Annotated in this window: 58 protein-coding genes (1 of these 58 only partly in view); 32 read left to right on the top strand and 26 right to left on the bottom strand. The window is 41.2% G+C overall.

Going from position 1 to position 57,504, the window contains the following annotated elements:
* The 13 genes from POV26_RS12955 to POV26_RS12895 all read left to right on the top strand — a co-directional run.
* Nucleotides 1–1,073, top strand: the final stretch of a protein-coding gene (locus POV26_RS12955; protein ID WP_272856894.1) for a T9SS type A sorting domain-containing protein. Its footprint begins 1,420 nt before the window's first position; only the last 1,073 of its 2,493 coding nucleotides appear in the window; its start codon lies beyond the left edge, outside the window; the stop codon is at nt 1,071–1,073.
* A gap of 141 nt (nt 1,074–1,214) precedes the next feature.
* Nucleotides 1,215–1,835, top strand: coding sequence for a recombination mediator RecR (recR, locus tag POV26_RS12950; RefSeq protein ID WP_272856901.1), 621 nt, complete (start codon nt 1,215–1,217; stop codon nt 1,833–1,835).
* 3 nt (nt 1,836–1,838) lie between these two features.
* Nucleotides 1,839–2,960 (top strand): glycosyltransferase family 2 protein, encoded by a 1,122-nt coding sequence (locus POV26_RS12945; RefSeq protein ID WP_272856893.1) that lies wholly within the window; start codon nt 1,839–1,841, stop codon nt 2,958–2,960.
* A gap of 122 nt (nt 2,961–3,082) precedes the next feature.
* Nucleotides 3,083–4,426, top strand: a complete 1,344-nt coding sequence (locus POV26_RS12940; protein WP_272856892.1) for a dihydrolipoamide acetyltransferase family protein — start codon at nt 3,083–3,085, stop codon at nt 4,424–4,426.
* A 111-nt stretch (nt 4,427–4,537) separates the two neighbouring features.
* Nucleotides 4,538–5,311: a 3'-5' exonuclease gene (locus POV26_RS12935; protein WP_272856891.1), complete on the top strand. Its 774-nt coding sequence runs from the start codon at nt 4,538–4,540 to the stop codon at nt 5,309–5,311.
* 7 nt (nt 5,312–5,318) lie between these two features.
* The gene (locus POV26_RS12930) at nt 5,319–5,930 is read left to right on the top strand and encodes a fumarylacetoacetate hydrolase family protein (protein ID WP_272856890.1); all 612 of its coding nucleotides are present in this window, start codon (nt 5,319–5,321) and stop codon (nt 5,928–5,930) included.
* A gap of 2 nt (nt 5,931–5,932) precedes the next feature.
* Entirely contained in the window at nt 5,933–6,274 is a 342-nt protein-coding gene (locus POV26_RS12925; protein ID WP_272856889.1) for an Hpt domain-containing protein, read from the top strand.
* A gap of 1 nt (nt 6,275) precedes the next feature.
* Nucleotides 6,276–7,523, top strand: coding sequence for a competence/damage-inducible protein A (locus POV26_RS12920; RefSeq protein ID WP_272856888.1), 1,248 nt, complete (start codon nt 6,276–6,278; stop codon nt 7,521–7,523).
* Between the two features lie 76 nt (nt 7,524–7,599).
* The gene (gene rpmB / locus POV26_RS12915) at nt 7,600–7,839 is read left to right on the top strand and encodes a 50S ribosomal protein L28 (RefSeq protein WP_014782807.1); all 240 of its coding nucleotides are present in this window, start codon (nt 7,600–7,602) and stop codon (nt 7,837–7,839) included.
* A gap of 27 nt (nt 7,840–7,866) precedes the next feature.
* Nucleotides 7,867–8,049, top strand: a complete 183-nt coding sequence (rpmG, locus tag POV26_RS12910; protein ID WP_081211513.1) for a 50S ribosomal protein L33 — start codon at nt 7,867–7,869, stop codon at nt 8,047–8,049.
* 8 nt (nt 8,050–8,057) lie between these two features.
* Nucleotides 8,058–8,210, top strand: a complete 153-nt coding sequence (locus POV26_RS12905; protein ID WP_272856887.1) for a DUF4295 domain-containing protein — start codon at nt 8,058–8,060, stop codon at nt 8,208–8,210.
* A 230-nt stretch (nt 8,211–8,440) separates the two neighbouring features.
* Complete coding sequence (ftsY, locus tag POV26_RS12900; RefSeq protein WP_272856886.1) at nt 8,441–9,394, top strand: signal recognition particle-docking protein FtsY; 954 nt, start codon at nt 8,441–8,443, stop codon at nt 9,392–9,394.
* On the top strand, nt 9,395–9,748 hold the full coding sequence (locus tag POV26_RS12895; protein ID WP_272856885.1) for a hypothetical protein: 354 nt from the start codon (nt 9,395–9,397) through the stop codon (nt 9,746–9,748).
* A 125-nt stretch (nt 9,749–9,873) separates the two neighbouring features.
* Here the strand turns inward: POV26_RS12895 and POV26_RS12890 are convergent, their stop codons facing one another.
* Complete coding sequence (locus POV26_RS12890; protein ID WP_272856884.1) at nt 9,874–11,772, bottom strand: S9 family peptidase; 1,899 nt, start codon at nt 11,770–11,772, stop codon at nt 9,874–9,876.
* A 218-nt stretch (nt 11,773–11,990) separates the two neighbouring features.
* On the opposite strand from POV26_RS12890, the gene rimO reads away from it, so the two are divergent.
* From rimO to POV26_RS12875, 3 genes are all read left to right on the top strand, one after another.
* Nucleotides 11,991–13,292, top strand: a complete 1,302-nt coding sequence (rimO, locus tag POV26_RS12885; protein ID WP_272856883.1) for a 30S ribosomal protein S12 methylthiotransferase RimO — start codon at nt 11,991–11,993, stop codon at nt 13,290–13,292.
* 172 nt (nt 13,293–13,464) lie between these two features.
* The gene (locus POV26_RS12880; RefSeq protein WP_272856882.1) at nt 13,465–13,689 is read left to right on the top strand and encodes an addiction module protein; all 225 of its coding nucleotides are present in this window, start codon (nt 13,465–13,467) and stop codon (nt 13,687–13,689) included.
* Entirely contained in the window at nt 13,689–13,985 is a 297-nt protein-coding gene (locus POV26_RS12875; RefSeq protein WP_272856881.1) for a type II toxin-antitoxin system RelE/ParE family toxin, read from the top strand. Before POV26_RS12880 ends, POV26_RS12875 begins: the two co-directional genes overlap by 1 nt.
* 63 nt (nt 13,986–14,048) lie before the next feature.
* Here POV26_RS12875 and POV26_RS12870 read toward each other — a convergent pair whose 3' ends face one another.
* Nucleotides 14,049–14,807 carry a LytR/AlgR family response regulator transcription factor gene (locus POV26_RS12870; protein ID WP_272856880.1) on the bottom strand — a complete coding sequence of 253 codons (759 nt, stop codon included), beginning with the start codon at nt 14,805–14,807 and terminating at the stop codon, nt 14,049–14,051.
* A 1-nt stretch (nt 14,808) separates the two neighbouring features.
* Nucleotides 14,809–16,836 (bottom strand): histidine kinase, encoded by a 2,028-nt coding sequence (locus POV26_RS12865; RefSeq protein ID WP_272856879.1) that lies wholly within the window; start codon nt 16,834–16,836, stop codon nt 14,809–14,811.
* Nucleotides 16,837–17,045: 209 nt separating this feature from the next.
* On the opposite strand from POV26_RS12865, the gene POV26_RS12860 reads away from it, so the two are divergent.
* The 4 genes from POV26_RS12860 to POV26_RS12845 all read left to right on the top strand — a co-directional run bounded on the left by POV26_RS12860 (nt 17,046) and on the right by POV26_RS12845 (nt 20,719).
* On the top strand, nt 17,046–18,251 hold the full coding sequence (locus POV26_RS12860; RefSeq protein ID WP_272856878.1) for a hypothetical protein: 1,206 nt from the start codon (nt 17,046–17,048) through the stop codon (nt 18,249–18,251).
* 135 nt (nt 18,252–18,386) lie between these two features.
* Nucleotides 18,387–18,692: a hypothetical protein gene (locus POV26_RS12855; RefSeq protein ID WP_062623166.1), complete on the top strand. Its 306-nt coding sequence runs from the start codon at nt 18,387–18,389 to the stop codon at nt 18,690–18,692.
* Between the two features lie 50 nt (nt 18,693–18,742).
* On the top strand, nt 18,743–19,957 hold the full coding sequence (locus tag POV26_RS12850) for a glycosyltransferase (RefSeq protein WP_272856877.1): 1,215 nt from the start codon (nt 18,743–18,745) through the stop codon (nt 19,955–19,957).
* Between the two features lie 126 nt (nt 19,958–20,083).
* Entirely contained in the window at nt 20,084–20,719 is a 636-nt protein-coding gene (locus POV26_RS12845) for a porin family protein (protein ID WP_272856876.1), read from the top strand.
* A gap of 72 nt (nt 20,720–20,791) precedes the next feature.
* Here POV26_RS12845 and POV26_RS12840 read toward each other — a convergent pair whose 3' ends face one another.
* Together POV26_RS12840 and POV26_RS12835 are read right to left on the bottom strand one after the other, a co-directional pair.
* Entirely contained in the window at nt 20,792–22,399 is a 1,608-nt protein-coding gene (locus tag POV26_RS12840) for an FG-GAP-like repeat-containing protein (protein WP_272856875.1), read from the bottom strand.
* Between the two features lie 19 nt (nt 22,400–22,418).
* The gene (locus tag POV26_RS12835; RefSeq protein ID WP_272856874.1) at nt 22,419–23,807 is read right to left on the bottom strand and encodes an Ig-like domain-containing protein; all 1,389 of its coding nucleotides are present in this window, start codon (nt 23,805–23,807) and stop codon (nt 22,419–22,421) included.
* Nucleotides 23,808–24,152: 345 nt separating this feature from the next.
* On the opposite strand from POV26_RS12835, the gene POV26_RS12830 reads away from it, so the two are divergent.
* From POV26_RS12830 to POV26_RS12820, 3 genes are read left to right on the top strand one after another with little or no spacing between them, the layout of a single operon-like run.
* Nucleotides 24,153–24,527, top strand: coding sequence for a VOC family protein (locus POV26_RS12830; protein ID WP_272856873.1), 375 nt, complete (start codon nt 24,153–24,155; stop codon nt 24,525–24,527).
* 13 nt (nt 24,528–24,540) lie between these two features.
* Nucleotides 24,541–25,095, top strand: coding sequence for a dihydrofolate reductase family protein (locus POV26_RS12825; protein WP_272856872.1), 555 nt, complete (start codon nt 24,541–24,543; stop codon nt 25,093–25,095).
* Nucleotides 25,096–25,099: 4 nt separating this feature from the next.
* Nucleotides 25,100–25,675, top strand: coding sequence for a pentapeptide repeat-containing protein (locus POV26_RS12820; protein WP_272856871.1), 576 nt, complete (start codon nt 25,100–25,102; stop codon nt 25,673–25,675).
* A gap of 40 nt (nt 25,676–25,715) precedes the next feature.
* On the opposite strand, the gene POV26_RS12815 is transcribed toward POV26_RS12820, so the two are convergent.
* From POV26_RS12815 to POV26_RS12800, 4 genes are all read right to left on the bottom strand, one after another.
* On the bottom strand, nt 25,716–27,500 hold the full coding sequence (locus tag POV26_RS12815; RefSeq protein ID WP_272856870.1) for a serine/threonine protein kinase: 1,785 nt from the start codon (nt 27,498–27,500) through the stop codon (nt 25,716–25,718).
* On the bottom strand, nt 27,497–28,357 hold the full coding sequence (locus POV26_RS12810) for a PP2C family protein-serine/threonine phosphatase (RefSeq protein WP_272856869.1): 861 nt from the start codon (nt 28,355–28,357) through the stop codon (nt 27,497–27,499). Before POV26_RS12810 ends, POV26_RS12815 begins: the two co-directional genes overlap by 4 nt.
* 110 nt (nt 28,358–28,467) lie before the next feature.
* Nucleotides 28,468–30,117, bottom strand: a complete 1,650-nt coding sequence (locus POV26_RS12805) for a trypsin-like peptidase domain-containing protein (protein ID WP_272856868.1) — start codon at nt 30,115–30,117, stop codon at nt 28,468–28,470.
* Nucleotides 30,118–30,478: 361 nt separating this feature from the next.
* Nucleotides 30,479–30,886, bottom strand: a complete 408-nt coding sequence (locus POV26_RS12800) for a winged helix-turn-helix transcriptional regulator (RefSeq protein WP_272856867.1) — start codon at nt 30,884–30,886, stop codon at nt 30,479–30,481.
* 100 nt (nt 30,887–30,986) lie between these two features.
* Here POV26_RS12800 and POV26_RS12795 point away from each other — a divergent pair, with 100 nt between their 5' ends.
* The 3 genes from POV26_RS12795 to rluF all read left to right on the top strand — a co-directional run bounded on the left by POV26_RS12795 (nt 30,987) and on the right by rluF (nt 34,409).
* Entirely contained in the window at nt 30,987–31,364 is a 378-nt protein-coding gene (locus POV26_RS12795) for a nuclear transport factor 2 family protein (protein ID WP_272856866.1), read from the top strand.
* Between the two features lie 96 nt (nt 31,365–31,460).
* A complete protein-coding gene (gene uvrB / locus POV26_RS12790; RefSeq protein WP_272856865.1) occupies nt 31,461–33,458 on the top strand; it encodes an excinuclease ABC subunit UvrB in 1,998 nt (665 codons plus the stop codon).
* Between the two features lie 96 nt (nt 33,459–33,554).
* Nucleotides 33,555–34,409 carry a 23S rRNA pseudouridine(2604) synthase RluF gene (rluF, locus tag POV26_RS12785; protein ID WP_272856864.1) on the top strand — a complete coding sequence of 285 codons (855 nt, stop codon included), beginning with the start codon at nt 33,555–33,557 and terminating at the stop codon, nt 34,407–34,409.
* Between the two features lie 73 nt (nt 34,410–34,482).
* Here rluF and POV26_RS12780 read toward each other — a convergent pair whose 3' ends face one another.
* A complete protein-coding gene (locus POV26_RS12780; RefSeq protein ID WP_272856863.1) occupies nt 34,483–34,917 on the bottom strand; it encodes an Hsp20/alpha crystallin family protein in 435 nt (144 codons plus the stop codon).
* 207 nt (nt 34,918–35,124) lie between these two features.
* On the opposite strand from POV26_RS12780, the gene POV26_RS12775 reads away from it, so the two are divergent.
* Nucleotides 35,125–36,399, top strand: coding sequence for a DUF2254 domain-containing protein (locus POV26_RS12775; RefSeq protein WP_272856862.1), 1,275 nt, complete (start codon nt 35,125–35,127; stop codon nt 36,397–36,399).
* Here the strand turns inward: POV26_RS12775 and POV26_RS12770 are convergent.
* A complete protein-coding gene (locus POV26_RS12770; protein WP_272856861.1) occupies nt 36,396–36,791 on the bottom strand; it encodes a TerB family tellurite resistance protein in 396 nt (131 codons plus the stop codon). The two genes, POV26_RS12775 and POV26_RS12770, sit on opposite strands and share 4 nt — an antisense overlap.
* A gap of 63 nt (nt 36,792–36,854) precedes the next feature.
* A complete protein-coding gene (gene sucC, locus POV26_RS12765; RefSeq protein WP_272856860.1) occupies nt 36,855–38,045 on the bottom strand; it encodes an ADP-forming succinate--CoA ligase subunit beta in 1,191 nt (396 codons plus the stop codon).
* Nucleotides 38,046–38,292: 247 nt separating this feature from the next.
* Here sucC and lysA point away from each other — a divergent pair, with 247 nt between their 5' ends.
* Both lysA and POV26_RS12755 read left to right on the top strand, forming a co-directional pair.
* A complete protein-coding gene (lysA, locus tag POV26_RS12760) occupies nt 38,293–39,498 on the top strand; it encodes a diaminopimelate decarboxylase (protein ID WP_272856859.1) in 1,206 nt (401 codons plus the stop codon).
* A gap of 159 nt (nt 39,499–39,657) precedes the next feature.
* The gene (locus POV26_RS12755) at nt 39,658–39,849 is read left to right on the top strand and encodes a cold-shock protein (RefSeq protein ID WP_014780844.1); all 192 of its coding nucleotides are present in this window, start codon (nt 39,658–39,660) and stop codon (nt 39,847–39,849) included.
* Nucleotides 39,850–40,146: 297 nt separating this feature from the next.
* Here POV26_RS12755 and POV26_RS12750 read toward each other — a convergent pair whose 3' ends face one another.
* The 3 genes from POV26_RS12750 to mnmA are packed head-to-tail and all read right to left on the bottom strand — an operon-like array spanning nt 40,147 to nt 43,917.
* A complete protein-coding gene (locus tag POV26_RS12750) occupies nt 40,147–41,088 on the bottom strand; it encodes an NAD(P)H-dependent flavin oxidoreductase (protein WP_272856858.1) in 942 nt (313 codons plus the stop codon).
* The gene (locus POV26_RS12745; protein ID WP_272856857.1) at nt 41,088–42,716 is read right to left on the bottom strand and encodes a S8 family peptidase; all 1,629 of its coding nucleotides are present in this window, start codon (nt 42,714–42,716) and stop codon (nt 41,088–41,090) included. The genes POV26_RS12750 and POV26_RS12745 overlap by 1 nt, the downstream gene beginning before the upstream one ends.
* 10 nt (nt 42,717–42,726) lie before the next feature.
* Entirely contained in the window at nt 42,727–43,917 is a 1,191-nt protein-coding gene (mnmA, locus tag POV26_RS12740; protein ID WP_272856856.1) for a tRNA 2-thiouridine(34) synthase MnmA, read from the bottom strand.
* A gap of 80 nt (nt 43,918–43,997) precedes the next feature.
* On the opposite strand from mnmA, the gene POV26_RS12735 reads away from it, so the two are divergent.
* The gene (locus tag POV26_RS12735) at nt 43,998–44,282 is read left to right on the top strand and encodes a nucleotidyltransferase family protein (RefSeq protein WP_272856855.1); all 285 of its coding nucleotides are present in this window, start codon (nt 43,998–44,000) and stop codon (nt 44,280–44,282) included.
* Nucleotides 44,275–44,655, top strand: a complete 381-nt coding sequence (locus POV26_RS12730; RefSeq protein ID WP_272856854.1) for a HepT-like ribonuclease domain-containing protein — start codon at nt 44,275–44,277, stop codon at nt 44,653–44,655. The genes POV26_RS12735 and POV26_RS12730 overlap by 8 nt, the downstream gene beginning before the upstream one ends.
* Here the strand turns inward: POV26_RS12730 and POV26_RS12725 are convergent, their stop codons facing one another.
* The 6 genes from POV26_RS12725 to POV26_RS12700 form a co-directional block, all read right to left on the bottom strand.
* Nucleotides 44,656–45,348: a toxin-antitoxin system YwqK family antitoxin gene (locus tag POV26_RS12725; protein ID WP_272856853.1), complete on the bottom strand. Its 693-nt coding sequence runs from the start codon at nt 45,346–45,348 to the stop codon at nt 44,656–44,658. It lies immediately after the preceding gene.
* A gap of 72 nt (nt 45,349–45,420) precedes the next feature.
* Nucleotides 45,421–47,307: a membrane protein insertase YidC gene (gene yidC / locus POV26_RS12720; RefSeq protein ID WP_272856852.1), complete on the bottom strand. Its 1,887-nt coding sequence runs from the start codon at nt 47,305–47,307 to the stop codon at nt 45,421–45,423.
* 99 nt (nt 47,308–47,406) lie between these two features.
* A complete protein-coding gene (locus POV26_RS12715; protein WP_045081685.1) occupies nt 47,407–49,026 on the bottom strand; it encodes a CTP synthase in 1,620 nt (539 codons plus the stop codon).
* Between the two features lie 143 nt (nt 49,027–49,169).
* Complete coding sequence (locus tag POV26_RS12710; RefSeq protein ID WP_272856851.1) at nt 49,170–49,385, bottom strand: hypothetical protein; 216 nt, start codon at nt 49,383–49,385, stop codon at nt 49,170–49,172.
* Nucleotides 49,378–50,706, bottom strand: coding sequence for a hypothetical protein (locus POV26_RS12705; RefSeq protein ID WP_272856850.1), 1,329 nt, complete (start codon nt 50,704–50,706; stop codon nt 49,378–49,380). Before POV26_RS12705 ends, POV26_RS12710 begins: the two co-directional genes overlap by 8 nt.
* Nucleotides 50,703–50,903: a hypothetical protein gene (locus POV26_RS12700; RefSeq protein WP_272856849.1), complete on the bottom strand. Its 201-nt coding sequence runs from the start codon at nt 50,901–50,903 to the stop codon at nt 50,703–50,705. Before POV26_RS12700 ends, POV26_RS12705 begins: the two co-directional genes overlap by 4 nt.
* A gap of 191 nt (nt 50,904–51,094) precedes the next feature.
* Here POV26_RS12700 and POV26_RS12695 point away from each other — a divergent pair, with 191 nt between their 5' ends.
* Nucleotides 51,095–52,471 carry a Kelch repeat-containing protein gene (locus tag POV26_RS12695; RefSeq protein WP_272856848.1) on the top strand — a complete coding sequence of 459 codons (1,377 nt, stop codon included), beginning with the start codon at nt 51,095–51,097 and terminating at the stop codon, nt 52,469–52,471.
* Nucleotides 52,472–52,508: 37 nt separating this feature from the next.
* Here POV26_RS12695 and POV26_RS12690 read toward each other — a convergent pair whose 3' ends face one another.
* The 5 genes from POV26_RS12690 to guaA form a co-directional block, all read right to left on the bottom strand.
* Nucleotides 52,509–52,739: a DUF3820 family protein gene (locus POV26_RS12690; protein WP_045081663.1), complete on the bottom strand. Its 231-nt coding sequence runs from the start codon at nt 52,737–52,739 to the stop codon at nt 52,509–52,511.
* Nucleotides 52,723–53,253 carry a DUF922 domain-containing protein gene (locus POV26_RS12685; RefSeq protein WP_272856847.1) on the bottom strand — a complete coding sequence of 177 codons (531 nt, stop codon included), beginning with the start codon at nt 53,251–53,253 and terminating at the stop codon, nt 52,723–52,725. Before POV26_RS12685 ends, POV26_RS12690 begins: the two co-directional genes overlap by 17 nt.
* Nucleotides 53,254–53,315: 62 nt before the next feature.
* Nucleotides 53,316–53,717 carry an OsmC family protein gene (locus POV26_RS12680; RefSeq protein WP_272856846.1) on the bottom strand — a complete coding sequence of 134 codons (402 nt, stop codon included), beginning with the start codon at nt 53,715–53,717 and terminating at the stop codon, nt 53,316–53,318.
* Nucleotides 53,714–55,642 carry a LysM peptidoglycan-binding domain-containing protein gene (locus POV26_RS12675; protein WP_272856845.1) on the bottom strand — a complete coding sequence of 643 codons (1,929 nt, stop codon included), beginning with the start codon at nt 55,640–55,642 and terminating at the stop codon, nt 53,714–53,716. Before POV26_RS12675 ends, POV26_RS12680 begins: the two co-directional genes overlap by 4 nt.
* 79 nt (nt 55,643–55,721) lie before the next feature.
* Nucleotides 55,722–57,251 carry a glutamine-hydrolyzing GMP synthase gene (guaA, locus tag POV26_RS12670; RefSeq protein ID WP_272856844.1) on the bottom strand — a complete coding sequence of 510 codons (1,530 nt, stop codon included), beginning with the start codon at nt 57,249–57,251 and terminating at the stop codon, nt 55,722–55,724.
* Between the last annotated feature and the right edge of the window lie 253 nt (nt 57,252–57,504).

Here is a 57,504-nt window from a genome sequence, read left to right as displayed (position 1 = left end):
CACAAGACAACGGAACTTCTTTTTACTCTACGACAACCGGCTGGAAAGATTGGTTAGGTGCCGATGGAATGGAATCATTTATTGATAAAACGAACAGCAGTATATTCTACGGAACGAGCCAAGGTGGGCAACTGTATAGAACCAACAACGGCGGTAACAGTTACGTAGGCCTTAATGAGCCAGGTAGCGGTTCTGGAAACTGGGTTACACCATTTGAACAAGACCCTGTGCTGCCAAATACAATATATGTTGGGTATAATATCATATATAAATCCGGTAATTTTGGCACCTCTTGGTCAGCTATTTCACAAAACTTTGGCGGCAATTTGGACAATATGAAAATTTCCCCTTCCAACAATCAGGTAATGTACGCTTCAAAAGGCCCTATATTATACAGAACGGCAGACGCAGGGGCTACAAATTGGGCTCAAATGACAACCCCGGGGGGCCTTATCAACTCTATAGCTATTCACCCAACAAATCCTGATAAAATAGCCGTAGCAACAACAAGTGCGAATCGTGTATTTATTTCCAATGACGGGGGAACCGCCTGGACAGACTATAAATTGAACCTTCCAAACTTCAGCGCGTTGGCGGTTATCTGGGATGATAACGGGAAAGACGGCCTCTATTTGGGGATGGATTACGGAATCTATTATATAGACAACACTTTTACAGATTGGCAACCATACAGCAACCTATTGCCAAACGTAATAATAAACGAATTGGATATCAACAAAACAACCAACACACTTTTCGCGGGAACCTACGGAAGAGGCCTTTGGGCTTCCCCATTGGTTGACAATACTGTAGGTATTGAAGATGTAATTTCCGAAAGCAGCATGGACCTTTATCCAAACCCGGCAACTTCCGAATTTACGATCGCATTGCCAAAATCAATCAAGGCAGAAGTACGGGTTTTTGATATCACCGGAAAACTTCTTATTTATGAAGCTGAAGCATTAATTGCGAACAGACATACTGTTGCTGTCTCTTCACTTTCTTCGGGAACCTATTTTGTTCGCCTGAATACTGAGGAAGGAACCGCAACCAAAAAGCTTCTTATAAATTAATCGGACCCCAAACTACTAAAGGAGAGAAAGCGCATCTGCTTTTTATTCCCTTTAGGACTGGGGACAAAACAAAATAGAATGCTTCGGGAAAAGCCACTTTTTCTGAAGCATTTTTTTTATCTTGACGGCAGGAAAAACACTATGGAATTTTCTTCAAAACTTCTTGAAAACGCGGTAAACGAAATGTCCCAACTCCCCGGAATTGGGAAACGGACCGCTTTGCGTTTGGTGCTCCATTTATTGAAACAGCCCAAGGAGCAATCGCAAAAATTGGCGGCAACTTTGGTAAAAATGCGCAACGAAATAAATTTTTGCACAAACTGCCATAATATTAGTGATTCCAAACTATGCGAAATATGCGCCAACCCGCGACGCGACGAACAATTAATATGTGTTGTTGAAGACATTCGCGATGTGATGGCAATTGAAAACACCAGCCAATATCGCGGCCATTACCATGTTTTGGGCGGAAAAATATCTCCAATGGACGGCATTGGCCCCGGCGATTTGACCATTCCTTCCTTAGTTGAAAAAGTAAAAACGGGAAACGTACGTGAACTTATTTTTGCGCTCAGCTCAACGATGGAGGGAGACACCACAAACTTCTATATCTATAAACAAATAGAACCCTACAATATAACCACCACCACCATTGCCCGTGGTATTTCCGTGGGCGATGAACTTGAATATGCAGATGAGGTTACTTTGGGACGAAGCATTCTGCACCGTATCCCTTTTGAATCTTCATTAAAAAGTACATAAATTTTGAAACTGTCAGTTGTTATACTTAATTATAATGTGCGTTATTTTTTGGAACAATGCATTCGTTCCGTCCAAAAAGCAATTGAGAACTGGGAAGCTGAAATTATTGTAATCGATAACGACTCCGAGGACGACAGTTGCCAAATGGTCAAAACCCTCTTTCCAAATGTGGTTTTGATTGAAAACAGGGAAAACGTTGGTTTCAGCAAAGCAAACAATCAAGCGGTTGCGGTTGCAAAGGGAGAATACGTCTGTATTTTGAACCCGGACACCGCAGTTTCGGAAGATACTTTTAGGCAAGCCATTGAATATGCTGAAAGCGTTGAGAATATCGGGGCTCTGGGCGTTTATTTGATGGACGGCACGGGTAATTTTCTTCCCGAAAGCAAACGCAATCTTCCCACGCCAAGGGTTTCGTTAATGAAGCTTTCCGGCTTTACAAAAAAGTATTATGCCAGGCATATTTCCGAAACCTCCAACGGAGAGGTCGATGTATTGGTAGGGGCCTTTATGCTTTTGAAAAGGAGTATTTACAACGAAGTCGGCGGTTTTGACGAGGATTATTTTATGTACGGCGAAGACATCGATCTTTCCTATAAAATAACCCAAGCTGGTTATAAAAACCAGTATTTGGGAAGTACCACGGTGCTTCACTATAAAGGCGAAAGCACCAAAAAGGACGATGCCTATTTTGAACGTTTTTACGGCGCGATGCAGATTTTCTACAGAAAACATTTCAACAAAAATTTTCTATTGGAAAGTTCCGTTTCCGCAGGGGTTGCCTTGGCCAAAAAAGCGCGGAAAATTTCTTCGGAAACGAAAGTTAAACCGCCCCCAAAACTTGAACGGAATTATTTCTTCACGGAAAATATTGAGCTGCTCGAAAAACTCTCTGCAACTACAGCGACAGTTTTTCAAATGGTTTCAAAAAATGTGCATTCGCAGATCGTGCTCAAAAACAGTATTCTCGTCTTTGACGCCGAGTATATTTCCTATAAGGAAATCTTCCATTTGATGAAACAGTTAAAAGGCCACAACAATCTTTTCCGCATTCGTCCGCCCGGCTGCAATTTCATAATAGGAAGCGATCAAAGCGACGAAAAGGGCGGTGTAGTCGTTTTTTAAGAAATTTGAAACCCAAAACGAACAAATTTTAACTAATTTTGCAAACTTAACTTGTCGCCCTGAGCATTCCCGATAGGTATCGGGACGAAGGGTTGAATTTTAAATCTTGAACTTTAAATCCAATGGCAAAATTTGAATTGAAACTACCCAAGATGGGCGAAAGCGTTGCGGAGGCAACCTTAACTAACTGGCTAAAGGAAGTGGGAGACACCATTGAGGCCGATGAAGCTGTGCTGGAAATTGCTACCGATAAGGTGGACAGCGAAGTGCCCAGCGAGGTAGATGGGGTTTTGGTTGAAAAGCTTTTTAACGTTGACGATGTGGTGCAAGTAGGCCAGACCATCGCTATAATTGAAACTGCCGGAAGCAACGGAACGGAAAAAGCTGTTGCCGAAAGCGCTGCTTCACCTGAAGTTGTTCCCGATGCTGCAAAAACTGCAGAGACTGCAGTTAAAGAAGTTGAAAAGCAAGTTGAAACAGCCAAACAGACCACCCAAACGCCCATTGAAAATACGGGCGACCGTTTCTATTCGCCATTGGTTAAGAATATTGCCGCTGCTGAAGGTATCTCGCAAACGGAACTTGACGGAATTTCCGGTACTGGAAAGGAGGGTCGTGTAACCAAAAATGATATTTTGGCGTATGTGGAAAACCGGTCTTCCGCGAAAACGCAACCGCAGCAGCCGCAGCCACAAACCGTTGTTGAAACTAAAAAAGAAGAAGCTGCAAAGCCAAAGGCTTCAGTTTCGGTAAACGGGGAGGACGAAATTGTGGAAATGACCCGAATGGGCAAGCTAATAGCCCACCACATGATTGAAAGCACGCAGACTTCCGCGCACGTGCAGTCGTTTGTGGAGTGCGATGTTACCAATGTTTGGAACTGGAGGAATAAAGTAAAAAATGGTTTCGCCCAACGCGAGGGGGAAAACTTAACTTTCACCCCAATATTTATGGAAGCCGTAGCGAAAGCATTGAAAGACTTCCCGATGATGAATATTGCGGTTGATGGCGACAAAATAATAAAACGGAAAAATATAAACTTGGGAATGGCGGCAGCCCTTCCGGACGGAAACTTGATAGTTCCAGTTATAAAAAATGCAGACCGACTGAATTTGGTGGGAATGAGCAAAGCGGTGAACGACCTTGCAACCCGTGCCCGCGAAAACAAACTGAAACCGGATGACATACAAGGCGGAACCTATACAGTTACCAATGTAGGGACATTTGGAAGCATTATGGGAACGCCAATAATCAACCAGCCGCAAGTGGGCATTTTAGCTTTGGGAGCGATCCGAAAAGTGCCGGCGGTTATTGAGACTCCCGAGGGAGATTTCATCGGTATTCGTTATAAAATGTTCCTTTCGCATAGCTACGACCACAGAGTGGTAAACGGGGCTTTGGGCGGCCAATTCGTAAAGCGGGTGGCTGATTACTTGGAGGCTTGGGATGTTAACAGAGAAATTTAATCTATAAGTATAATAGCGGAAAAGGGGATTTTGGTTTTAAAATCCCCTTTTCTTTTTTATTGCGCCTTCAAAACTTCAATAAAAAGTATCTTTGCACCACAAAACAAAACCATGGAACTCAACTTAAAAAAACCGATCTGTTTCTTCGACCTTGAAACCACAGGAATCAATGTGGCAACTGATAGAATTGTTGAAATAGCAATCTTAAAAGTATTCCCAAACGGAAACAAGGAAAGCCATACTTGGCGCGTAAATCCTGAGATGCCAATCCCGGAAGGGGCATCGGCCATCCATGGAATTACCGATGAAATGGTTGCCAACGAACCAACGTTTAAGGAATTGGCACCCAAAATATATGCCTTAATAAAGGATAGCGATCTGGGCGGGTTCAACTCCAACCGTTTTGATATTCCGTTGCTTGCGGAAGAATTGCTTCGCGCCGAAGTGGATTTTGATATGAAAAAAGCCCTTTCCGTAGATGTGCAGACTATTTTTCACAAAATGGAAAAGCGCACCCTGGAAGCAGCCTATAAATTTTATTGCAATAAGGATTTAACCGATGCCCATAGCGCCGCTGCCGATACCAATGCAACCTATGAGGTTTTAAAGGCGCAGTTGGACAGATACCCTGAACTTGAAAACGATATAAACTTTTTGTCAGATTTTAGTTCGCACAGGGATCATGCAGATTTTGCTGGCTTCATAAGCTATAACGAAGATGGGGTAGAGGTTTTCTCTTTCGGAAAATACAAAGGAAGCCTGGTTACGGAAATTATGGAAAAGGATTCCGGCTATTTTGGATGGTTGCTGAATGCCGATTTCCCACTTTATACCAAAAAAGTATTGACGCGCATTCGGCTTCAAAAGTTGAATACAAAACTTTAATTGCAAGATGAAAATAATTTGTATTGGCCGCAATTATGCAGCCCATATTAATGAGCTTAAGAACGCAACTCCTACCGAGCCAGTTATTTTTTTAAAGCCGGACACGGCAATATTGCTGAAGAAACAACCTTTTTTTATTCCAGATTTTTCAAAGGATGTGCACCACGAGGTAGAACTGTTGGTCCGCATCAACCGAATTGGGAAGCATATCGACCAAAAATTTGCCCATAAATATTATGACGAAATTGGACTGGGAATAGACTTCACTGCCAGGGATTTACAAACGGAATTGAAGGAAAAAGGGCTGCCCTGGGAAAAGGCAAAAGCATTTGACGGTGCTGCGGTCGTGGGAAATTTCTTAAAAAAAGAAGAATTTGAAGATATAAATAATGTAGAATTTAGTTTGAAACGCAACGGAAATATAGTCCAAAAAGGCAATTCTATGCTGATGATATGGAAAATTGATGCTTTAATCGAATATATTTCAAAATATTTTACACTAAAAATTGGGGACATTATCTTTACAGGAACTCCCGCGGGTGTTGGCAGCATTAAAGCCGATGATGTATTGACGGGATTTATTGGCGAAACAGAAATGTTTTCCATAAAAGTAAAGTAGAAATGATAAAGTATTACGCAAAGGAAAATCTTGCCGAGATCGCCGATGGCGACCAAGATTTTTTAAAGATATTGGCCCAAACTTTTTTGGAGGAGATACCGCCAGATTTACTTTCCATGAAAGAGGCCATCGAAAATGAAAACCGGGAATTGGCATACCAATTTGCCCATAAAATGAAACCGAATATTGAAATGTTCGGCATTGATGCCCTTAAAGACATAACAAGTATTGAGGCTTGGTCCAAAACATCCAAAAATAAGGCTACTGTCCTTCCACATCTTGAAAACGTTCTTACTACATTAAACCACGTATTTGATGAGCTAAGGGGAGACTTCCGATTATAACATGCTTGCAGAAATAATTACCATAGGCGATGAGATTCTCATAGGCCAGATTGTTGATACCAATTCAGCTTATATTTCGAAAGAACTGAATAAAGTAGGGGTAAAGGTCTATCAAATTACTTCGGTACAGGATGAGCGTGCCCATATTCTTCAAGCCTTTGAAGATGCAAAAAAGCATGCCGACCTCGTTATAATTACCGGTGGCTTAGGGCCCACAAAAGACGATATTACAAAACAGACATTATGTGATTTTTTCGGCGATACGCTAATTGAGGATCAAAGCGTTGTTGAGAACGTTAAGCAGCTTTTCAAAAAATACCAGCTAAGCAAACCACTGCCTGCCAATTTTCAGCAAGCGATGGTTCCTTCCGAAGCAACTATTTTAATGAATCACTATGGGACCGCTCCCGGAATGTGGATGGAAAAAGATGAGGTTGTTTTTGTTTCCTTGCCCGGGGTGCCCTATGAAATGAAACACCTGCTGCAGCAAGAGGTTTTGCCCAGGGTTGTAAAACGATTCAACCGTCCGCATATTTACCATAAAACCCTTTTAACCTATGGCCTTGGCGAAAGTGCCATTGCCGAAAGAATTGCTGATTGGGAAAACAGTTTGCCAGAAAATATAAAACTGGCCTACTTGCCCTCTTTGGGAAAAGTGCGGCTAAGATTGTCCTCAACCGGCAATGATGAAAATGCTTTAAGGGAGAGCATTGATTCGCGGATGGAAATTTTAAGTGAAATGCTCTCGGATATTGCCATTGGTTATGAGGACGAAACAAGTATTGTGGGTAGGATTGCGCATATTCTCAACCAAAAAAAGCAAACTTTAAGTCTTGCTGAAAGTTGCACCGGAGGGGCGATCGTTGAGCAGATTACCGCCCAGGCAGGCGCCTCCTCCTTTTTTACGGGAAGCATTATTCCATACAAAACCGAGCTGAAAACCACAATCTTGGGCGTTCCCGCTTCCTTAATAGCAGAGTTTTCCGTGGTAAGTATCCCGGTTGCCGAAAGTATGGCACTTAATTGTTGCAAGCTTTTCAATACGGATTATGCCATTTCAACCACGGGAATTGCAGGCCCCACAAAAGGCGATGCCGTTGACGAGGTAGGCACGGTATGTATTGCTATTGCTTCGCCAAGAGGTGTTGTTTCAGAAAAGTTCAACTTTGGAAATGACCGTTTCCGCGTGATTGAAAAGACCATAAACAAAGCATTTGAAATGTTTCTAAAAGAAATTTCAAAAAACTGATTTCTCTTTGTTGTACATCACAAAAGAATTATTTACATTTGCACCCTGTTTTAAAATAACTTAAAAAGGTTAAGGAATGTCAAGAGTTTGTGAACTTACCGGAAAGAAAGCGATGGTTGGAAATAACGTGTCGCACGCGATGAACAAAACCAAACGTAAGTTTGATGTAAATTTGCTTAAGAAGCGTTTTTATATTCCAGAAGAGGACAAGTGGGTAACCCTTCGTGTTTCCGCTTCTGCGATAAAGGACATCAATAAAAAAGGTATTTCTGCGGTTATGAAAGAAGCTCGCGAAAAAGGCTTTTTAACTAAATAATTGCAATAATCAATAAAGTCTGTTACAATGGCTAAAAAAGGAAATAGAGTACAAGTGATTTTGGAGTGCACAGAGCACAAGGAGTCTGGACAACCAGGAACTTCACGTTACATCACGACCAAAAATAAAAAGAACACCCCGGACAGAATGGAGTTGAAAAAATTCAACCCAATCTTGAAGAAAATGACCGTTCATAAAGAGATTAAATAATATAAGTCATGGCAAAGAAATCAGTAGCATCGTTACAAACAGGTTCAAAGCGTTTAACCAAAGCAATAAAAATGGTTAAATCGCCAAAAACAGGAGCTTATACATTTTCTGAGTCTATCATGGCTCCAGAATTTGTAAACGACTGGTTGAACAAAAAATAACCAGCTTAAAATATTGAGGAAAAGCCACTTTTTTGCGAAGGTGGCTTTTCGTATTTTTACCTTTTTACAAAAATAATTTTTACAAGGTTTCATCTTTACGGCACCTTCCCCTTTTTCAGGGGAAGGTGGATTTTAAATCGCCCAAAAAGGCGATTTAAAAGACGGAAGGGGTCAATTTCAAACTTTGCAAAAAACAGGACAACTGACAACCATTAACAGACAACTGAAAAATGAGTTTTTTTAAAAATATATTTTCAAAAGAAAAAAAGGAAACCCTCGATAAAGGTCTTGAAAAAACCAAGACTTCCTTTTTTGATAAGCTGAGCAAAGCCGTTGCGGGAAAAAGCAAGGTTGACGATGACGTTTTGGACAATTTGGAAGAAGTGCTCGTTTCCAGCGATGTTGGGGTAAATACCACCTTAAAAATAATCGATAGGATTGAGGATCGGGTTGCAAAGGATAAATACTTGGGCACCGATGAATTGAACAAAATTCTCCGTGAGGAAATAGCAGGGCTTTTAAGCGAAATAGATTCCGGCAACGCCACCGAGTTTGAGGTGCCCGAGAACAAAAAACCCTACGTGATTATGGTGGTTGGTGTAAATGGGGTTGGAAAAACTACGACCATCGGGAAGCTTGCATATCAGTTTAAAAAAGCTGGAAAGAAAGTAGTTTTGGGCGCAGCGGACACTTTCCGTGCTGCGGCAATTGACCAACTGCAAATTTGGGCCGATAGAACCGATGTTTCCATCGTAAAACAAAGTATGGGCAGCGACCCTGCCAGCGTAGCTTTTGATACGCTACAAAGCGCCGTAACACAAAATGCCGACGTAGTTATCATTGATACCGCAGGACGCCTTCACAATAAGGTAAACTTGATGAACGAGCTTACAAAAGTGAAGCGCGTGATGCAAAAGGTTGTGCCCGATGCGCCGCACGATGTACTTTTGGTATTGGATGGTTCTACAGGTCAGAATGCTTTTGAACAGGCCAAACAGTTTACCGCCGCAACAGAAGTAACTTCACTTGCAGTCACAAAACTCGACGGAACTGCCAAAGGCGGCGTGGTTATCGGCATCAGCGATCAGTTTAAAATTCCCGTGAAATATATTGGCGTGGGCGAGGGAATGGAAGATCTTCAGGTTTTCAATAAGTTTGAATTTGTGGATTCTTTTTTCAAATAAATGGAAGAAAAAGTGACTACAAAACCCAGTAAGCCGTTCATTTATATGTTATGGATATTGGTAGGCTATATTGGCATGCTTACAGGGTATCATTCTTTTAAAATTATTGAATATTTTATAAAACCTGTTCCAAACCCGTTGATGCCTTTGGATTTGTATAAATACATAGCCTTTCCTTATTTGTCTTTTATACCTTTTCTTTTGGCATTGCTTTTTTTAGGAATTTATTTTGTTAGAAAGGAATATTTCGCAAAAGGTTACGTGATTTTTTATGCCATATTAATTCTGTTTTTTCATCTTTCGCAAAGCAGTCTTCTTGCTTTTTTCGATAGTTTCAATCCTTACGGAGGATAAAATCGTAGAATTATAGACATAAAAAAACCTACAAGATTTTGGAAACCTTGCAGGTTATTAAATAATTCGTGGTTGCATTTTTTCGACTACCGACTACCGACTACCGACTACCGACTACCGACTGTTTAAAGCGTTTCCTTTAACCAATCAAAAAACTCCCGTTGCCAAACAAGTGCATTCTGCGGCTGCAATACCCAATGGTTTTCTTCGGGAAAATATAGCAATTTGCTTTTTATTCCCTTTAGCTGCGCCGCTTGGAAAGCACCCAATCCCTGCTCAATCGGTACGCGGTAATCTTTTCCGCCCTGCACGATCATAATGGGCGTGTCCCATTTGTCAACATAGGTTATTGGGTTGAATTCGTTAAAAGATTTTTGTGCAGTGGCATTATCCTTTTCCCAATAAGCCCCGCCCATATCGTGGTTTACGAAGAAGAGTTCCTCGGTGGTTCCGTACATAGCGCGGGTGTCAAATACGCCGTCGTGGGCAATAAAGGTTTTGAAACGTCCATCGTGATTTCCGGCAAGCCAAAACACGGAATAACCCCCAAAACTAGCGCCTACGGCACCCAGACGGTCTTTGTCAACATACGGTTCTTTGGCAATAGCGTCAATGGCATCAAGGTAATCCTGCATCGCGCCACCGCCCCAATCGCCGCTTATTTCGGCATTCCATTCCACGCCGTGGCCGGGCATTCCCCGACGGTTGGGTGCTACAATTATATATCCCTCTGAAGCCATTAACTGGAAATTCCAGCGAAAGGAATAAAATTGCGACAAGGCCGATTGCGGCCCGCCCTGCGCATAAAGCAAGGTTGGATACTTTTTGTTTTTATCGAAGTTTGGTGGAAGAATTACCCAAACCAACATCTGTTTGCCGTCTTTTGTGGTAACCATTCGCTTTTCAACGGTCGGCAAATCAAGTTTTCCGTAGAATTCATTGTTTACCTGCGTAAGCTGTTTAAAGGTTTTGCTCTTCAAATCAAAAGAGAAAATTTCCGAAGCATGGTTCATATCGGTTCTCGTAACAATCAATTGCCCGTTTATTTCGGCAACAATGCCCGTAACGTCAAACTGTCCTTTTGAAAGTTGCTCAACCACTGCCATTTTTCGGGTTTTTCCAGGATAGTCAACTTTGAAGATTTGTTGCGTTCCATCAACGGGAGCGGTAAAATAAATATCCTTAGCATTGTTTGCCCAAAGAAATCCGTTTACCGTTCCATCCCATTGTGAAGTAAGATTTTGCTTTACGCCATCTTGAAGCACTATAATATCATTTTTATCAGCTTCATAGCCGGGGGTTTTCATCTGTAAATAGGCCAAAGCCCCAGCTTTTGAAAATGCCGGCTGGGTGTCGTACCCTTTGTTTTCCTCGGTTATATTTTCAGTTTTTCTATCGGCCAAATTAAATTTGTAAATATCCGTATTGGTGCTAACGGCATATTCAGTACCTGCCAGCTTCTTGCTTACGTAATAGATGTTTTCCCCTTTCGGGCCCCAGATATAATCCTCATCGCCGCCAAAAGGAGCCTGTGGTGTATAATAGGGTTGTTTTGGCATAATGTCAGTTTCAACGCCAGTGTTCACATCTTTATAGAAAACGTGGTTGTAGCTGCCGTCATTCCACGTGTCCCAATGACGGTAGTCCAAAGAAGTATAAACGTAGGCATCGCTTTTCGGCAAATCTTTGTAAATGTCTTTTCCGGTTACATCCTTTACGTGAACGGGTTTGTTCAGCAAAAGATACTGCCCGTTTGGGGAAAGGTTTTTATCGGCAACCTTGGCTTCTTCTTTAGTAACCTCGGCAAAATTACCTCCCGAAACGCGCATGGCGTAATACTTAGAGTCGAAGCTGTTTTCTTCCATATTTGGGGTGGTAACTTTGTAAAAAAGCACTTCGCCGTTGTCGGAAATTCCAATCGGACTAACTTTTTTCACCTGCCATAAAAGCTCGGGTGTCATTGTTTTTTGTGCGAACAGGAAGCCGGCACAGAGAAAGGCCAGCAGAAAGGATATTTTTTTCATCTTGAAATATTTATTGAAATTTTAGGAAATGTAAAGTTACTTAAAAAGTCGCAGTGTTCAGTCGCAGTTGGCAGTAATTGGAATCTGGCATGGGTTTATCTTATTTAGTCGTATCTTTGCACGCTTTTAAAAATTCAAAATTCAAAATTCAAAATTCAAAACTCAAAATTCAAAATTCAAAATTCGTAAATCGTAATTCGTAAATTCAAAATTCAACAATGCGCACCAAAACCCTAAAGAAAAACAAAATTAACGTAGTAACCTTAGGCTGCTCCAAGAATGTCTATGACAGCGAAGTGCTGATGGGCCAGTTGCGCGCCAGCAATAAAGAGGTAGTGCACGAAGAGGAAGGGAATATTGTGGTAATAAACACCTGCGGGTTTATAAACAATGCAAAAGAGGAAAGTATAAATACCATTCTCGAATTTGTGCAGAAAAAAGAAGAGGGTTTGGTGGACAAGGTTTTTGTTACGGGCTGTCTTTCGGAAAGGTACAAGCCAGATCTGCAAAAGGAAATCCCGAATGTGGATGAATATTTTGGCACTACCGAACTTCCCGGACTTTTAAAAGCGCTTGGCGCCGATTACAAACACGAGTTGATTGGCGAACGAATTACAACTACCCCAAAAAATTATGCCTATTTCAAAATAGCCGAAGGCTGCGATCGGCCTTGTTCATTTTGCGCAATCCCCATTATGCGCGGAAAGCACCGAAGCACCCCAATGGAGGATTTGGTAACGGAAGCCGAAAAACTTGCCGCAAAAGGGGTGAAAGAATTGATTTTGATTGCACAGGATTTAACGTATTACGGATTGGATTTATATAAGGAGCGTGCATTGGCGAGGCTGCTTCGCAAGCTCGCAGGGGTTGAAGGGATTGAATGGATCCGTTTGCACTACGCCTTCCCAACGGGTTTCCCGATGGATGTATTGGAAGTGATGCGCACCGAGCCCAAGATTTGTAATTATCTGGATATTCCGCTGCAGCACATTTCAGATTCTATTTTGAAATCGATGCGCCGAGGAACTACCAAAGCGAAGACTACCAAATTGTTGGAAGAATTTAGAGCGGCAGTTCCAGAAATGGCAATCAGAACCACGTTAATCGTCGGCTATCCGGGGGAGACTGACGAAGATTTCCAAACCCTAAATCAATGGGTAAAAGAGATGCGCTTTGAGCGTTTGGGTTGTTTTACCTATTCCCACGAAGAAAATACGCACGCCTACAATCTTGAGGATGACGTGCCGGAAGAGGTTAAAATGGATCGCGCCAACCAGATTATGGAAATACAGTCGCAAATTTCTTGGGAATTGAACCAACAGAAAATAGGAAAGGAATTCAAAGTAGTGATAGACCGTAAGGAAGGCGGCTATTTTGTGGGAAGAACCGAATTTGACAGTCCCGACGTGGACAACGAAGTATTGATCAATGCCGAAGAAGGCTATCTGCGAACCGGCGAATTCTGTACTGTGAAAATTACGGCCGCCGAAGATTTTGATCTTTACGCGGAGGTGGTTTAATTGCCACTCCATGTAGATAGTATTGAGCGAATTTGAAGAGATGCGGAATTGATTTTTATTTGGAGGGTTTAAAATGGATTCACCACTCTTTCCCCAAACCGGACAGTAGGTAGCTGAATTTTTGTTAAAGAGGTTGATTAATTTATTATCTTAGTTCATAAATAAATTGCAAATGAACCTGGAAGCAGAAAAAATAGAGCTAATACAATTATTATTGGATTCAGATAACGAAGAAGTCTTAAAGGAAATAAGACAATTACTACAACGCGAGCAGAATGCAGAACTTCCCGACTCACAAATAGCTGAACTTGACCGCCGCTTAAAAAAGAATGCCGAAGGACAAATGAAGTTCTATTCCTTGGAAGAATTTGAAAATCGTTTATACGAACCTCGATAATGTATATTATTGTAATATCTGAAGAGGCAACTTTAGATGTTGCAGAAGCTTTGGAGTGGTATAAAAAGCGAAGCAGTAAACTTTCCGAAAGATTAAAAACAGAAATTAATCTCGGTTTTGAATATATCAGAAAAACACCTTTTTCTTTTCAATTAAAATTTAAAGATGTCCGAGTTTATTATTGCAATTCCTACCCCTATGGAATCCATTTTATAATTGAAAATGAAACCATAAAAGTGATTTCTATATTTCACACCAGTCGTGATCCCCAGAACTGGCAAAAACGAAATTCTTAATTGTTGTCCTTAATACTTCTGCCGCCTAGGACTTTGGTTGGTATGCAAAAAGGTTTTTCCTAATTATTTAAAGCGAAGCATGGTTTCCAGAATCTCATTTATCTGTATTCGCTTCTGTCTGGATACGGGTATTTCAATATTATCGCTCATAATTAAACTACCGCCATCCTGTTTTAAAATTCCTTTTACAAACTTGGGGTTTATAAGATGTGATTGATGCACTCTTATAAACTTGTGCTCTGAAAGTATATCATCTATTTCTTTCAGGGTGCGGCTAATCAAAATTTTTGTACCGTCCTGTAAGAAAAAGTTGGTGTAGTTATTATCAGACTGGCAGCGCATTATGTTTTTTATCTCTACAATATTAAAGCCTATTCCCGTGGGGAGTGCAATTTTAGTACATTCCTTATTCGATTTTTCAAAGCTGCTTTGAAGCAATCGCCACTGTTCAGTACTGATTTTCTTTCTTCTCTTTTCCCAATTGGCGAGTGCCGCCACTATATTTCGCTCCGAAATGGGTTTTAAGAGATAGTTGATGGCGCTATAATTAAAAGCACGAATGGCATATCGGTCATAAGCCGTTGTGAATATAATGTCAAAATCTATGGGCAAAAGTTTGTCCAGCAACGCAAAACCGTTTAAGTTGGGCATTTCAATATCTAGGAAAAGCAAGTCTGGCGGGTTGTTCTGAATATATAGCAGTCCCTCGATCGGGTTGGTGAAAATGCCCAATATTTCATAATCTGAATGTACCTTTTTGATGAGATTGGCAAGGACCTCCGTACAATGTGCCTCGTCGTCAATAATGATTACTTTAGTCATTTTATGAATAAAAATAGGTTAATACAACTTTTGTCCCCAAGGGTTTATTTTCACTTTCCAGATCTATTATTTCAAGCTTTATGGATGTTTCATTTGAATGGTTGAACAACGCCAACCGTTCTCTGGTAATCTCCATTCCCATGGATTTATGCATCTTATTTTCAGAGCTGCTCGCTTTTCTGCCTATGCCGTTATCTTCAATTATTATTTTTAAAATATCGCTGGTGTCAAAGGTAATCTTCAGCAACTTTTGGCCGCTCTGGCTCGGCCTTAACCCGTGCCAAATGGCGTTCTCAACAAAAGGTTGGAGTAAAAGGGGCGGTATGTTGAACTGCGAGAGTTCTTCGATTGAGGATACATCGATCGTATAGTTGAAGGTATCGCCCATTCTATTTTTTTCCAAAGAAAGATAAAGTTTTATTATTTCAAGTTCTTCTTCCACCGAAATAATTTCACGGTTGCTGTTGTAGAGGATGCTGCGTAGTAAGGTTGAAAAATCATCTAAATATGAAATGGCATCCTCATTGCGCGAGGTCATAATTAAATGTTTTATGGAATTGAGACTATTGAAAAGAAAATGCGGATTCATCTGCGATCGAAGGGCAAGCATTTCCATTTCCTGCAACTTTTGGGTAAAAGAGTTTTTAAGCTGTTCTTCTTTTTGTTTTTCAATTTTTGAATAGAGTTGGATCAACTCCTCGGTCTTTTGGTTTATCTTTCTGTCCAGTTCCACGCGCATATTCTCTTGAAGCTGTTGGTTTTTTTGTAATTGTGTAATTAGGTTTTGGCTGGTGGTTTCCTTTTCTTTTTGAAGCAGGAAAATATTTTCTCCCAAAGCAAATGCAAAACAGAAAACTTCGGCAAGTAAGCCTGCCTGAAAAATTATAGTGGGAGCATAGGGAAAATTAAAAATGCTCTCTGGGTGGTGATTGCTTTTGGTTATCATAACATAAGAAGCCAGAACCGCACCAATAAAAAAGAAACTGTGGCCCACTACAAAGTACTTCAATAAAGGATGCTTTACTTTATAAATGATCCAAATGAGCATTACCAAATTCAATGGCAATACTATAAACCGTACGGTGGTGGTTATGTCACTAGAAATGGCAGCATCTTTCCAGAATATTAAGTAAATAAAAATAGTTAATCCGTAGAGCAAACAGAACCATCCAAAATAGTTGAGGGCCTTAGTGAGGGATTGGTTATACTTTTTAATTTCCAGTAGATTGATGATAAAAAAGATGTAAAAGCCAATAAATAGAAACTGGGAAGCCTCTGGTAACGTACCGGAACGATAAGATAAATGGAGAAAGAAATTGCCAACGCTAACGGTTGTTCCTCTCAAGGCAGCAAATGCAAAGACCAATTGAAAGAATATGTAGGCCAAATAATAGGCATAGAGGTTATGGCGCGTCCGCAACCAAAAAACCACTCCAAATAGAAAAATGGTGAATAGGGAAAGTATATAAAAAACCATAAACGCTACCGAATGCTTTTCGGATTCGATATAGTTATTGGCAAATTCTAAATAATATGCTTTTGTAAAAAGCGCGACATTTCCATTTTTTATTTTTCTAGTACTGTTGACCCTTATGAAAACTTGCGATTTTTGGGAAGGTGGCAGCACGAGTTCAGTGATGTAAAATTCTCTCTTATTGCTGCGTTTATAGAGGGGGACTAAATTACCATTCTTAAAAGTTTTAAAATCCGTACCTACTTGTTGATACACGTAGGCATAATCGTGTGCGGTAAAGCAATAAATGGGCAGCGTATCATTTGATCGGTTCTCGAGTTCAAATTTTAACCAAATGGCGGTTTCGGGTTCATTTTCGTAATTCGCATCATAAGGTTTCCAGTCGGGCGTATTTTGTACTTCTTCAAATGTTGCTTGAAGAGAAGTACGCTGTGCTTTTACTTCAGAATTATTAAGTAGCTTCAATTCTCCCACGATAGAATCGGCTGCTATCTGTGCAGAAAGTTGCCATAGGTTTGCTAAGACAATGAAGACTATAAAAAAGGATTTTTTCATCAATTAGCTAAAATACCATTCTATTTGCTAAGGTTTTTTGAAATTTTAGTATTTGGTGGTTTTTATTGAGTATTTGGTATTGCTAATAGCATTTTTCCAAATTCTAACCCACAACCGTCATATGCTAAGTGGCTGTTTTTTTCTGTACGGGTGATGAGTAGGTTTGTGCAAAGAATATTGAAAACCTTTAAATATTAAAACACTTAATTATGAAAAAACTACTGAAAAATGCTTCCGAAAAGCTAAGTCTTTTAGTGTTGTGTTCACTTGCCTTGATAGCGGCTTCCTGCTCCAGCGACGATCCTGTTGAACCGCCCGTAAACGTAGATCCTATCCAGTTGGACTGTGATTATTTTCTCGAGAACAGAACTTTGGTAGACAATCCAAACGCTCCAATAGATTATATCGTGAGCTGTGTTTCACAGGTTCGAGCCAATTTAATTGTAGAGCCGGGTGTTGTTATTGCCTTCACGCCAGATTCCGGACTTATTTTGAGAGAAAATGTATCTTCAATCCAAGCAGTGGGTACTGCCAATAAGCCTATCGTATTTACTGGAACCCAGCCAACCCGTGGTTCATGGCGTGGGATTTTTGTGGAAAGTGAAAATTCATCAAATATTATGGAATTTGTCACCGTTAGTTATGGTGGCGGTCAAGCTTTTAATAGCAATGGCGACCGCGGTAATGTTATTGTATATGCCGATGGAGCTCTAACGTTAAAAAACTGTACTGTAATTAACAGTCAAACCTCTGGCTTAAATGCGGTATATAGAAATACACGTCTCACGCTGCAAAACAACGTCTTCAATGGCAATGCAAATCCATTGCTTATAAATACCGTTTATGCCACCCAAACTTCGGCAACCGATAATTATTCGGGTAACGATCTGGACAGGGTCTTGCTTTACAATTATTCGGCTGAATTTGAGAACTCAAGCGTTTGGAAGAAAGTAAATGTACCCTACCGGGTGCTCAATACCGGTATTAGTGGCGTAAATGCAAGAGGCGAGTTGACCATTGAACCGGGAGTAACCATAGAAATGTCGCCCGGCACCGAGATAAACATCCGTGATACAGGGGGATTGAAAATGGTAGGAAATGCAGCGAATCCCATAACCATTAAAGGGGTGTCCAATACCCCCGGCTCTTGGGTGGGCATTAAGATTGACGGCACCAACCCGATGAATGAAATCGCATTTGCTACCATAAGCAATGCAGGGGAGGACCCAAGTACCAACAAAGGTGCAATTGATCTTTGGTACAATGCCAAACTGAGCGTACACGATACCCAATTTAAGGATCTTGCATCCTGCGGTGTGTACGGCAGATTGCTTGGCGGCCAAACTTCAAACCCCAATTATTCCTCCTACAATCTTACCTTTACCAACACCCCGTGTTCTGAATTTTTTGAATAATAGCCCATATAAGTTGCAACAATAGGTTTCACTATCCTTTGTTAAGAGCCTTTCGGAAGACTTACTTCTCCGAAAGGCTTTTGTTTTTTGGCGATACTTAGGTTTAATAATTATCTTTGGATAAAACCTTGCGCTATGACCAATTCTCAACGCTTCAAATTTCCAAAAACAGTCCTTTTCGGAATAACAGCACTATATATCGTATTGATGGTGGCCACTTATTTTCTTTACTACAAAGAACCCGTAATTGTCTGTGCCCAGCGTATGTTGTCTGCCCAGGCAATTGCACTGTTATTTCAAGTGGCGCTCAATTATATAAATTACCACTCAAAAAATAAAATCGTAATATTGGCCACGCTTTTTGTAAGTGCAATGCTTTTTCTCGGAGCACTTACGGCTTTCTTCAATCTCGGAATGATGTGTGAGCTTTACGGATTTTGACCAACCGATAGATTTTTTTATTCCGAAACCTGTAATTCGAAACCAAAAACTTGAAACAACTTTTAATTATCGGCCACACCTTTCCCGAGCCCAGCACCACTGCTGCGGGTAGTAGGATGATGCAGTTGATCGAATTATTCAATGAAGAAAAGTACCAAATCACCTTTGCCAGTACAGCTGCGGTTTCCGAAAAGACCGCAGATCTTCAAAGGCAGCATATTTCAATACAAAATATTAAGTTGAACGATGTTTCCTTTGATGAATTTATAAAAAAATTGAACCCCGAAATCGTCGTTTTTGACCGTTATATTACCGAGGAACAATTCGGGTGGCGGGTTTCCGAAAACTGCCCCAACGCATTAAAAATTCTCGACACCGAAGATCTTCACTTTTTGCGGAAAGCGAGGGAAGAGGCAATTAAGAACGGCAAGCCCGTTTCCGAAGCGAACCTTTTCTCAGAAACCGCTAAACGCGAACTGGCCAGCATCCTGAGATGTGATCTGTCGCTTATCATTTCAGAATATGAAATGGAACTGTTACAAAACAGGTTTAAGATTGCTTCAGAAATACTTTATTATTTGCCGTTTTTGGTAGCAGCAGTTTCAGAAAGCACTCCCGCTTTTGAGGAGCGACAAAATTTTCTCGCCATCGGCAACTTGCTGCATGCGCCCAATGTAGATTCGGTGCTGCAACTGAAAAAACTTTGGCCGGAAATAAGACAACAGCTTCCCAATGCCGAATTGCATATTTACGGAGCCTATGCCCCGCATCAAGTGGTTCAGCTAAATAATATAAAAGAAGGTTTTCTCATTAAGGGGTGGGCAGATGATTTAGAGATTGCGATGAAAACCTTTCGTGTGCAATTGGCTCCACTGCGGTTTGGTGCCGGTTTAAAGGGAAAACTTTTGGATGCCATGCGTTTTGGCCTGCCGACAGTAACTACGGAAATTGGGGTGGAAGGAATGTGCGGCGAGCTTCCTTCTGGCGGAAGCATTATTTCTTCGGAAGAAGATTTCTGCGGCGCGGCGGTACAACTATATTCCGTAAAAGCCCATTGGGTTCAGGCTCAGCAGCGAGGTTTCACAATAATCGAAAATCGTTTTCAAAAAAAAATGTTTTCCGAAGTTTTCAAAAATCAAATACAATTGCTCTTGGCGAATCTTGAAAAACACCGGCGGGAAAACTTCGTGGGGCAAATTCTTCAGCATCACACGTTGCAGAGCACTAAATATTTGGGTAAATGGATTGAGGCAAAAAATAAGTAACTGCCATATTTCTCCTAAAGCACTGAAAACCAAGGCCGGTTTTTTCTGCAAGCTACATATTCCAAATATATTTTTTTCATGGGCCCGAAAAAACTATTTTGCAGCCCTAAAACGAAAAAATTAGACATGAAAAAACACTTATACCTATTCCTCATCTTTATGCTATGGGCCTTGGGTGCACAGGCACAGCAAAGCAACCTTAGCCTTGGCTTTAAGGGCGGGGTTAATTACGCATCCTACAGAACCCCAGATGCCTTTATAGATGTATATAAAGGAAAATTGGGATTCTTTGTTGGCGGTTTTGCCAATATCGGCATTACTGAAAAATTTAAGGTGCAGCCCGAACTTCTTTTTGCAATGCAGGGCGCACGTTTCGTGTTGAAGGATATTGAAATTCGTGATGGAGCCAACAACGAACCGAAAGTCGGTGACTTAAAAAAGAATATTAACGAAGCCACGATATTACTGCCCATAATGGCGCGATATTGCATCACCGAAACCTTTTATGTGGAAGCCGGACCGCAGTTTGGCTTTATCTTGAGCAACAAGGAAAAAATAATCACATCACCGACGGACGATCCTAATTTTAACGTCCCAAACACCAAAGATCCTGACACATTTGATGCAGGACTTGCATTTGGTGCGGGCTATAAGCTCACTGAAAACTTAGGCCTCAACGCCCGTTACTATTTTGGATTGGTAAAAAGGGATTACGGCATTTATTCCTCCGTATTGAATATAGGTCTGGAATACAGCTTGTAAATTGTGCTTTAAGGAAGAGGGTGTCTAAAATTACTGTTTTGGACACCCTCTTTTTTTCCTTCTTTTAGAAACCTACTTTTTAATAAAGCGCTGCGCTTTTAAGGTGCTGCCGTCGTGAATTTTCAGGATGTAATTTCCTGTTGCCAAATTTGAAACGTCAATAGTGTTTAATTCTACTTTAGCGTCCAGTACCTTTTTTCCCTGCGTATCAAAAATGGAATAGGCTGGGTTTGTAAAATCGGTTATGTCCCCGAGGTACAAAACGTTTTGTGTTGGATTGGGATAAAGGATAAGGTTGTTAGTTATGTTTTCATCTATCCCGATGACCGTAGAACCTTCCACTACCGAAATAACTTGATCTACCGCAACGTTTTCCAGAGTGTCAACGATGCCAGAGGGCCAAGCAATGGTAAGGGTGGCAATCTCGGTATCCTGGCCAAGACCGAAATGTGTGTTGAGTGTGCTCATGTATTTAAAACCTTCGCCACTGCGCACTTCGCGAATCTGTGTTCCCAACGCTGAGGTTATGGTAACCCGCGCCCCAATACCGTTTATGTTGCTCTCCACGCCTATGGTATTGATGGTGAGCCAATGGTTTGCGTTTGCGTCATTGTAATAAATATTTCCACCCGTGAAGGAATCTATAAATCCGTCATTGTTCAAATCGCCCAAGGAGCCGTTGTTATTTGGCAGGGCGAAGGGAATCAAAGAAAAAGTTAGGTCTCCATTATTTAAAAGGATATTGCCATTGGATAAAATATCCGTATAGCCATCGTTATTGAAATCGTAGGTGCAATTTTCAATACCGGTAATAGTTAATGCGTTAATTCCCGTTGAAGCGGAAATATCGGTAAAGGTTCCGTCGCCGTTATTTCTATTTAATTTATGTGTGAAACTACCATCGCTACTTCCTACAAATACGTCCAAATAACCATCGTTATCAAAATCTGCCCAAGCAGAAGACCAAGTTTGCATATTGTCCTTTAACCCTGCAGCTTCACCTACTTCCACAAAATTGCCTGCGCCGTCATTTTGATAGAGTTGGTTTTCACTTCTTTCGTTAACGTCTCCGTTCACATTGCACTTTGCTATAAAACAGTCCATATCGCCATCATTGTCGTAATCTATCCAAACGGAACCGTAATTCCCTCCGGTGGGATAATCGCCAATATCGCCTTGATGAAAGGTAAAGGTTCCATCGCCGTTATTGATATAATAAACGCTTGGAGCCACATCGTGGCATACAAAGGCATCTAAATGGCCATCGTTGTTGATATCCACAAAGTTGGAACGCTGCGAAAACACATATTGCGGAAAGGTAATTTCGTCGTAGCCGTCGTTGTTGTTGGCTCTCATAAAAGTAACCCCATTACCCCCTGCATAAAGTAAATCGGTAAAACCGTTCTTGTCATAATCTGCAGCGGCAAGGCTCCAAGAAGGTAAATTGTCTGCAAAGGAAGTGGGGATGTTTCTCATTACAAAACTACCGTTTGGTTGTTGATAGTAAATTTGAATATTGGTTTCGTTTACGGAAACCAAATCGTCCAAAAAATCCCCGTTCATATCCACCGCGGCGCGCTCTGCCCCAGTTGTGGAAATAGGGGATGCGGTAAATGACACCTGGGCGTTTCCCATTCCGAAAAATGTCAATATTAAAAATAGCGTAAATATTTTTTTCATAATCAATAGTTTTAATTGGTTAATCACAAGGTATTGTTAGGGAATTGATCCATGCTTCCAAAACGGGAAGAAAATTGTCGTCCGTTAAGGTCCGGCCGTTCATGGGCATCCTGTATTCTTCTAAGGTTGTGGCTTGTCTAAAAAAGAGGATTGAGTTTTCAGCATCGCCGGGAGTAATGAGCTTTGCGCCATCATAGTTAGGAATCTGTAGATCGGGATCCACACAAATACCTAGGTTATCGGGATTGCTGCTTTCCCTATAAGCCAATCGCAACGAGCGTGCGCCGCAATGGCCGCCATATACGTGGCAGTGGGCGCAATTTATATCAAAATAGGAGCGAACCCTTACTTCCAGGCTCTGTGATATATCTTTCCAATTTGGAACCGTTTCAATGTTGGAAGGAATACCATTGGCCGCAATATAGCCCATTTCTTCCCATTTTTGGAGTTGGTTTGCCATCCCATCTGCATACTCATAGACGGCATTTAAATTTTGTGGTTTTGGTGCAATGGGAATGATAACATCAAACGATTTATGGCAAAGAAAACATTCCGTTTCTGAAGGAATTCTGTAATTAACGGATTTTGTTTGCCCATTTTCAATCCATTCAACGGGAACATTAAAACCATAGCCCGTTGTGTTTAGAATGGCTTCCTGTTGGGCTTCGTCCCAGATGTAATTTGCAAAAATCCAACCATCTGCTTTTTTTATCAGCAAGCGGGTCTCGATGTTTTTGGTAGTATTGTTGGGCAGAACATTTTCATAAAAGAAGGTTTTGATCAGGACACTTCCCGTGGGAAAATCTAAATTGTCCCCATCACTCACATAGGTTGCCGAAACATTATAGGGCATCCACACAAACCGCTTTTTGTGTGCGTAATCCGTAAACAGCGTGTTTATGGGCTCATACGGCAAAACACCGTAAACCGGCGATAGATCTGCAAGATTTCCTTCGTAGAAATTATAATCGGAAAGCTTTTCATACGGCACGGCATTAATGTCAAAATTTACGGGAGAAAAAGGCAAAACGGTAATGGTAACCGTGCCCGTGGCGCAACTTTGTCCCGTAGGGTCGCAAACCGTATAATCAAAAGTAACTTCGCCCACAAAAGTAACGTCCGGGCTGTACTGCACGGTATCGTCCAGAATATTTGCGGGGGTGCCGTTGTTGTTTATAACCGCTGTTCCGCTTTGTGGGGCCGTAAGGGTAATTTCACCATTTTGCGGAATGTTGGAGTCATTGGCCAGCACGGGAATTTCCAAAGTGGCATTTTGGAATACCTCGCCGCTATCGGCATTGGCAACAATGTTTAGGGGAATGTACCCAGGGCCTTCATCGTCCTTACAGGCCTGTAACACAAGGACTGCAGCCAAGAGAAGGGTGATTCGGGAAAGAGAGAATTTCATAATAATCGGTAGTAGTTTTAGAGTAATAGGCGAATTATTTTTTTCGAAAGTGATAAATGTATGAAAAACTAATTGTTCTAAAGCAATAGTTTGCAGGGTTTTGAAAATTGGGAAACTAAAATCAGCTGCAGAAGGTGTCGCGCATTAGGTTAAGATTGAAGAATAATTTTAGCTATATTGCTGTTAAAATAGCAGGCCAACCAATCAAGAAATCAGAAACAGCTGTGCACGCTCCCACCCAAATCTTTTATTTGGCACCGAAAAGGGTTTTGCGATGCGGGGTATTCTATAAAAATTGTTGCAATAATAAAATTAACTTCAACTTAGTAAACAAAACCTATCATTATGAGCCCAAAATTTGAAGCAGGAATCAACATTGCTATAAAAATTCCCAAAAGCAAATACGATAAGACGGTTGCTTTTTACAGGGATATCTTGAAGTTGGAAGTGGAAGAAAAACCCATAGACAACCCAACCATCTCCAAAACGCATGCCGTGAAATTTGGCAACAATATGCTGTGGTTGGACTGTGTGGACAATTATACGCATTCAGAAACTTGGTTGCAGCTTACGGTTCCCGACGTAGAAGAAGCTACCAGCTATTTGGAGGCCCAAGGCGTGCAAACTTGTGATGAGCTTGAAAAATTGCCTAAAAATATGCATTGGATCCAAGATCCGGCGGGCACTGTTTTTAACTTACAATCGAGGAAGATCAAATAATTTGAACATAGCCATGGGAAAGCTAATAGGCGCAATCAATATGACCCTGGATGGTTATTGCGACCACACCGCAATAACCCCGGATGCGGAAATACACCAACATTACGAACAACTTTTACTTGGGGCAGACGCCATACTCTACGGTAGGATTACCTATCAACTTATGGAATATTGGAAAACGCTGCTAAAAAATCCCTCCGGGGAAAAGGCAATGGACGACTTCGCCCTGGCTATTGACGGGATTCCAAAGATTGTTTTTTCACATACCCTTAAAACTACGGGCTGGGAGAGTGCCCGTTTGGCAGACCGCCCGCTTGTTGTAGAAGTTTTAACCCATAAAAAGCAAGCGGGCAAGAGTTTAGTGGGCTGCCGAAGTTTGATTATTCAGCTACTGAAACTCAATTTGCTGGATGAACTGCAGTTGTGCGTGCACCCTGTAATTGCCGGGGCGGGATTGCCATTGTTCGATAATTTAAAGGACAGGAAAATGCTTAAACTCATAAAGACCAAAACCTTTAAAGGAGGCGCGGTGTTGTTTTACTATGAACCGGACAAGGCCGCCAATTAATTTTATGGAAGTGAAATACACAGACGAACAAACCTTCAAAAAAGTTGACTATTCCGAAAAACCATTGGAAATAGGGGAGTATGAATATTGCACCTTCATTGGCTGTAATTTTTCGAACTCAAGTCTTGCTGAAATCCGTTTTTCGGAATGTGAGTTTTTGGATTGCAATTTCAGCAATGCCAACCTGAAAAACACTTCCTTTCAAGATGTGCAATTTAAAAACTGCAAAATGCTCGGTCTGCAGTTTGACGCCTGTAACGGCTTTGGTTTTGCCACAACTTTTGACACCTGCCAGTTGGACCATTCCATTTTCTACAAAATGAAACTCAGCAGAAGCTCCTTTATAAATTGCCAACTGCAAAGTGTAGATTTTTCCGAAGCAGATTTAAAGCACTCCAAACTACTATCCTGCAACCTGCAAAACGCGACCTTCCTAAATACAAATCTTGAAATGGCAGATTTCAGAAACGCCACAAATTATTCCATAAACCCAGCGCAAAACCGTCTGAAAGGTGCGAAATTTTCCTTACCCGAAGTTGTTGGGCTTTTGGATAGTTATCAAATTAAGATTGAGGAATAGCAAAGTTGTCCCAATTCATTTGAAATTTGAAGTAACAAGCCTATTGGACGCTGCCTCGCCGCAATTTTGCTTCAAAAGTCTGGCCGGAACGATATTTTACGGCAGTTCCGGGCTCATCGGCATATAAGCGAAACCGTTCCGACTTTAATTTCACGGTGCTTCCGTCCACTGCTTCCACCCACAGGATTACAAAGCCAATTAAAGCTTTCTTTCGGTCGTTTGACGGTACGCAGTCCACAATCTTTCCCGTTACCGCCGCGCCTTTACGAATAATAATCCTGTTTTCCGCAACCACATCTTCATTGCAAGTGAGCCGAACAAACTTTCCGTCCCGCTCTTTTTCTTCCGAAGTGATATCTTCCCTTAAGGTTACAAGAATTGTTTTTCCCGCAGGAACGTCCACAGGGGTTTGTGGAACGATGCGTTTTTTATCTATATTTTCATTGCGTTCATTGCGTTCATTGCGTTCATTGCGTTCATTGTGTTCATTGCGTTCATTGCTTTCGGTTGGTTTGGATGTGTTCGATGGCTTACTGACCGATCGGTCATTCTCAATCGTTTTTTCACTGTTGTTCCGTTTCTCTTTGGGTTTTGCTTTTTCCTCGTGTTGCTTTTGCCCAGCAATACGACGGTACATCTCGCTGGGCGTTTCCTCAAAATTGCCCGTTGTTTGATTCGAAACAACCTCTTCTGGCTCATCCGTAGGCGCTTCCCAGGTAATAACAGGGGTTTCGGATATTTCTTCCGTGTCGGCGGTATCTGTTCCTCCATTCCAAACCAAAAGGATTGCGCACACAAGTACCGAGGCTCCAAGAATGAGTAAAGACCTATTGAACTTACTAAATGCAGGGATCTTGAGATTTCCCACAGCGGGAACTTTAAACCTTCCCGAGATCGCTTTCGCCCGGGACAAAATCTTGCTGACAGAGATGATTTCGTTTCCTTTTTCGGGCTCTGTAAAAACCTGTGAAGCCCGAAGCACTTTAGTGAGTGTAGCGTGATCGAGCAGTGCGCCATCCAGACATTTCTCAATGGCCGATTTCATTTCCTTGGCAGACTGGTATCTTTTTTTCGGATTGCGGTCCAATGCCTTAAAAATAATTTTCTCAAGTGAATTAGGAACGGTGGGGTTTTCCCGAAGGATAGATTCCGGCCGTTTCTCCAGTTTGTCCTTCATCAAACTATAATCGGTATCGCTGTGAAAGGGAGGGGAGCCGCAGAGCATTTCGTACAGCATATTGCCCACGGCATAGACGTCTGTTCGCTCGTCGCCTTCATGGCCTTGAATTTGTTCTGGTGCCATATACTCTAAGGTCCCTACGGATTTCCCGTGACTGGTAATGCGCTGTGCATTGCGCATTCTTGCGATGCCGAAGTCCATGATCTTTACCTCACCTTCTTCATTAATCATCACATTGGCAGGCTTGATATCGCGGTGAATGATGCCCTTGCGGTGTGCGTGGTACAACCCGTCGAGCATTTGCACTGCAATACTCGCCGCAAGCTGGTGGGTAATTTTTTTATGGATAAAAAGCCATTCTTCGAGGGTCTTTCCTTCCACGTATTCCATGACCATCCAATAGGTATCTTCCTGAGGAATGAAGGAATAAAGATGGGTTACATTGAGATGGTTCAGTTTTGCCAGGGCGAGTGCTTCTGCCTGAAAACGTTCTCCCAGACTTTCTTCTTCTGAACCCGTATTTCGGTGAAGTTGCTTTATGGCAACCAATCTGTCAATCATGGTATCTTTTGCCAGATACACCGTTCCCATGCCGCCTTCTCCGAGCTTTTGGATAATTTCATATTGACTTCCTTGTCTGCTCATTTTGCTATAGTATGTTCTTTAGTAACCGCAGGAACTGAGGGAACTTCCGATGAAATGGCGATAAGCAAAGCGGAGAAATTGTCGGATACCTTGCGGGAGATTGCCATCGAACTGAGACACTCCAATACAAATTCAGGTTGCTCCATTAAAAGTAAGTCTTTGATGTCTTCCATGCTCAGCGCATCGTACACCCCATCGGAGCAGAGCAACAAACGGTCGCCTTCACGAATCTCCCATCCCTCAGACGTAATTTGAGGTTGGATTGTAGGCGTAGTGCCCAAGGCCTGCAATAACACATTTTTCATTGGATGGTTATCCCGTTCTTTTTCTGTAATCTCGCCGCCTTCAAACATTTGATTTACGAGGGTATGGTCTGTGCTCAATTGCCTCAACGTGCCATTCCGAAGCATATAAACACGACTATCGCCAATGTGCCCTATATAAAAAATATCTTGCTGAATAATCACCGAGGTGGCCGTGGTGCCCATTCCCTTTTGCTCGGAATTTGAATTGCCGGCGGCTATAATATTTTGGTGTGCTTCTAAAAACGCATTCTGAAGCAGTGTTTCCGGAGCTTGTTGTTTCCAGTTTGTCACGCAGTAATCAAGCAATAAATCGCAGGCCATCTTGCTGGCCACTTCACCCGCCTTGTGTCCGCCCATACCATCGGCAACCACGGCAATAAGGCTTTTTTTGTCGTTTTCGGGAAAAGAAAATGCGATGGAGTCTTCGTTGTGGTCGCGTACCGGACCCGTTTCCGAAACCGCATAGACTGCACAGGATTTTCCGTTATTGCCGATGCCGCTCGCAGTTGAATCAGGCTTCTTCTTTTTCTTCTTTGAAAACAAAAACTTCATAGTTATTGATGTTACAGGCTGGTTTACTGTCTTCCACCAGTACTGGAATCAGAACTGGTGGAAAAAGTGACAGTACTCCTCTAAAAAAATTAGTTAGTTGAAAAAAATTATTATTTAATTACTTCCTGGCGCCCCATGAGCTCCATTACATACTTAATGGGAACGGCAAAACTTATGGAGGTACCCGGCTCCCATTTGCCGGCGCTGTACACGCCCACTACGCGCCCTTTCTCATCAAACATGGGCCCACCGCTATTGCCGCCACCGGTAGAATTGATGGTAAGTTGATAATAATCTCCAAAGGTAGATTTGTAATCGTCAATCTTGCTATTTTTTTCCGAACCACGCACCATGCGCCCAACGTTTCCTGTGCTTACAGTAGGTACGGGAACGGAAGTAATATTTGGATTGCTGTTAAATACATCCTGGGAACGCTTCAGTACAAGTTGTACCGGGGCAATACCAGGATAGCCCATAACAATCGCCGGATCGCCTGGCTGGATTTCATCATAACTGTCAAAAAGTTCCACTTTTGGTAATGACTCAGGCAGATCAATTTTAATCATAGCCACGTCATGGGTGGATGAGATACGGACAATCTTGGCCGGTGTTCTTTGTGAGTTATTGGCAAAGGTCACGTCAAGATAGGTATTCACACCTGTGTATCTTCTATCGTTGCCGGGAACCCATTCGCCAACCATTTCCTTTGATACCTGCTTATCCCACACTGGTGCCATTTGTCCTTCCTTATTAGGCTCCGCAATCACACCGGGGAAGGCATAATCCTGAAAGTGAAAACTTGTAAGCCAATTGGAAGCTACGTGCCTATTTGTGGCAATAAAACCCCGCTCGTCCACCACAAAGCCGCTGCCACTGCCACCGCTCGCAATGAGGTCAAGTTCTATACCTTGATAATTACTAAATGCCTTGAGATAGTCCCCCTTTGTTACTAAATATGGTACGATCGCGCCCTGGTCATTTTGAGTATAGCCACCCTGGTACCCGATAATTTTCTTATTCTGCCATACAGGATAATAAACCTGATACATTTCCTCGCTAGATGCCGTACTTGTGAGTTTCCAGGCCATCTCTATATATACCACTTTCTCTTTGTTCGCCTTTGCTATCTCGGTAGGAGTAAAGGTGGTTTTAGGATCTCTTACGTGAACGATTTCCTTTACATTCTTGTTTTTATAAAACAAATAACCTCCCGTTGCAGCCAGCAACAAAACTGCGATTATTGTAATCACCAAACCGGTCTTACTTTTCTTTTCAGATTCGCGAATCATGTGCTGCATGGTATTCTTGCCGATACCTTCTTTTGCGGGCGGTGTTTTTTCTGAAGTGGCCTTGGGCAAATCAGTAGCAGTATGCATCTTCGTTTCTTTTGCTACGATTGGATCGATGATACGGGTCTTTTTAATATGTGACTGCGGGCGCGGATCAAGATCAAATTCAAAGGAAGGGCCTTCCTTCCCAAGCTTAACGATGTCGCCAGCAAAAAGTTCGGTTTTACCGGCAATAGACACGTCATTTACAAATGTTCCATTTTTACTATGGCTATCAGAGATGTAGAAATGCTCACGATTGGTGCTATCTTGAATAATACGGCAATGATCGCGGCTGATGGTATCTTCCTTAACGGGGTCGAAGCTTACATGGTTCTCCAATCCGCGACCTATCCGAATTTCGGGAGTGTTTTCAACTGAAAATTTTTCAACCTCTCCTTTTTTGGAGCCCGCGATGTGACGAATTAACAAGGAAATTTTTTGCTCATTCATTGTGTTTAGATTTAATTGGTTAGAATTGATTCGTAAAAAGTTGGGAATGCTGTTTACTCATTTCCACTTTACAATCATATATCGGAAAATCGGAAAAATGTCATCATTCAAATAGGGATTTATTTCTAAATTAAATGTTCTGCGCCTTTGTAGGAGCGGTTTTTTCTCTGGAGAAGGAAAATAAAACATTGAAGCCTAAGAAGGAAACCTTAATGGCGGTGGTGGGGAAGTAGTTTGGTTTTTGAGTATATTTGGAGATAATCAATTTAACCATCTAAGTGGAATAAAAGTAACAGTTGTTTTTATCCCCAGGTTGGTCGCAATACGAAAAAACGAACGGCTAACCAAATTCAACCTTCAGCTTTTCAAGATATTCGGAAACGACTTTTGATTTGTTCTTTTGGATTTGTTTGCCGAGTTCCCTTCTCGGACTGTTTTCATTGTACTTTGCCCCCCAATCCATTATCTCAATAACAATCGGAAGTAAGTCAATTCCCTTTTCTGTCAAACTGTAAATAAACTTCGACTTATTTTCGGGAGAAACTTTTTTGGACAAAATATTTTCTGCCTCAAGAATATTTAATCGATTGACAAGAATATTTGTGGCAATTTTTTCCTCTGATTTCAAAAATTCGCTATAGGATAACTTCCCGCGGAGCATAATATCCCTGATTATTAACAATGACCATTTATCACCGAAAACGTCTAACGAACAACTGATTGGACAATCCGACCTATTCTTTTTCATATCTAAAATTTTAAGCACTTGCGATTTGCAATAACATTTGTATATTTGTGGTTGTTGCAAAATGCAATAACAAATGTAATAAACTTAAAACTTCTAAAAAATGGAAAATCCAAAAACAACAAAAGAACTTTTGGAAACCTACTACAAAGGTTTTGCAATAAAGGAAGGTTGGGAAAGTGTAATTGCGGACGACTTCAAATATATTGGCGGAGATATGACAAACCGAGTTCCGATAATAGGAAAAGATGGATACATTGCAGTCATAAATCGATTTTCACGTATTTTTCAAGAAATGCGAGTAAAAACAATGATTGTGGATGGAGACAATGCCTGTGTGATTGGAAATTACGATTATCAATTTCCCAATGGCAAAAAAATAAACGGAGATGTAGCGGAAGTTTGGACTGCTAAAGACGGAAAACTAACTTCATTAACCATTTTCTTCGATACGCTGACATTTGACAAGAATACGCCCTAGTTAGCGCACGTTTGCAACGTGTGCCCACAAACAGTAGTTACACCTCAAGTCTCACAGCTATTTTCATTACTTTTGTAAAGCAATGAAAAAGAATCCATGAACTTTAAAATAGCCACAGATTTTCAACCTGCCGGCGACCAGCCCCAAGCCATAAAAGCCTTGGTGGAAGGCTTGGATGCCGGCGAAAAATACCAAACCCTACTGGGCGTTACCGGCTCCGGAAAAACCTTTACCGTGGGCAATGTGGTGCAGCAGGTGCAAAAACCAACCCTGGTTTTGGCGCACAACAAAACCCTTGCGGCACAGTTGTACACAGAGTTTAAAAACCTCTTCCCCGAAAATGCGGTGGAGTACTTTGTTTCCTACTACGATTATTACCAGCCCGAAGCGTTTATCCCGAGTAGCGGAACATACATTGAAAAGGATCTATCTATCAACGAAGAGATTGAAAAAATGCGCCTTAGCACCACTTCGTCATTGCTCTCGGGCAGGAGGGATGTGCTGGTGGTTTCCTCGGTTTCCTGCCTGTACGGTATCGGGAACCCTGCGGAATTTCAGAAAAACGTAATCAGTTTGGAAAAAGGGCAGATCATTTCCCGCACCAAGTTGTTGCACCGTTTGGTACAAAGCCTCTATTCCCGTACCGAAGCGGAATTCAACCACGGGCGTTTCCGCATAAAGGGCGATACGGTGGATGTGTACCCGGGGTATGCCGATGATGCTTTCAGAATCCACTTTTTCGGCGATGAAATTGAAGAAATAGAAGTCTTTGACCCATTGAATAACAACATAAAAGCAAAATACGACCGACTCAATATTTATCCGGCAAATATGTTCGTGACTTCGCCTGATGTGATACAGGGCGCCATCCACCAGATTCAGGACGATTTGGTAAAACAAGTGGAATATTTTAAGGAAATAGGAAAACATCTGGAAGCAAAACGTCTTGACGAGCGTACCAATTTCGACCTTGAAATGATACGCGAACTCGGCTATTGCAGTGGGATAGAAAACTATTCGCGCTACTTGGACCAGCGCCTGCCCGGTACACGCCCGTTCTGTTTGCTGGATTACTTTCCAAAGGATTATTTGATGGTGGTGGATGAGAGCCACGTAACCATTCCTCAGGTAGGCGCGATGTATGGCGGCGACCGTTCCCGAAAGGAAAACTTGGTGGAATATGGCTTCAGATTGCCCGCCGCGATGGATAACCGTCCGCTAAAGTTTGAGGAATTTGAAGCCCTGCAAAACCAAGTAATCTACGTAAGCGCCACGCCGGCCGATTACGAATTGGAAAAAAGCGGCGGCGTGTATGTGGAACAGATTATCCGTCCCACAGGTTTGCTGGATCCGCCCATTGAAGTGCGCCCGAGCCTAAACCAGATTGACGATTTGTTGGAGGAAATCCAATTGCGGGTAGAGAAAGACGAACGCGTTTTGGTAACCACGTTGACCAAAAGAATGGCGGAGGAATTGACCAAATATTTAATTCGGGTACAAATCAGGACCCGTTACATTCACAGTGATGTGGACACCTTGGAACGTGTGGAGATTATGCAGGATTTACGCCTTGGTCTTTTTGATGTTCTGGTTGGCGTAAACCTTTTGCGGGAAGGCTTGGATTTACCTGAAGTTTCTTTGGTTGCAATCTTGGATGCGGACAAGGAAGGATTTTTAAGAAGCGAGCGCTCCCTGACCCAAACCGTGGGCCGCGCCGCGCGAAACCTGAACGGAAAAGCAATTATGTATGCCGATAAAATAACCAACAGTATGCAAAAAACGATTGATAGCACGAATTACAAAAGGGAAAAGCAGATTGCCTATAACCAAGAGCACGGCATTACGCCAACGCAGATAAAAAAATCATTTGAAAACTCATTGACGAAATCGAAACAGGAGGCTTATACTTTTGAAAATGCCGAAACCCTCGCCGCCGAATCGGAAGTGGAATATTTGACCAAGGCACAGATAGAAAAGAAAATCCGCGACACCCGCAAAGCCATGGAAACAGCCGCCAAAGATCTCGATTTTATGATGGCCGCCAAGTTGCGGGATAAAATTAAAACATATCAAAAACAATTGGGGGAAGTATAAAAAATTCAAGATTTAAGGTTCAAAATTCAATACGGAGCCCTGAATTTAACCACTGCGTACTGATTTACTGAACACTGAACACTGAACACTAAAAATATGCACCATCCAGATTCCGTCCGACTAAACAAAGCAATCAGCGATAGCGGCTACTGTTCGCGCCGCGAGGCCGATACCTTAATTGAAAAAGGCCGCGTAACCGTAAATGGCGAAAAGAGTGGGCTGGGAGATCGGGTAATGCCCAATGATGAGGTTCGTGTGGACGGAAAACTCATCAAGGAAAATACTGCCGAAGTCTATATAATGCTGAACAAACCCGTGGGGATTACCTGTACAACCGATACCCGTTTTGATGATAATGTGGTGGATTTTATAAACCATCCCGAACGTATTTTCCCCGTGGGAAGATTGGATAAGCCCAGTTCGGGCCTACTATTGTTGACCAATGAAGGCGATATTGTAAACAAGATTCTGCGCGCCGGCAACAAACACGAAAAGGAATATATTGTAAAAGTGGATAGGCCCGTTACCGATGAATTTCTAAAACGGATGGGCTCCGGAATCCCTATTTTGGACACGGTAACCAAACGCTGTAAAGTGGAACGGATAAGCAGGTTTGAATTCCGGATTGTATTGGTACAGGGCTTAAATAGGCAGATACGCAGAATGTGTGAATATTTGGGGTATGAAGTTGTGGCCTTGCAACGAATTCGGATAATGAATCTGGAATTGGGCGATTTGCCCGAAGGGCAGTGGCGCGACCTTACTGCGGAAGAACTGAAAACCCTGAAAGATTCGGTAAAGGATAGCGACGGATTGCCAAAGGTTTACCAAAAAGATGGCCGGGAAAAAGCGGTAGAGACACTAAAACCTGAAAAGAAAAGGCAAGCGGAGCGGAATTTAAAGAGGGAGCAAAAAAGTACGGGAGGGCGAAGGAGAAGGGGGCCGAAGTGACCCCAAGAAAAAACCGCGTACCGATTGAGTAGCACGCGGTCATTTTCAACTAACTAACCAAATTAAATTTCAATTATGAAATCTCAACCATTTTCTTCAATGCTTGCTTTTCTTCCATTTTTGGAATGGTAACCCGAAGGACTCCATTTTCGTAACTGGCCTGAATATCTTCAACTTTAATGTTCTCAGGAAGTTTGAAAGAACGTTCAAAACTCTTGTAATTAAACTCCCTTCTTATAAAGGAAAAATCATTGGTTTCTTCTTTGTTCGTTTCTATCTTTTTGGAAGCGATTTTCATTGTATCTTCCTCAACCTCAATGGTGAAATCTTCTTTCTGTAATCCAGGTGCAGCCAATTCGACTACAAAATTCGGTAAATTTTCAATAATATTTACTGTAGGAATGCTAAATGTTTCATAATTGTTTTTAAACGCATCCAGCTTGTTGTCAAAAAGAAAATTATCCAAAAGGCCCGGCAACCAAATACTGTTTTTATTAACTGTCTTCATCTCTAAATATTGTTTAAGTTTTTGACTAAATTTTTCAATAGATAGTCAATAACAATTCCAAGTGATAAATCAGGACATTTTGGCTGATATGTGTATATTTTTAATGACGTTTTGTCGGTTGATTTGTTGGGGGATGGAACATTTAATTCAATATTAAGAATATTAAGGCGGCCTTTCCTTAATTTTAAAATACACTAACCGATTGTTATGAAAAAAATCTTTATTCGTATTTCCGATTTCTTCAACACGGTTGAGAGCAAGATTGCTTTTTATCCAACCTTGTTGGCATTTTCAGGTTTTTTGGTCGCGCTTTTGATGATTTATTTGGAGCAGCACGGTATTTCCAGAAAAATAATGGACGTATTCCCGCTGTTAATGGTGGAGGATGGCGATACTGCGCTAACAGTGCTCAGTGCTTGTCTTGGTGGGCTCATTTCGTTGATGGTCTTTAGCTTCTCCATGGTTATGTTGCTGCTCAGCCAGGCTTCCAATAATTATTCGCCGCGATTGCTTCCGGGATTGATAAGCGATAAACGGCATCAATTGATATTGGGGATTTATTTAGCGACGATTCTTTACAGTATTTTCACCCTTTTTTCCATTGAGCCGAGTGAAAAAAAATATACACTGCCGGGTTTTTCAGTGCTTTTGGGAATTGCCCTTACCATTGTTTGCTTGGTGGCCTTTATTTATTTTATTCATAATATTTCACAAAGCATTCAGATCAGCAATATTTTGGACACCATTTTTGAAGAAGCTGAAAAGAGACTTCAAAAGCTAATTGCCTCTGAAAAAGGACAAGCCAAGACGTTTCCCGATACGGCCGGTTGGCACGAATACCAAGCAGGGCGAAGTGGTTATTTTCAAAACATTTCCATAAAGAATATTCTAAAAATTTGTGAAGATGAAGAAACCAAGCTGTATATAACCGTGCCCAAGGGGCTATTTGTACTTGGGAATTCGGTTTTTTTAAAATCGGAAAAGGAGTTGGATGAAAAGGTAGTTGAGTCCATAATTTCAAATATCAGTTTTGCGCGTGGGGAATTGGTGGAGGACAATTATATCCTGGCTTTTAAGCAAATTACCGAGATAGCCGTGAAAGCGATGTCGCCAGGTATAAACGATCCCGGAACGGCCATTAACGCCATTGACTATTTAACCGCTATTTTTGCTTTGAGAATGCAAAAAAATGACAATGGGATTATTGTCCACGAAGAAAAGCCAACGCTACGGCTGGCGGTTGTGACCTTTAATGAGCTTTTGTATAATGTGATGGCATCGCTACGGACCTATTGTAAGCACGATCCGATCATGGTCCAGAAGTTATTTTGGATGCTGGATTATCTTCAAAAACAACCAGCCGCGGAAACAGCGTATATCATTGCGATACAGGAAGAAATGAAAACCCTTTTGGAGCAGGCAAAAAGTTCATTCACTTCAAAAAAAGATATCGCTTCTATTGAGAAAATGACGCGAGGTTAGTTGTAATATATTTTGAAAATTTTCAACAGCTCCTCCGCGGGCACCATTTTTTCTTCAGACTGTTCCAGCTTTTTCAGAATTTGATCGGCGACAATAGGGCGGATGCCCATTTTTAATCCGAAATTTTTTAATGCCACTATTTCGGTTTCATGCGTTTCGTTGTCAATCTTCATCATCAAAATCAATTTATAGAAATGGGTGATGCGTTCAACTTCACTATAAACGGGGCGCGAGGGCTGCGGATTTTCAAAAAGGGCAAGAAGTTCCGTATTTGAAATATCCATTCGTTTGGCCAATTTCTTAATAAATTCTATTTCTGAAGTTTTTATTTTCCCGTCGGCCATGACCATATTTATTAAATCACTTAAAAGAGATTTGGGATTTTTCTCCATAACTAAAATTCAAAAAAAAGACCCTTGCTAGGTGCGAAGGGCCTTTATGTAAATTATTAATTTTTAAGAAAGCACAGCTTTTACTTTATCTGCGGCTTCCTGAAATTCAATAGCGCTTTGTACGTCCAGGCCGCTGTCGTCAATCAGTTTCTTTGCGATGTCGGCATTTGTTCCCTGCAAACGTACAATGATTGGCACGTGGATGGTTCCCATATTTTTATAGGCATCAATCACACCCTGGGCCACACGGTCGCAACGAACAATTCCACCAAAAATATTTATGAGGATCGCCTTTACATTTGGGTCTTTCAGGATTAATTTGAAAGCAGCCTCCACACGTTCGGCATCGGCAGTTCCACCTACGTCAAGGAAGTTTGCGGGCTCCCCGCCGGCTTGTTTAATAAGATCCATCGTTGCCATTGCAAGTCCGGCACCGTTTACCATACAGCCAACGTTTCCGTCGAGGTCCACGTAATTCAAGCCCTTCTCTTTTGCTTCAACCTCAACTGGGTTTTCTTCGCGTTTGTCGCGCATTGCCATATAATCCTTATGGCGAAAAAGTGCATTGTCGTCAATACTTACTTTTGCATCAACGGCGATAATTTTATCGTCGCTGGTTTTTAAAACAGGATTAATTTCGAAAAGAGAAGAATCAGATTCATTGTAAGCTTTGTAAAGCGCGGTAACGAATTTCGTCATCTCCTTAAAAGCCTTTCCTTCCAAACCAAGGTTGAAAGCCACTCTTCGCGCCTGAAAGCCCAAAAGGCCTACGGCTGGGTCAATTTCTTCAGTAAAAATTAAATGTGGGGTCTCCTCGGCAACCGTTTCAATATCCATCCCTCCCTCGGTAGAATACATAATCATATTTCTTCCTGTGGAACGATTTAACAGCACGCTCATATAAAATTCATTTGGCTCACTCTCGCCGGGATAATAAACATCTTCGGCAACCAAGACCTGGTGTACTTTTTTTCCTTCAGCCGAAGTTTGCGGGGTAACGAGGTTCATCCCGATGATTTTTCCGGCAATATCCTCAACTTCCTGTATGTTTTTTGCAAGTTTTACACCGCCACCTTTTCCGCGGCCACCGGCGTGCACTTGGGCTTTGATAACGTGCCAGCCCGTTCCGGTTTGTTCGGTAAGTTTTTTTGCGGCTTCCACGGCCTCTTTTGGCGTGGTTGCCACGATACCGCGCTGTATTTCAACGCCAAAACTGTTTAAGATTTCTTTTCCCTGATATTCGTGTAAATTCATAGTTGCGGTTTTGTATCCTCCCCACTTGCCGGGCAGGCTTGTTTATGGATTGCAAAAATAACAAATGTCATAGGAATGCGCTAATGTTTTTTTCAATCCCTCTCCTTCATCGCCCAGAGGGGAAGAAAACCATACATTTATAAACCTTTTGATAGTAACGAATAAAAATTAAGTATTTATTAATGAAGTATTTCGGGCTACATCCTTATTTTTGCGCCTTAATTTTTTAAAAATTTATTCTAAAGAAATGAAAAACCAAGACCTTTTGGCAATTGCCCAAGAATTCGGAAGCCCTGTGTATGTTTATGATGCTGCTAAAATTGAAAAGCAGTATAAACGGTTGACCAGCGCTTTTGATAAGGTGGATAGTTTGAGAATAAATTACGCCGTAAAGGCGCTTTCAAATATTTCTGTGTTGAAATTGCTCATTAATATGGGCAGTGGCCTGGACACGGTTTCCATACAGGAAGTGATGCTGGGCCTGGAAGCTGGTGCTAAACCAGAGAACATAATCTATACCCCCAACGGAATTTCGTTGGAAGAGATCGAAAAAGCCGCAAAACTTGGGGTGCAAATAAATATAGACAATCTTTCCATTTTGGAGCAATTCGGGACCAAACATCCCAAAATCCCTGTTTGTATCCGAATAAATCCGCACGTTATGGCAGGCGGAAACGCAAATATTTCCGTGGGGCATATTGATAGCAAGTTCGGGATTTCAATCCACCAAATGCCTTTGCTGAAAAGGATTGTGGAAAACACGGGGATGAACATCAACGGGATCCACATGCACACGGGTAGCGATATTTTGGACATTGATGTTTTTCTCTATGCTTCGGAAATACTTTTTAATGCTGCGGAAAATTTCGATAATTTGGAATTTATTGACTTCGGAAGCGGTTTCAAAGTACCCTATAAAGATGGCGATATTGAAACCAATGTTGAGGAACTCGGCAAAAAACTGAGCAAGCGTTTCAACGATTTCTGTAAAAAATACGGTAAAAAATTGACCTTGGCCTTTGAGCCGGGCAAGTTTTTGGTGAGTGAAGCCGGACAGTTTTTGGTAAAGGTAAATGTGATAAAACAGACTACTTCCACCGTATTTGCACAGGTTGACAGTGGCTTTAACCATTTGATCCGCCCGATGCTTTACGGGTCGCAGCACGAAATTTCAAACATTTCCCGCCCGCACGGAAGGGATCGTTTTTATACCGTAACGGGTTACATCTGCGAAACCGATACGTTTGCGAACAACCGCCGCATTCCAGAATTGCACGAGGGTGATATTCTTTCTTTCCACAACGCTGGTGCCTATTGTTTCACAATGGCGAGCAATTACAATTCCCGTTATCGTCCCGCGGAAGTGCTTTGGTATAAAGGAAAGGCGCATTTAATCAGGAAAAGGGAAACTTTTGAGGATATTTTGAAAAATCAAATTGTCGTGGCTTTATAACCAAAATAAAAAGGCTATTTTCAAATTCTTAAAAACGAATTGTTAATTTTTTAAAAAAACCATAATTTTTTAAGTTTTAAAATAAACAATTAAAAAAAGCTTATTTGTCAATATTAATTCTATCTTTGCCACTTATTATAAATTTTTTAATTAATTACAATGAACAAAGGAACAGTAAAATTCTTCAACGACACCAAAGGTTTTGGCTTTATCACTGAAGAAGGAACAAACAAAGAACATTTTGTACACGTTACAGGCCTAATCGACGAAGTTCGTGAAGGTGACGAAGTAGAATTTGATCTTCAAGAAGGAAAAAAAGGATTGAACGCGGTTAACGTAAAAGTGCTTTAATACACACAATTTTTTTAAGACAAAGCCTCCCAGTTGGGGGGCTTTTTTTTTGAAATATTACCAAATTGTATGCTGAATTTGAACGGATTCTTACCGAAGGTGCCTTTTGCAGCTTAAATTTTATGAAGAATCCAGATCATTTGTAGCCTAAGGAAAAGCCGTATTTTTAGTGGAATATACAGGTAGCATTTCTTCGGAAGATATTCCATAGCAAGGTTGTACGGAAGCTACTTCAAGAAATTATTCAGTAGTCTTAAAAAAAAACAGGGATTCAACCGATGTGATTTTTCGTTTCGACTAAAGATCAGAAACCTCTTTCTTGGCAATTTCAAACTCTTCCACCATATCCTTAAGAATTTGGGCAGCAGGTTTTATATCGTGGATAAGGCCCGCAATCTGCCCAATTTCCAATTCTCCTTCTTCCAAATCGCCTTCAAACATGCCACGTTTGGCACGGGCGCGGCCCAAATGTTTTATAAGATCTTCTTTGGTAGGATTAGTTTTATAAAGTTGCATCACACTTTCAAAGAATTTATTTTTTAGCATCCGCACGGGGGCCAATTCCTTTAAGGTTAAATAGGTATCGCCTTCTTTGGCATCAACGACCATTTGCTTAAAGGCGCGATGCGATGAAGCTTCTTCCGAAGCTACAAAGCGGCTTCCCACTTGCACGCCATCGGCACCCAGAACCATTGCGGCCAACATGCCACGGCCGGTAGCAATTCCGCCAGCGGCTATCAGGGGAATTTCCAACTGTTCCTTTACCATTGGAATCAAAGTGAAAGTCGTGGTTTCTTCGCGGCCATTGTGGCCACCAGCCTCAAAGCCTTCGGCAACTACCGCGTCAACGCCAGCTTCCTGTGCTTTTAAAGCAAATTTCACACTGCTCACCACGTGAACAACGGTAATTCCGTGTTCCTTTAATTTTGAGGTATGTGTCTTTGGATTGCCCGCGGATGTGAAAACAATTTTTACCCCTTCCTCAATAATGATATCGATTATTTTTTCAATATCGGGGTAGAGCATAGGTACGTTTACGCCGAAAGGTTTATCAGTTGCCTTTTTACATTTCTGAATATGTTCCCGAAGCACTTCAGGATACATAGAGCCTGCGCCCAAAAGACCCAAACCGCCACAATTGGAAACAGCGGTGGCAAGTCGCCAACCGCTGTTCCAAATCATTCCGGCCTGAATTATAGGGTATTGAATATTAAAAAGTTCGGTAATCCGGTTATTCACTATTCCTTAATAATTTTATAGCTCGTTGTTTTGTTGTTTGAAGTGATGGAAGCAATATACATTCCAGAAGAGAGTCCTGAAACATCAACCCTGTTATTTAAGGTAGTAATGTTTTTTTCAAGGATTCTTTCACCCAAAATATTATAGATCGCGAATACAGCATTCTCTGCCGATTTTGGAAAAGAAATATTTATCTCTGTGCTTACGGGGTTTGGATACAAAGCAAAATTGGTATCAAGCATTTGCTCTTCAATGCCTATGGTTAAAAGGGCATTCAGGGCATCGCCAAAATTTGGGATTCCATAGCCATATTCGTTTGTAGGATTGTTATATCTATCAGCAGATTCGCGAATGGCCTGCATAACCACATCATTTTTTAAAGTGGGAACCGCACTCCATAAAGCAGCAACGGCGCCAGCAGTAATTGGCGAGCTGAAAGAGGTCCCGCTCGACGTTGTTACATTACCATATTGGCCCACGATAGCTGCATCAAGGCCTTTGGCCATTACGTCTGGCTTAATATCTCCAGAAGAATTTGGCCCGTGAGAACTGAAATACACATAATTTTCATTGGCATCAACGGCACCGACTGTAAATGAACCGGGTGCATCGGCTGGCGTACCTACATATCCGAAGCCACCACCATCATTTCCAGCAGAGGTAACAGTAATCATTCCTTTGTCAAAAGAGGCATTGGCACCCCGGGCGGCAATCGTTGTCTGTCCGTCAAGGTCCACATATTGATGGTCGTATGCCGGGTTATCAAAATCTTGGTAGCCCAAGGAAGTATTGGTTACATATACCCCTAAGCTATCAGCACGTTCCAAAGCCTCAACCCAATATGCCTCTTCTGCCGGAGACTCCTCATTGCCGTCTTCCGTGATATACAAGTAATAAGATGCTCCCGGGGCAGTACCTACAAACTGACCGTTCAAAAATCCGGCAGCGTCGCTGAAAGTTCCAGCACCGTGGCTTCCAGTTCCGTTTGGATTTTCAACACGATCCACAAAATCGTAATATCCTAACAGTCTGCCTTCATTTCTAAGGATTGCATAAGCTGGGTTGGTCAATACTCCCGGATAACCATTATCCATAAAAGCCACGATGATGTTTTGGCCTGTATAATCGTTTTCGTGAAGATAATCCACGTTTATCATTTCGGTCTGGTTGGCCGCACTTCCGTAGTTATAAACAGGTCTGGCTTGATTTTCAATTTCAAATTTGTCTTTGGTGAATTGTCTGCCTCCCGTAGGTCTGTTTAGACTTTTATCGGCAAATTCTACATCGACCACGAATGGAAGGTTCAAAAGGTCATTGATGTTGCTTTCCGTTCCGCGCACGTAAACGGCATTCAGCCATTTTGATTTTGCAAGAACCGTAATTCCGGTGGCTGCATCAATAGCGGCCTTTTGGGTTTCGTTCAGTGGAACATCACGATCATCAATGGCAATGCCTTGTGCATTTTTCCTATCAATGGCTGCTTGGGTCAAAATAGTTATCGGGTTAGCCAAAGCTGCTGAAACCACAGCCGGATCTTTTGCTTCCAAAAACACGAGTGCATCCTCGGTTTGGGCAAAACTAAAGGTTGAAACAAAAACAAGAAGTAATAGGGATAATTTTTTCATCATTAAATTTTTTTTAAGAGATTACTCCGCTTCCCAGTAATTCGGGGCCGTCATACCAAGCAACAAACTGACCTTCGGTAATGGCGGATTGCGGGTTGTCAAATATAATATAAAGTCCGGAAACTGTGCGGTGTAATGTTGCTTTTTCTAAGGGTTGCCTATAACGTATGCGGGCTTTGACCTCCATTTTTTCATCTTCGGCAAGTTTTAGGTCTTCGCGAATCCAGTGTATTTCTTCGTTTTTAACGAAAAGGCCACGACGATACAGGCCGGGGTGATCCTTGCCTTGGCCGGTGTAGATTACATTTTCTTCCACATCGGTGTCGATTACAAACAAGGGTTCCTTGGTTCCACCAACCGCCAGGCCTTTACGCTGGCCTTTGGTAAAATAATGCGCCCCATGGTGGATGCCCACTTGCTTGCCATCGGTTTGTGAATAGGTATATTTTGCAGCAAGATATTGCAGTTTTTCTTCTTCGGAAGAAAAGGCCGGGGCTTTCAATTTATATTCTGAAAAACTGGCCGGCACTTCCACAATTGCACCGTCTTTTGGAGCCAATTTCTGCTGAAGAAATTCCGGGAGCCTCACCTTTCCGATAAAGCACAACCCTTGCGAATCGCGTTTTTCGGCGGTTATTAAATTTTGTTCCGAAGCAAGCTTGCGAACCTCCGGCTTCAACAATTCCCCAATTGGAAAGAGGGTTTTGGAAAGTTGCTCCTGCGAAAGTTGGCACAGAAAATACGATTGGTCTTTGTTTGGATCTTTTCCGGCGAGCAATTGATATATTTTTTTTCCGTCTTTTTCAATGGTGCCTTTCCGGCAATAATGGCCCGTTGCCACAAAATCTGCTCCCAGCCCGAGGGCGATTTTCATAAACACGTCAAACTTTATTTCACGATTGCAGAGCACGTCTGGGTTGGGGGTGCGGCCCATTTGATATTCGCGGAACATATAGTCAACGATGCGTTCTTTGTATTGCTCACTTAAATCGACCGTTTGAAAGGGAATGCCCAGTTTTTCTGCCACGAGCATTGCGTCGTTGCTGTCCTCAAGCCATGGGCATTCATCAGAAATGGTTACGGAGTCGTCGTGCCAATTCTTCATAAATAGCCCAATAACGTCGTAGCCCTGCTCTTTTAAAAGATAGGCTGCAACGCTGGAGTCAACGCCTCCGCTAAGACCGACAACTACTCGTTTTTTCATGGATTTGCAAAATTACAATAATTAAATCTTTCATTTTGTTCAAAATAGCTTAATTTTAAAGTTATAAAACGTCTTCAACAATGACAATAGAAAACCTAAAACAACGCATTGTTCCTCTGCTAAAAAAACACAACATTGTCCGTGCGGGTGTATTCGGGTCTTATGCAAAAGGAATAAATTCTGAATCCAGCGACGTTGATATTTTAGTTGAACTGGACAAGGAGATGAGCTTGTTGGATTTTATTAGGATTAAAATGGACCTTGAAAGTTTACTCGATAAAAAAGTTGACCTCGTAGAATATAAAGCGCTAAAACCGAGATTGAAAAACCGTATCTTATCTGAAGAATTAAGGATTTATGGATAATAGAGCAAAGCGAGATGATCTTGTATTTCTAGAGGACATTTTGGAATGTATTAAAAAAATAAATGAATATATCGAAGGAGTATCCCGACAAGATTTTGAGGCTAATGATGAAAAACAAGATGCTGTTATTCGAAGATTGGAGATAATAGGAGAAGCTGTTAAAAATATTTCAACAACTATCAGAAATCAAAACTCTACTATTCCATGGCGCGAAATGGCTGGGATGAGAGATGTTGTCGTCCATCAATATTTTGGGGTAAGTATTGGTTTGATTTGGAAGGTTTGTACCGTGGATATTCCAAACCTTGAACTACCGATAAAAAGGTTAATTGAAGAAAAATTACTACAAAATGGAACTAGTGCGAATGAGTGATTATTTATCTTTAGGTTTTGGAAACGTCTCTTCCAAAATTACCTTCCCATCCTTGTAGTATTTCCAAAGTCCGTGCTTTTTGCCATTCTTGTAAAAACCTTCGATTACCACATTGCCGTAGGCATCATAATATAAAGCCGGACCCTGAAGTTGATCGTTTGCGTATAACAGCTTTTTTAAAAGAACCCCGTCCGGCGAATAATAATTGTCTTCGCCTTCTTTTATGCCGTTTTGGTAACTTGTTTCTTCAGTGATTTTTCCGTTGGGATAGTAAGTAATTACTTTGCCGTCAAGTTTGCCGTTCACATATTGCTCACGGGTCATTATATTTTTAGATTTTTCGTGGTAATAGACCCATTCGCCAACGCGGTCCTTGCCCTGCATTTTTCCTTCACTTACCAGTTTTCCTTTTACGGTGAAATATTTTACCTCGGCGATATCGTCTTTCCCCGTGAAGTTTTTAATGACCATCGGCTGGCTTTTGCAATCTTCACAATAAAACTTGAATTCGCCCACTTCCTTTCCGTGTTCAAAAGTGCCCTCATAGCGAAGCTGATCGGTGCCTTCAAAAGTCTTTTTCCAAAGGCCGTGGCGTTTTCCCTGCGCGTCCATTTGGTTTATTTCGCTTTGTGAAAAGGAAACTTGGGAGCAGAGTACAATTCCGAAGAAGAAAGTTAAAGCAATTTTTTTCATTGTTCATTTACTTAAAAAGCAAACGCTTAAATCTAAAATCTATTTTCAAACATTTTAAATCTAAAGAAAAATCTAACGTTTTCCGGCTTTTTTCTGTTGCTCGGCCTGTTCCATCATTTCGGCCATTTTGCGCTGGAACTTGTTCTGTTTTTTTGGCGTGGCTTTTTTCACCTGAATTTTAGCGTGAATTTTGTCCTCATCAATGATGAAATTCTTAATTACGAGCATAATGCCAATGGTAATCAAGTTTGAAACGAAGTAATACAGCGAAAGTCCACTCGCATAGTTGTTGAAGAATACCAACATAAACAATGGCGAAAGGTACATAAGGAATTTCATGTTCGGCATTCCCGGCTGCTGCTGTTGCTGCATGTTTGCGCCCATGGTCATCATCATATAAACAAAAATGGCGATAGAGGCCAAAATAGGGAAGAGGCTCACGTGGTCTCCATAAAATGGAATGTGGAACGGCAATTCGGCAATGGTATCATAACTGGAAAGGTCATCTGCCCAAAGGAAACTTTTCTGCCGCAAATCAAAAGCCGAGGGGAAGAACGTAAACAGCGCATAAAACACCGGAATTTGCAACAGAGCTGGCAAACAACCCTTCAGCGGACTGGCGCCGGCGGAGTTTTGCAGCTTCATGGTTTCCTGTTGGATTTTTAAGCTGTTGCCTTTATACTTTTCCTTTATCTCGTCGAGTTCGGGTTTCAGCACTTTCATCTTCGCCTGTGCCAAATACTGCTTGTACTGCACTGGCGAAAGCATAAGTTTTATAAGAATCGTCAAAACGATGATGGCTATTCCCGCGGGAAGAAAATCGGTTAAAAAGCCGAATAACGGAATGATAATGTATTTGTTTATCACCCCAAAAATACCCCAGCCCAACGGCATGGCTTCGTCCAGATTACGGCCGTATTTTTTGAAAATTTGATAATCGGATGGGCCGTAGTACATATTCATATTATACGACAACGCCCCATTTTTTGGTTCCAAAAGCATCTTTGCTCCGTATTGTTTTGTGAAAACGGTATCCACTTCTTCGTCTTTCACCAAATCAACGGAAGTCAATTTCACTTCCTTGAAAGGAGTATCGGTAAGGAGCATGGAGCTGAAGAAATGCTGACGGAAGTTCATCCAGGTTACGTCCTTCTCCAGTTCATCATCTTCGCCCGAAGGGGAAAGTTTTGAGTGCTTTTCGTCATCGTATTCATAGGTTAAACGCGAATAACGGTTTTCGTATGAAATACTCTTGGCGTGGCGATAGCCCTTTAATTGCCAGTCCAGATACATCGGCTGCGAAGTATTGATAATACCGTCCAAGCCCTGGCTGTTGATGCTGAAATCCATCATATATTCACCCGGATGCAGGGTATAACGGTATTCAATAAATCCGTTTTCTGAAGTTTTGAGCTTCATGGAGAGCACTTGGTCTTCGCCATTTTTGCTCAAGGTAGGTTCAAAATAAAGGTCTTGTGAGTTTAGCGTTCGGTTTTCTGACGTAAACTGAAGATTTAAGGAAGCGGTTCCATCCTTTATCAAATACACTGGAACGGAGTCATATTTGGTGAAATTTTTCAAAAGCGCTTCCGTAATGTATCCGCCTTTATTGCTTATTTCCAAATAAAGCACATCGTTCTCCAAAACCGTTGTGGCATCGGTTGCCGATGGAAGCGTTTCAGAATACGCAAAAGAACCGAGCTTGTTCTTTAACTGTTCAAAAGCCAGGGAATCACCTTGTTTCACAGCATTCATTGTATCTGAAGTTGCCTGCGCAAGTGTAACTTCATCTGTGGGTTTTGCAGCTTCTGCCTCTTGTTTTGCAGCGGCTTCGGTCTTGGCTTTTTCCGCTTGTATTTCTTCCTCGGTAGGTTTGTTGAGGTACAACATCCAGATTAGGATACCGCCGATTAATAAAAAACCAATAAGTGAGTTAAAGTCGAATTTCTTTTGTTCCATCTTTTATTTCTTCTTTTGAAATTAATCAAAAGCATATTATCATTAATTTTATCTGGCAGGGCAATAATCCCGCCTTTTCTTTTATTGCGCCAAATTGTCTTATTTCTTTTTTAGGGAATGTTCGTGCACGGCCTTCACGAAAGCCACAAATAGTGGATGCGGATTGGCAACCGTACTCTTGTATTCGGGATGATACTGCACGCCCACAAACCAAGGATGCTCGGGAATTTCCACTATCTCCACCAAACCGGTGTTTGGGTTTATTCCGGTTGCCACAAGGCCCGCAGCTTCGAACTGGTCCCGGTATTTGTTGTTGTATTCATACCTATGCCGGTGGCGCTCTTCAATTGTTTTCGTTTTGTAAACCTTGCTTACGATACTTCCTTTTTTCAAGTCGCACTTCCAAGAGCCCAGACGCATGGTGCCGCCCATATCGGTAATGTTTTTTTGGTCTTCCATGATGCTTATTACCGGATTTTTTGTCTGCGAATCCATTTCGGTGCTGTTGGCATCTTTCAACTTTAAAACGTTTCGTGCAAATTCAATAACGGCCATTTGCATTCCCAAACAGATTCCCAAAAATGGTAGGTTGTTTTCGCGGGCGTATTTTACGGCGGCAACTTTTCCTTCAATACCGCGCTCACCAAACCCGGGAGCCACTAAAATGCCATCGAGTTTTGAAAGTTTCTTCCCGATGGTTTTGGCGTTTATGTGTTCAGAATGTATGTATTCTACTTTTACCTTCACCTCGTTTTCCGCACCAGCGTGAATGAAGGATTCAAGGATTGACTTGTAGCTATCCTGCAATTCCACATATTTTCCAATCAAGCCTATATGAACCTCTCCTTTTGGGTTTTTGTGCCTTTGCAGAAATTTATTCCACTGCTTTAAATCTGGTTTTTTGGAATTCTTTAAATTTAATTTCTGAAGTGTTACCGTGTCAAGCCCTTCCTCCAGCATCATATTCGGCACGTCGTAAATGGTGGAAGCGTCGATGGACTGGATAACGGCTTCCTCTTTCACATTACAGAAAAGCGCGAGTTTTCTTCTTAAATCATTGGAGAGTTCGTGCTCCGTTCTACAAACCAAAATATCTGCACGGATTCCGCTTTCCATCAGGGTTTTTACGGAGTGTTGGGTGGGTTTTGTTTTCAGTTCGCCCGCTGCCGAAAGGTAGGGCACGAGGGTTAGGTGGATGACCAAAGCGTTGTCGTCGCCCATTTCCCACTTCATTTGGCGCACGGCCTCGATGTATGGCAATGATTCAATATCGCCCACGGTGCCGCCGATTTCGGTAATGATTATATCGTAATCGCCTGTATTTCCGAGCAATTGTACGCGTTCCTTGATTTCGTTGGTAATGTGCGGAATCACCTGCACGGTTTTTCCCAAGAATTCACCCCGGCGTTCCTTTTCGATTACACTTTGGTAAATTCGGCCTGTGGTAACGTTGTTTGCCTGTGAAGTATTTACGTTCAGAAAACGCTCGTAGTGGCCCAGATCAAGATCGGTTTCAGCGCCGTCATCAGTTACGTAGCACTCGCCGTGTTCATAGGGATTCAGCGTTCCGGGATCTACATTTATATAGGGATCCAATTTTTGGATGGTAACGCGGTAGCCTCTGGCCTGCAAGAGTTTAGCCAGCGATGCCGCTATAATTCCTTTTCCTAAAGATGATGAAACCCCGCCCGTAACGAAGATGTATTTTGTAGTGCTCATGAGTGCCTGTGCTGAAATAACTATACGGGATGCAAAGGTACATTTTTTATTGTGGAAAGGAAGGGGAAAATTCCAAAAATCAAATTCCAAATTCCAAGAGGATAATTCGTGAAATTTTGACAAAGTTTACTGCCTACTGCCTCTTATTCTTTTAACTTTTCTATAAGCCACGTTTTATGCGCGCCATCAGGACAAGGATATTTAACTTTTTTTGAATCTATTCTATTATGGGCAATCCTTTTTATCAATCCTAGTTCTCTCTTTACATCAGCAATCCAGCAAGATTTAATGGTCTTGCCAAACTTTTTTTTATGCATTAGCTGTAATTCTTTATATGTTGACATTTTTCTTTTATCCATTTCCTATCTCTTTACATTTTTGACTTGAAAAGAGTGTATCACTTCCTTCAAAAGATGTGGAATATTGTTTTTTGCCCAGTTTAATTAAAACATCGCCATAAACCCATTGCGCTCCTTCTCCAGCGCAATCACCGTATTTTTTTATTTTAAAAACAACCTTGTAACTATTACCTGCATATACTCTTTTATATTTTGTTGTCTCGTTTTTTATATTTTTGAAAAGTATCTCCTTATCATTAAACTTCATTCGGATATATTTTTCATTAGGATTATTTTCTGAATAATCATCTAAAACTGTTCTTTTTCCATCCATAGAATATTCCAAATCTGGTTTGCCGTTATATTCAATTTCTTGGGGGATTAATAATATGTCGTCATTTGTATTTTCAGGCTCAATTATGTCAATATCCTCATCCGAAGCAAGCTCAACATAATCATTATCAAATGAGACATGTTTATTTCCGGTCTCATTAATTTTTGAAATTGTAAAACTGGGCTCTGAATTATTCTCACTATTGACAATAGCTGTTTTATTCAAGTTGTTAAATTTTAAAATATAAGTAAGAGATGCATAATCTTGACCAAATGAAGAACATTCAAGAATAAAAAGGTTGTCTTTTTCTTCGATTATTTTATATTTTCCCGTTTGATAATTATAGACTGAATTATCTTGAAGATTCTTTTGTTTTAAATCAACCAAATTTTTTGCTTTTAAAACAAAGGAAAATTGTGAAGATGGCACTGCGATTTTTTGTCCTTTAATAATCACTGGCCTTCCTTCTTCATTTTTCATGTAATAGGATTCTTGAATCCCTTCATATTTACCAAGTAAACTATTGGGAAGATTTTTTGAGCCATTTCCTAAAGGAAAATTATCTTTTTCGGAAAGGTTGTATTTGGTTTTTAATTCATCAATTGTATTTTTTATAATTTCAGGTTTATATCTGTTGAAGATATATTTTTCATCTTGATATATCTTTGAAAAATCATTTTCAATAGCCCATCTTTGAGTTTCTTTGGAACCATTAAAATTCACGAGGATTTTGTCTCGTTCAATCTTCCATGTTCCAATTGATTGAAATATTTCTTTGCCAAGTTCAGTTGTATTGACAATATTATAAGTCGTTAAGGTTATATTTTTATTGGCTTTTAACTCAACATTAATTATAATTTTAGTATCAATATTCATATAATTCCAAGTTGAGTTTGTCAGAATATTTTGGATAGATTCTTCAAATGTAAGATCCAAGTTTTTCTCTTCCGAATCTTTGCATTTTAAAAGTAAGGCAACTACTATCACTAAGTATAAAATTTTTTTCATCCGTTCGAGATTTTATCAATTTCAGAAATAGCTCTTGCCAAGCAATAAGGAAGTACTGCAAACAAAATTGAAACTGCGGCTATTGGGGCAATTTCCATAGATGTTGTAGCTCCAAATGATTCGGTCAAAAACATGCTTCCGCCAACAAAAGGTCCAATTACGGCCAAAATCCAACAAATTAATTTTATGTTTTTCATAATTTTTCAAAATTTATGTTTTGTCTCCGAAAATTAGAAATTCAATCCCCTCTTTCACAAAAAAACATCCGAAACCATACTTTCGGATATTCTATAAATTTGCAAGTATCTCAAAACTATGTGTTTATATAAAACGGAGCATTAATATTTTTTAGTAATTTAGTTGCCCTTTACAGCTAACCAAACATTCCGTGCTCAAGTTTTTATACTATATTTTTCTTTTTACGATCATAAGTACTTCGGTGTCGGCACAGGAGAGTCCTGTTTTTAACGAGAATCATTTCCTTTTTTTTGATGCCAAAACAAATGAACCCGTATTGGTAATCAATGATTCGGTTCTTTATAAGGGATATGGGTTTGAGAAACTGCCCATAAAACCATCAAAGGATTTCAAAGGTTTAGATATTGATAACCCATATAGTTTTCAAATAGATAATGAAACTTATTTAGTATCAGATGGCGGTGGTCCTGTACTGGAATTTAGAGATAATAACTTTTACAGATTAGATAATTCATTCCCACAGCGGAACCAGTATTTTGCAGCTCCTTTTGTTTTTGACAAGAATTTTTATCTGTTTGGAGGTTACGGATTGTTTACCCACAAAAATATTATTACCAAATACAATTTTAAAATTGGGGAATGGACTGAGGAACAAGTTTTCATAGAACCAAAACCAACTGCGCGATTTAAAAGTTTTTCAATAGCTATAGACGATAATTTCTATGTTTTTGACGGGTTGATGAAAAACCCATTTAAAGTGCAAGAACACATTAAGGTTCAGGACCAAACGGTATGGCGGCTACATTTGCCCAAAATGCGTTGGAGCCGTTACGGGAAATACGATCCTTCTTTCTTAGGTAATGAACCTTATGTTTCGTTTCATGCGGAAAACAAACTGTATTTGCTTTATGAGAAAATCTATGAGATTGACTTAAAAAATAATGCTCTTAAAAGATATGCATTCCGTGAGTGGAAGGGCATTAAGAACATTGTTTATGACTCTATAACCAAAAAGGTAACTTATACATATAAACTTACCAACAGTGGTAAATATAAAATTTTGAGCGAACCATTAACTTCTTTTTTAGGAAAACTGGAATCTGAAAAGGAATTTGTTCAAAAAGAAAATTATTTATATGCTTATGTTTTAGCAGGGTTATTTTTTATTGTGATTTTTTGGTTTGTATTTACGCGATTGAAGAAACAAACTCAAAAGAAAAACTTAATTATTTTTAATGAGAAGGAAAACGTTTTTTATCACAATAAACAGGAAATTAGATTGAACAAACAACAGCACGATTTATTGAAGTTTCTTGTTCAAAATAGGGACAATTACCTTCCTTTGAACAAACTGAATGATTTGTTTGGCAATGGTACTGAAGATAACTTTAATGTTATAAGCAAACGCAGGGAAATAACCCAAACGGAACTTCTTTTTAAGCTGAGTACCTTACTGAATATACCGAAAGATAAAATTTTACTGGAGCGTAAAAACCCCGAAGATAAAAGGTTGAAGGAGGTGAAAATAGCATCTCATTTATTTGAAATAAGAGAACTGCAAGTTTAAATTATCAAAGTTAACAGCCAACTGCAACTACTTACAGTTATTTTTTAATAAGCTTCTGCACCAATCCTTCCAGCCCGTTCAATTTAAGCTCGTACATTTCGGCCATCATCCGGCCCAGTTTTCCTTCGGGAAAGCCTTTTTGTTTAAACCACACAAAGTAATATTCAGGAATGTTTGCCAAATAATAGCCTTCGTATTTTCCGAAAGGCATTTTATAATTTGCCAATTCCACCAAATGGTTTGGGTCTGGGTTATTTCCAAGATTCATAATCGGCGAGTTGTTTGGCGATGTATTGCTGCCAGAAAGCTTCTTTTTCCTCGTTCCGGGAATGGTCGGTTTCGGCGTCAAATCTGGTTTGCATGGCCCGTCTTTTCTGTTCTACCTGTTTGTAGATACCCTCTATTTCAGATTTTATTCTTTTAGTGAACTTTTTTCCGTGAAGATTTTTCCGAAGCATGCGGGCGTGCAGTTCCGATATATCAAAATGGGCCTGTTCGTGCCTTAAAATATGGGCGTTCACCCTTTCTGGAATGTACCACGAACCCTCTGGATTGAAAAAACTTTCAACGGAATATTCCACGTTTACTGCTCCGTTTTTGATGGAATAGGAATATTGGAAACTGATACCTGTATTGGTGCTTGCCACAAAACTGGCGCTCGGCACAGGTTTTCCGCGGAAATCTTTCCAGGTGAGTTTCTGGTTTTCATTCCACAGCATCTTTTCCGGATTATTTTGCGGGAAAAGAACCATGGAAAATATAAAAATGAAAAGTAGTTTCATATTTAAAGAACATCAAAAACAATACCTGTTTAAAGTTTTCTTTGAAAGGGGTTTGGAGTAGCCTACCAATTAAAGGTAATCACCTTCTCAATATCGGGATGCAGGCTATAGAGCACGGGACAGGTCCTGCCGGTATTTTCCAATATTTTTCGCGCTTTTTCATCTATGCCCGATGGAAAATTGAGGACCACTTCAATTTTTGAAATACGGCGTGGATCCGCAGCCATCGTTTTGGTTACCATCGCCGTAGTGCCGTCCATATTTACCTGCATATCGCGGGCCTTTATGCCCATAACCGTAATCATGCAGTTGGCAAGTCCCGTGGCCACAGTATCGGTGGGAGAAAATGCTTCGCCCTTTCCGTTGTTGTCCGTGGGAGCATCGGTAATAAATGTACTGCCCGATTTTAAATGTTCATTTTCGGTACGGAGGTTTCCGAGATAGGTTACTTTGGCGGTGTTCATTCTACTACTTCAAATTTAAGGTCGTCGTTATATTTTAAAATATAGGCTGCTTCGTTGCAGTAGCCTTCATTTTTCGATTTCTCATATCGAAATTTGTTCTCAATATATACCGTTTCGCTTTCGGGCATAATGGCGTCGTAAATATCCTTTTCGGCAGCCAATCGCAGCAAGACATCATAAGTTACGTCGAAGCCCCGGATTGCGTAGCGGTTCGGAAGGACACCGTACTTGTTTTTGTAACTAATCAAGAACGGATTGCGGTCTTCTTCATCAATGTTTTTGTTCACCGAAGGGAAAGTGAAGTTCAGTTTTGCCAAGCGGGTGCTGGAAACCTCGTGCCACTCATAGGCTTCGTTTCTATTCAAGGTAAATAAACGCATTTTGTAATTGTGCGGCATTGTGGAAAGTACGTTTACGGCACTGCTTACCAACACCGGATTTTGGGATTCAAGGATTACCCAGTTTTCCATTCCTTCCGAAGCTACTGAAGTTACATCACTAGCCTGTATATATCCACCGCCACGGGGCGATACGGTTTTGGCTGATGGAATTGCGGTTTGAATCATCTCCCTTTGAGCGGCTCTTTTGGAGTCCGAAATAATGATGACGTTCTTTCCGGCACTATGCTCTTTTATGTAACGGATCATCGTTTTCTGTAGCACGGCATCGGTGGGAAGGGTTTGGAAAAGGTTGTCGTTCATAGCCATTTCCCTGTTGCTCAAGGGTGAAAAGACCGGGATTTTATCACCTTTCAGCATGTCAGAAGCTTTCTCCACATTTTTTTGAAGCAACGGCCCAATCACGGCGTCCACGTTTTTGAACTCGTTTCTTGAAACGATGGAGGCCACCTTGCTATCGCTCTTTTCGGTGTCATACACATTCAGGGTCACGGAAATGCCGTGGTTCTTTGCGAATTCCGCAGCCATCAAAGCGCCGCTGTAAAAGTCCAAAGCTACGCGAAGGGTAGGGTCGCGTTTCAGTAAGTCTTGGTCGTTGCCAGTGGTGTCGCTGGCGCTTCGCATTAATCGAAAAGGGAGCATCAATGCTACCGTTTTCATTTTTTTGTTGTCAATTCTTTTTTCCAGATCGATTACCGAGATATCCTCTTTTGAAATGCCGCCTTCATCCTTCGGCAATTTTAGGATCATTCCTTCTTTCAGCCCATCTTTTGCATACGGATTTAGCGCAATGATTTCTTCTTCCGAAAGACCGAATTTTGCTTTTAACCTGTAAAAACCTTCCTTGGGTTTCACTTCGTAATACTGAAAATTTTCTTCGTCTATTTCAGCATTTTCTATTACAGTTTTGTCTGGAACTATCAAGGTTGTGCCCACTTTAAGGCCTTCGCCCAAATCGGGGTTCAAATCTTCCAGTTCAGCAATTGAAATGCCGAATTTTCGGGCAATCCCAAACTTTGTTTCCTTTGCTTTTACGGTATATTTCTGGGTGCCGGGCAGGGCATTTCCAACAGTTGTATTTTCATCTTTTTTTGAAGCGGCAGGAATCAACAATCGCTCGCCTTTTCGCAGACCGCGGGAATACAATTCCTTATTTAGCTTTTTGATATCGTCAACGCTTACGTTGTAAAGCTGCGCAATTCCGAAGAGGGTTTCCTTCTTTTTAACCCTGTGGTCGCGGTAGTTGTTTTTATCGGTTCCAGAGCTGATTGCCTCATTGGAGGGAATAATCAATACGCTATTTACCTTCAACTCATTTCTGGAGTCTGGGTTAAGATTGTAAATGGTTTCTTCTGAAATATTATACTTTTTTGCAATGCTGTAAACGGTTTCGCCTTTTTGTACCGAGTGGCTTTTGTACTGTTGTTGCGCAGCCGAGCCACAGCTAACCATAAATAGGAAGGTCACCGAAACGTATATTAAACATTTCAACATAGAAATAATCTGGTTTTTAAGTTTGTAAAACATTGTTTCGTTCTAAAATTTCATCTCTATAATTCCCGCAAGTTATTTACGTACAGGTTCCCCCTTTGGGGGTTAGGGGGCTTTATTCCCACTCGATTGTCGCGGGCGGTTTTGAGCTGATGTCATAGACTACTCTATTAACGCCTTTAACGCGGTTTATTATATGGTTGCTTACTTCCTGTAAAAATTCATAGGGAAGATTTACCCAATCTGCCGTCATTCCATCTGTGGATTCAACGGCGCGTAACGCAACTACTTTTTCGTAAGTACGTTCGTCGCCCATTACGCCAACGCTATTCACTGGAAGTAAAATTGCGCCCGCCTGCCATACTTTATCGTAAAGTTCCCACTTTTTCAAACCGTTGATAAAGATTGCATCAACCTCTTGTAAGATACGAACTTTTTCGGCCGTAATATCGCCCAAAATCCGAATTGCCAAACCTGGTCCGGGGAAAGGGTGTCTGCCCAAAAGTTCGGGGTCTATGCCCATTTCTTTCCCCACTCGTCTCACTTCATCCTTAAAAAGCATGCGCAGTGGTTCCACAACTTTGAGTTTCATAAAATCAGGTAAACCGCCTACGTTGTGATGGCTTTTTATGGTAACCGAGGGGCCATTTACCGAAACGCTTTCAATAACATCGGGATAAATTGTTCCCTGCGCCAACCAATCCACACCAGTCAACTGATGTGCCTCGTCATCAAAAACTTCGATGAAGGCGTTGCCGATGGCTTTTCGTTTTCGCTCTGGGTCGCTCTCGTTTTTCAATGCTTCCAAAAAACGTTCCGAGGCATCCACGCCTTTTACGTTCAATCCCATATCCTTATATTGGTGCAGCACGTTTTCAAATTCGTTTTTACGGAGCAAACCGTTGTTTACGAAAATACAGAATAGGTTTTTGCCGATGGCTTTGTTCAAAAGAATTGCTGCAACCGTAGAATCTACGCCGCCACTTAAACCAAGTACTACCTTTCCGTCGCCAATCTGCTCTTTTAAAGTTTCAACAGTAGTTTCAACAAAAGCTGCGGGCGTCCAGGTTTGTGGCACTTCGGCAATATTTACAAGAAAATTTTCAAGCAACTGCTTGCCGTGGGTGGTGTGATATACTTCCGGGTGGAATTGGATTGCATACGTTTCCTCGCCTTCAATTCTATAGGCGGCGTTCAAAACATCAACCGTGCTCGCCAAACGCACTCCCTTTTCGGGAAGTTGCGCAATGGTGTCGCTATGGCTCATCCACACGTTGGTGTTTTCTGGAATATCCTTAAAAAATTCCTCGCCTGATTTTATCATGGATAGTTTTGCCCTTCCGTACTCGCGTATGTTTGAAGGTTCCACGCTTCCGCCGTTGAAATGTGCCAAATACTGTGCGCCATAACAGACCGCCAAAAGGGGTTTGTGACCGCGAATCTTTGAAAGGTCTGGGTGGGGCGCATCTTCCGCGCGAACGGAAAACGGACTGCCCGAAAGGATTACGGCCTTAAACGGGTCAAGGCTTTCCGGAATGTGATGGTAAGGGTGAATTTCGCAGTAAATGTTCAGTTCCCGCACGCGTCTGGCGATAAGTTGGGTGTACTGCGAACCAAAATCTAAAATGAGGACGTTGTTTTGCATAGGCAAAAATACTTTTTTAATTATGATTTAGAAATTCAAACTTCAAAATTTTGGAAATGGGTTTTTAACCTTAGAATTCACGAATATTTTTAATGCAGATTGCTGACAAAACCCCAAAGGTTTTTGAAACCTCTTATGTTTGGTCATTAAATGATTTGTCCAAAAATACGATTATTTTAGGCTTTTAAATTAAAGGAATAAGATCAGGTTAAGGTTGCCATTTAAACCTAGACAACAACAATACTATGTATGT

Origin of the sequence: Aequorivita todarodis, assembly GCF_028561335.1 — a bacterium.
Lineage (GTDB): Bacteria > Bacteroidota > Bacteroidia > Flavobacteriales > Flavobacteriaceae > Aequorivita > Aequorivita todarodis.
The sequence above is the reverse complement of the archived record's forward strand: the minus strand, read 5'-3'. Positions and strand labels throughout refer to the sequence as shown.

Excerpts from the sequence above, each read along its gene's own strand:
- POV26_RS12845 (WP_272856876.1), top strand. The coding sequence starts at position 20,084 with ATGAAAAAACACTTATACCTATTCCTCATCTTTATGCTATGGGCCTTG.
- POV26_RS12730 (WP_272856854.1), top strand. The coding sequence starts at position 44,275 with ATGGATAATAGAGCAAAGCGAGATGATCTTGTATTTCTAGAGGACATT.
- POV26_RS12930 (WP_272856890.1), top strand. The coding sequence starts at position 5,319 with ATGAAAATAATTTGTATTGGCCGCAATTATGCAGCCCATATTAATGAG.
- POV26_RS12895 (WP_272856885.1), top strand. The coding sequence starts at position 9,395 with ATGGAAGAAAAAGTGACTACAAAACCCAGTAAGCCGTTCATTTATATG.
- uvrB (WP_272856865.1), top strand. The coding sequence starts at position 31,461 with ATGAACTTTAAAATAGCCACAGATTTTCAACCTGCCGGCGACCAGCCC.
- POV26_RS12855 (WP_062623166.1), top strand. The coding sequence starts at position 18,387 with ATGACCAATTCTCAACGCTTCAAATTTCCAAAAACAGTCCTTTTCGGA.
- POV26_RS12755 (WP_014780844.1), top strand. The coding sequence starts at position 39,658 with ATGAACAAAGGAACAGTAAAATTCTTCAACGACACCAAAGGTTTTGGC.
- POV26_RS12880 (WP_272856882.1), top strand. The coding sequence starts at position 13,465 with ATGAACCTGGAAGCAGAAAAAATAGAGCTAATACAATTATTATTGGAT.
- rimO (WP_272856883.1), top strand. The coding sequence starts at position 11,991 with ATGCGCACCAAAACCCTAAAGAAAAACAAAATTAACGTAGTAACCTTA.
- POV26_RS12810 (WP_272856869.1), bottom strand. The coding sequence starts at position 28,357 with ATGAAGTTTTTGTTTTCAAAGAAGAAAAAGAAGAAGCCTGATTCAACT.
- POV26_RS12735 (WP_272856855.1), top strand. The coding sequence starts at position 43,998 with ATGACAATAGAAAACCTAAAACAACGCATTGTTCCTCTGCTAAAAAAA.
- POV26_RS12860 (WP_272856878.1), top strand. The coding sequence starts at position 17,046 with ATGAAAAAACTACTGAAAAATGCTTCCGAAAAGCTAAGTCTTTTAGTG.
- POV26_RS12710 (WP_272856851.1), bottom strand. The coding sequence starts at position 49,385 with ATGGATAAAAGAAAAATGTCAACATATAAAGAATTACAGCTAATGCAT.
- guaA (WP_272856844.1), bottom strand. The coding sequence starts at position 57,251 with ATGCAAAACAACGTCCTCATTTTAGATTTTGGTTCGCAGTACACCCAA.
- POV26_RS12825 (WP_272856872.1), top strand. The coding sequence starts at position 24,541 with ATGGGAAAGCTAATAGGCGCAATCAATATGACCCTGGATGGTTATTGC.
- sucC (WP_272856860.1), bottom strand. The coding sequence starts at position 38,045 with ATGAATTTACACGAATATCAGGGAAAAGAAATCTTAAACAGTTTTGGC.
- recR (WP_272856901.1), top strand. The coding sequence starts at position 1,215 with ATGGAATTTTCTTCAAAACTTCTTGAAAACGCGGTAAACGAAATGTCC.
- POV26_RS12745 (WP_272856857.1), bottom strand. The coding sequence starts at position 42,716 with ATGATGAAAAAATTATCCCTATTACTTCTTGTTTTTGTTTCAACCTTT.
- POV26_RS12830 (WP_272856873.1), top strand. The coding sequence starts at position 24,153 with ATGAGCCCAAAATTTGAAGCAGGAATCAACATTGCTATAAAAATTCCC.
- POV26_RS12780 (WP_272856863.1), bottom strand. The coding sequence starts at position 34,917 with ATGAAGACAGTTAATAAAAACAGTATTTGGTTGCCGGGCCTTTTGGAT.
- POV26_RS12685 (WP_272856847.1), bottom strand. The coding sequence starts at position 53,253 with ATGAAACTACTTTTCATTTTTATATTTTCCATGGTTCTTTTCCCGCAA.
- POV26_RS12800 (WP_272856867.1), bottom strand. The coding sequence starts at position 30,886 with ATGAAAAAGAATAGGTCGGATTGTCCAATCAGTTGTTCGTTAGACGTT.
- POV26_RS12905 (WP_272856887.1), top strand. The coding sequence starts at position 8,058 with ATGGCAAAGAAATCAGTAGCATCGTTACAAACAGGTTCAAAGCGTTTA.
- POV26_RS12705 (WP_272856850.1), bottom strand. The coding sequence starts at position 50,706 with ATGAAAAAAATTTTATACTTAGTGATAGTAGTTGCCTTACTTTTAAAA.
- POV26_RS12770 (WP_272856861.1), bottom strand. The coding sequence starts at position 36,791 with ATGGAGAAAAATCCCAAATCTCTTTTAAGTGATTTAATAAATATGGTC.
- POV26_RS12865 (WP_272856879.1), bottom strand. The coding sequence starts at position 16,836 with ATGAAAAAATCCTTTTTTATAGTCTTCATTGTCTTAGCAAACCTATGG.
- POV26_RS12690 (WP_045081663.1), bottom strand. The coding sequence starts at position 52,739 with ATGAATCTTGGAAATAACCCAGACCCAAACCATTTGGTGGAATTGGCA.
- POV26_RS12700 (WP_272856849.1), bottom strand. The coding sequence starts at position 50,903 with ATGAAAAACATAAAATTAATTTGTTGGATTTTGGCCGTAATTGGACCT.
- ftsY (WP_272856886.1), top strand. The coding sequence starts at position 8,441 with ATGAGTTTTTTTAAAAATATATTTTCAAAAGAAAAAAAGGAAACCCTC.
- lysA (WP_272856859.1), top strand. The coding sequence starts at position 38,293 with ATGAAAAACCAAGACCTTTTGGCAATTGCCCAAGAATTCGGAAGCCCT.
- rpmG (WP_081211513.1), top strand. The coding sequence starts at position 7,867 with ATGGCTAAAAAAGGAAATAGAGTACAAGTGATTTTGGAGTGCACAGAG.
- POV26_RS12795 (WP_272856866.1), top strand. The coding sequence starts at position 30,987 with ATGGAAAATCCAAAAACAACAAAAGAACTTTTGGAAACCTACTACAAA.
- yidC (WP_272856852.1), bottom strand. The coding sequence starts at position 47,307 with ATGGAACAAAAGAAATTCGACTTTAACTCACTTATTGGTTTTTTATTA.
- POV26_RS12935 (WP_272856891.1), top strand. The coding sequence starts at position 4,538 with ATGGAACTCAACTTAAAAAAACCGATCTGTTTCTTCGACCTTGAAACC.
- POV26_RS12920 (WP_272856888.1), top strand. The coding sequence starts at position 6,276 with ATGCTTGCAGAAATAATTACCATAGGCGATGAGATTCTCATAGGCCAG.
- mnmA (WP_272856856.1), bottom strand. The coding sequence starts at position 43,917 with ATGAAAAAACGAGTAGTTGTCGGTCTTAGCGGAGGCGTTGACTCCAGC.
- POV26_RS12715 (WP_045081685.1), bottom strand. The coding sequence starts at position 49,026 with ATGAGCACTACAAAATACATCTTCGTTACGGGCGGGGTTTCATCATCT.
- POV26_RS12840 (WP_272856875.1), bottom strand. The coding sequence starts at position 22,399 with ATGAAAAAAATATTTACGCTATTTTTAATATTGACATTTTTCGGAATG.
- POV26_RS12875 (WP_272856881.1), top strand. The coding sequence starts at position 13,689 with ATGTATATTATTGTAATATCTGAAGAGGCAACTTTAGATGTTGCAGAA.
- rpmB (WP_014782807.1), top strand. The coding sequence starts at position 7,600 with ATGTCAAGAGTTTGTGAACTTACCGGAAAGAAAGCGATGGTTGGAAAT.
- POV26_RS12680 (WP_272856846.1), bottom strand. The coding sequence starts at position 53,717 with ATGAACACCGCCAAAGTAACCTATCTCGGAAACCTCCGTACCGAAAAT.
- POV26_RS12890 (WP_272856884.1), bottom strand. The coding sequence starts at position 11,772 with ATGAAAAAAATATCCTTTCTGCTGGCCTTTCTCTGTGCCGGCTTCCTG.
- POV26_RS12775 (WP_272856862.1), top strand. The coding sequence starts at position 35,125 with ATGAAAAAAATCTTTATTCGTATTTCCGATTTCTTCAACACGGTTGAG.
- POV26_RS12940 (WP_272856892.1), top strand. The coding sequence starts at position 3,083 with ATGGCAAAATTTGAATTGAAACTACCCAAGATGGGCGAAAGCGTTGCG.
- POV26_RS12870 (WP_272856880.1), bottom strand. The coding sequence starts at position 14,807 with ATGACTAAAGTAATCATTATTGACGACGAGGCACATTGTACGGAGGTC.
- POV26_RS12815 (WP_272856870.1), bottom strand. The coding sequence starts at position 27,500 with ATGAGCAGACAAGGAAGTCAATATGAAATTATCCAAAAGCTCGGAGAA.
- POV26_RS12835 (WP_272856874.1), bottom strand. The coding sequence starts at position 23,807 with ATGAAATTCTCTCTTTCCCGAATCACCCTTCTCTTGGCTGCAGTCCTT.
- POV26_RS12725 (WP_272856853.1), bottom strand. The coding sequence starts at position 45,348 with ATGAAAAAAATTGCTTTAACTTTCTTCTTCGGAATTGTACTCTGCTCC.
- POV26_RS12820 (WP_272856871.1), top strand. The coding sequence starts at position 25,100 with ATGGAAGTGAAATACACAGACGAACAAACCTTCAAAAAAGTTGACTAT.
- POV26_RS12925 (WP_272856889.1), top strand. The coding sequence starts at position 5,933 with ATGATAAAGTATTACGCAAAGGAAAATCTTGCCGAGATCGCCGATGGC.
- POV26_RS12675 (WP_272856845.1), bottom strand. The coding sequence starts at position 55,642 with ATGTTTTACAAACTTAAAAACCAGATTATTTCTATGTTGAAATGTTTA.
- rluF (WP_272856864.1), top strand. The coding sequence starts at position 33,555 with ATGCACCATCCAGATTCCGTCCGACTAAACAAAGCAATCAGCGATAGC.